Source organism: Ruegeria sp. AB9, assembly GCF_056542585.1.
Genome location: NZ_JBQGAA010000008.1, coordinates 57186 through 114856, shown reverse-complemented (window position 1 = coordinate 114856; position 57671 = coordinate 57186). Strand labels below are relative to the sequence as shown.

Genomic DNA, 57671 nt, shown 5'->3' with positions numbered 1-57671 from the left:
ATCCAGATGTTTCCTTGGGTATCCACCACGGCACCGTCAGGGTTCAGGTCGTCCGAATTCAGATCCAGAAACACGCTGGCAGGGCCGTTTGGCCAGCCGTCATTAGGGGTCAAAGGTTGTCGCATCACCTGTTTGGTTGTGGTGTCTGCGTAAAAGGCGCAGCTTTTGTCAGGGGCAAAGCAGATCGCGTTTGAAATCGTGATATTCGGCACAAGCTGACGCAGTTCCCCATGGTAGAACCGATAGATCGCACCGGCCTGAGGTTGGGCCTGCTTGCCCATCGTTCCGATCCAGAACCCGCCCCAAGGATCCGCGCGTCCATCGTTTGAACGTGTCAGGGTGTTGTCGGCCTCCAGCGCGACAATCAGCTCTTGCGTTCCGCTTTCCAACCCGAACTTCCACAACCCGCTTTCCGACGCGATTAGCAACGTGTCACGATCCACCCATCCGGCGGCTGAGACATGTTCGTCAAACTGCCAGTGCCGCGGCGCGTCCCCCTCGCGCGTCAAAAGGCGATTGCCGATGATGTCGAACCAGAAAAGCTGTTGTCGTTCGGGGTGCCACAACGGTCCTTCGCCCAGCTCGCAGGGGCGGTCGTCGTAGATTTGGCTCATGCAACCGCACCGTCATACGCGGCGACGATGTTCCGGGCACGCTCGGCGATTTCGGTCACACTCATCCCCGGTTTGAACAGGGCCGATCCGATGCCGAACCCGTCTGCGCCCGCCTTGATCCACTGGCCAAAATTCTCGGGGCCTGCACCGCCTACGGCGTAGATCTTCGTGCCCTTCGGCAAAACAGGGCGCATGGCCGCAAGCCCTTCAGGTCCTGCCATTACTCCGGGAAAAAGCTTCAAACCAGTGGCGCCCGCTTTCAAGGCGCCAAAAGCCTCGGTCGGGGTATAGACCCCCGGCCAGCTTTGCAGGTCCAGCGCAACCGACCGCGCGATGACTTCGGCATCGTAGTTGGGTGAGACAATCAGCTTGCCACCCACACCCGCCACCTGTTCGACCTCATCGGGCGTCAGAACGGTCCCGGCCCCGATCAGCGCGCGATCGCCAAAGGTGTCTGCCAAAAGCCCGATGCTCTGCAGTGGATCGGGCGAGTTCAAAGGCACCTCAATCTGATCGATCCCGGCATCGATCAGCGCTCCGCCGACGGCCGTGGCCTCGGCAGGTTTTAGCCCGCGCAGAATGGCAATGATAGGACGGCTCATGCAGTTTGCCTCGTCAGATTTCGGGCCTGGGCAAGCCCGGCCAATGTTGCTTGCGTTACATCTATGATTTCCGCTGACGCGCCTTGTGCGGCAAGCGCCTGAGCGTAAAGGCCGGACAACCCTTTGGCACCGACAATGGCAATCTGTTGGCCCAGCCAGTATGGCCGGGTTGCGGCCAGTTCGGCACCAATCAGCGTTCCAGACAAGCGCGCCCGCGCGGTGCCCTTGTCCTGGCCGTTCAGCAAGTCGGCTGCGCGCAGACTGAACAGACGCGCGGCCATTTGCTCGGGCTTGGACAGGGCATCTGCAACGGTCTCCCTGAATGCCGTGTCGTCCCAACCATCGCCGACTGAGTGTTTCAAAACCGATTGGCGCTTAAGCAGGTCAAACAGCTCGCCCGTCAAAAATGTCCGAAAGCTGACAACTTCACCGGCGCTGACCTGTACCCATTTCGTGTGTGTGCCTGGCAGGCAGATCACGCCATCCCAATTCGTTTTGGTTGCCAGATACCCGGCGATCTGAGTTTCCTCGCCGCGCATGACATCGGGTGGGGACATCTGCTTGAGCCCGGGGACCACGAACGCGCGGATTCGGGGATCCGTGCCGGGAACCCGAAACGGAGCAACCGATACCGGGGCCGCAGGCACAGCGGTATAGGGTGCTTCGACCCAACCTTGGCGGGCGCCCACCATTCCACAGGCGATGACATCCACCGGTACTGCGGGCAGCCAGGCCTCGACAAGTTCCATCAGGCAGGATTGGAAATCACCTTGGGCTACGCGAGCCATACCATTCGCGGACTCGGCTTGATCCAGAACCGTGTCGCCCTTCATGGCCCAGGCCCGAAGTTGAGATGTTCCCCAATCGACGGCGATCCATTCTGTTTTCATGGCATCACCCCGTCACGACCACGCCGCCATCGGCGACGACACATTGCCCGGTCATCGCACGGCTGGCGTTCGAGGCCAGAAACAGCGTCGGTCCGATCATGTCGTCGGGCGTCAGATGTTCCTTCAGGCACTGGCGCTCCATATGGGCGGCCAGATCTTCGGGCGTGGCCCACATATCCAGTTGTTTCTGGGTCAGAACCCAACCGGGGGCCAGCGCGTTGACGCGGATGGCTCGCGGCCCCAACTCACGCGCCAGCGATCGCGTCATGCCGGTAATTCCGGCATTCGACGTGGTATAGATAGGATAGCCTGCGTTGCCCATCATGTAACTGATCGAGCTGAAATTGATGATCGATCCGCCGTCTTTCATCTGCCGGGCGGCTTCCTGGCAGGCAAAGTAATATGCCTTGAGGTTGACCTCGATCATCCAGTCCCAGAATTCGGACGTGGTTTCCTCAAGCGAATGGCGCTTGTCATTGGCGGCGTTGTTGACCAGCACCTTGATCGGGCCATGCGCGTCAGCGGCCTGTTTCATCGTCGCATGCAACAGTTCCGTGTCGGTGATGTCACCCTGCATAAACAGTGGCGTACGGCCGTGTTTGTCGCGCATTTCTTCGACAAAATCGCTGGCATCGGAGCGGCCGATAAAAGCCACGTTTGCGCCTTGGGCCATGAACCCATCCGTGAGTGCGGCACCAACGCCCGAGCCGCCCCCGGTGATGTAGACAGAAGCTCCGTTTAGGTCGGGGAATGTGGCGGGGTTGTCCATCAATGGCTCTCTCTGGTCACAAGGCGGGTGTCTTTGCCTACAAGGAAATCAAGGTCAGCGCCCTGGTCAGCCTGCAGTACGTGGTCGATATAAAGCTTTGCATAACCGCGGGTGTAATGCGGATCGTCCGGCTGCCAATCGGCACGGCGGGCGGCAAGCTCGGCCTCGTCCACCAGCAACTCCAACTGTCCCTTGCTTGCCGAAACACGGATGCGGTCGCCGGTTTTCACCAGTGCCAGCGCGCCTCCGGCCTGCGCCTCGGGGCTGACATGCAGGATAACGGTGCCGAAGGCGGTGCCTGACATGCGCGCGTCCGAGATACGGATCATGTCACGCACGCCTTCTTTCACAAGCTTGCCGGGGATCGGCATATTGCCGACCTCTGGCATTCCGGGATAACCCTTGGGGCCACAGCCCTTGAGCACCAGAATGGTGTCGGCTGTGACGGGCAGATCGTCCCGGTCGATATTGGCCTTCAGGTCTTCGATGCTTTCGAAAACAAACGCCTCTGCCTCGGTCTCAAGCAACTCATCCGTCGCCGCCGAAGGTTTCACGATGGCCCCATTGGGCGCCAGGTTGCCGCGCAACACGCGCAAACCAGCAGCGGGTTTGACCGGATCGTTGAAGGGGCGGATGACGTCGTCGTTGTAGCATTCGGCCCCATCATAATGGGCCGAAATATCTTTGTTTAGCACCGTCTTGGCAGGCCGCAGGAAGGGCTTGAGCTCGTTCAGAACGACCGGAACGCCGCCTGCGTAGCAGAAATCTTCCATCAGGTACTTGCCTGAAGGCATGCAGTTCACCAATAGCGGAATTTCTGAACCGATCTCGAAATCCTTCAGCGTCAGATCCACGCCCACGCGGCCCGCCAAAGCCAGAAGGTGGACGACCGCATTGGTCGATCCGCCGACGGCGGCATTGGCGAGTATGGCGTTTTCGAACGCTTCCTTGGTCAGGATATCCGAGGGTTTCAGGTCTTCGTCCACCATTTCGACAATCCGCTTGCCGGTCAGATGCGCCAGCGCCATGCGGCGGGCATCAACTGCCGGAAGGGCAGCGTTGGTGGGCAGGGACATGCCCATCGCTTCAACCAGCGAGGCCATGGTGGAGGCGGTGCCCATGGTCATGCAGACCCCGGCGCTGCGCGACATCCCGGATTCTGCGTTCATGAATTCCCGCAGGGTCATCTCGCCCGCGCGAACCTCTTCCGAGAACTTCCACACGTCAGTGCCCGAGCCTATATCCTTGCCCTTGAACTTGCCATTCAGCATCGGGCCTGAACTGACCACGATGGAAGGCAGATCGACCGAGGCCGCGCCCATCAACTGACCGGGTGTGGTCTTGTCACAGCCGCCCAGCAGCACCACGCCATCAATGCCGTAGGCGCGGATGGATTCCTCGACATCCATCGCCAGCAGATTGCGGAACAGCATGGCGGTGGGCTTCATCTGGGTCTCGCCCAGCGACATGACGGGGAACTCGACGGGGAACCCTCCGGCCTCCCACACACCGCGTTTGACGCCTTCGGCCAGGTCGCGCAGGCCCGAGTTGCAAGGCGTCAGTTCCGACCATGTATTGCAGATGCCGATAATGGGGCGGCCATCAAAGGCATGATCGGGAAAGCCCTGATTTTTCATCCAAGACCGATGGATGAAACCATCCTTGTCGAGCTTGCCATACCAATGCTGTGAGCGGCGTTTTTTTGTCATAGTTTATAGCCTTCAATCACCCACATAGACTGCGGGAAACTCCACGGCAGAGACAAGCCATGGCTCATCAAATACTGGCCGCTTACGGTTATTGGGCCCTGCTTAAGCGCAGGTTGGCCACGCGACAGGGTTGCGGGTGCTTCCGCAGTACTGCGCAGCGCTACACGGTACTGTGCATCTGCCTCAAGCCTGGTCAGGCGCAGTGGTCGCGGTGCGATTTGTGGCGACGTGTCCACTTTACCGGCAAAAACGACAAAGCGCGATCCGTCACTGGTCTGTTGTTGTTCTGCAAGAACGGACGGGTCGGGACTGTCGAGTCGCAGAATGTCAGCATGATATAGCCAATCGCGGTTGTCTTTCCACCATTGCGTGACGTCGCGCAACACCATCTCTTCCTCGTGAGTTAGTTCACGCGGATCCATCTCAAACCCCATATGTCGCTGCGCGGCGACCCAAGCGCGAAACCGGATGTCCAGCACGCGGCCCGAGGTGTGGCAGACGCGCGGTCCTACATGGCTACCGGTGACAGCCATCGGCAGGAAGATCGCGGCGTTGTGCTGTATGCGCAACCGCTCCAGCGCGTCGTTGCTGTCGCTTAGCCAGATTCTCTGGGTCCGCTTGAGTATACCAAAGTCGATCCGACCGCCGCCGCTGGCACAGCTTTCGATTTCCACATGCGGAAAGTCCTGCCGCAGTCTATCAATCAAGGCATATGAGCCGCGTGTTTGCGCGGCATCCGGCATTGGCAAAACCCGGTTGTGGTCCCACTTGATATAGTCAATTTCGTGTCCGGCAAGAATTGTCGACATGCGATCATACAGGAAATCGCGCACTTCTGGCAGAGCCATATTCAACGCTTTTTGTTGGCGGCCCAGTATTTGATCCTCGCCCCCCAGCGCCCACTCAGGATGCGCACGGTGGATACTGCTGTCGGGATTGATCATCTCGGGTTCGAACCAAATGCCGAATGTCATGCCCAGCGAGTGGACGTGTTTGATCAGAGGATCCAGACCGTCGGGGTATTTGCGTGTGTCCACCTCCCAATCGCTTAGAGAGGACGTGTCGTCATCCCTCTGCCCGAACCAGCCATCGTCCAGAACAAATCGCTCGGCGCCAAGGACGGCGGCACGATCTGCAATGTCTTTGAGTTCAGGTAGATTGTGGTTGAAATAAACGGCCTCCCAACAATTGTAGTGCACCGGGCGCGCGCGGTCGGGTTTGGGAAAAGCAACGATCCGGTCCCGCAGGTGGCGCTGGAATGCAACGGCGCAGCCGTTTATTCCGTCGGCCGAAAAAACGGCATAGAGCGGTGCGGTCTCAAACCGTTTGGATGCTTCGCGCTCCATACGGGCCGCTTGTCCGAACTGGATTTGACGGCGTCCATCGGGTAGTTCCTCGGCCACCATGCGATGTCCACCAGACCAACCATAGTGGAAACCGTAAGCCTGACCCTGCGCGTTGGTCGCACCGCGCACCGGTACGATCAGACCGGGGAAATGCTCGTGTCCAGTGCGTCCCGTCCTGTTCTCGCGATAGCGGATGCCCGGTGACCACGGCGTGGTGTTCATCTGGAACTCGCCACACCAGCGACCTGCGAAATCAATCAGCTCGTCCGAAAGTTGCGGCGCTGGAAAAACTGGGGCAGACAACCAATGCAGAATGATAGGGCGATCCGCCTCAAGCACCGCGCGGGCTTCGATGATGTGGGTTTTTGGATCAATCGAAAACACCGCCTGATAAGTCAACCGGTGGGAATCGTCTCGGAAGGTCAACGCCAGATGATTGTCGTCAGTGTCTTCGCTGGCGTAGCAAAATTTCGGCAGGATTGGCGTACCGTCGCCGTCCCGCATAATCAGACCGGGTTGTCCCGGAAAGCTACGTGTCGCTTCGGGACAGATGGACAGTTCCGGGTTTGCGTCCAGCATGCCGCCGGTTACGTCAAGACTATGGGCGCCCAACAAAGTTTCGAGGTTCTCCCCGGCGGGCAGACGGGGACCGAAATAAACAACTTCGGGAAGGTGCTCGCGGTGGGCCGCGAGCACCAGGGATTGTCGCTCATCATGAAGCGACCAGGTTCTTTTCATTACTTTACAGCTCCGAGGGTCAAGCCCGCGATGAAGTGTTTCTGCATTAGGAAGAACATGGCCACAGGCGGTAGAGCTGCCACAATAGAGCCTGCACTCATCAAGTGGTATGCCGCCCTGAATTGAGCGTTGAAGCTTGTAATACCTGCGGTAACAGGCTGGCTTTCAGCGCCTTGAGTCAGGACAACGGCCCAGAAATAGTCGTTCCAAATGAAGGTGAACATCAGCACGGACAATGCTGCAAGCGCGGGTTTCATCAAAGGCAGGACGACATACCAGAAAATCTTGATCTCACTGATGCCTTCCACTCGGGCCGCTTCGATTAGCGCAAATGGCAGTGCTTTGATGAAGTTGCGCATGAAGAGTGTGCAAAACCCAGTTTGGAACGCGATGTGGAACAGCACCAGCCCGGTTTTGGTGTTATACAGTCCAAGTTCCAGCGTCAGGTCGCGCACGGGCACCATCAGGATTTGGAACGGGACAAAGTTGCCCGCCACGAACATGAAGAAAATCCACATATTCGCCTTGAACTTATAAATCCCAAGCGCAAAGCCGGTCATAGTGCTGAGCGCCACCGCACCGATCACGGTGGGGACAGTGATCAGAATCGAGTTCAGCATGTAACGTGGCATGTCACTGTTAAAAAACACTTGGCCATAGTTATGTGCGAACTCGAAGGACGATGGCAGCCCCCAATAGTTTGCATTCACAAAATCTGCATCGGGTTTGACTGAGAACAGTGCAACAGCAAGAAGAGGTCCAAGCCACAACAGAAGAGCGACCGGCAAAAGTGCCTTGTAGGTAATTTGGGCCGCTTTGGGTTGTTTTTCGATAGGTGTGGGAAACATCTTAGTGCCCCTTCTCTTCACGGTACATCGACCACAGGAAGTAGACGATGAAACACATCATGATCATGAACAGTACAACGGCAATCGCGGCACCATAGCCCATGCGGAATCCGTATTCAGACAGCGCAACCTCGAACATGTAGTAGGCCAGTACGCGTGATGAACCGAAGGGGCCCCCTTGTGTCATGACCGAAATCAAGTCGAACGAACGCAACGCGCCGATGATGGTGACAACAAAGGCAATGAATGTTGCAGGGCGTAGCTGGGGCAACACAATGTACCACAGCATCTTTATGCCCTTTGCGCCATCGAGCCGCCCGGCTTCAATCTGTTCCGGGTCAACGGCGTTCAGTCCGGTTAAGTAGAGAATCATACAATACGCAGTTTGTGGCCAAAGCCCGGCTGCAATGATTCCGTAGGTAACCAGATGCTCGTTGCCGAGCACGTTGATTGGGCCGGCGCCGAACAGAGCCAGAAACTGATTCAATAAACCGAATGTCGGGTCATAGAACCAAGTGAAGACAAGCCCCACCACGACCTGAGATATTACAAAGGGGAAGAAGAACAGTGATTTATAGAGGCGGATGCCGAAAACCGTTTGGTTCAACAGCAGTGCGATAAACAAGCCTGCGGGAATAGCGAGAAGGTAAAGGACCAGCCAGATCAGGTTGTTCTTGAGCGAGACATAGAATGCGTCGCGATCAACCCATTCATAGTAAAGGTCTTCATAGTTGCGCAGCCCGACATATTCTGCTTGGCCCAAGCCATCCCACTCGTACAGGGACAGATTGAACGACTGAAAAACGGGGGCAATAACATATACGAGGAAGAACAAGATACCAGGGGCCAGGAACAGCCAAGGCGCGATAGCTTGTTGGTTGCGGTGGAACCAGCTTTCCGGTTCGGTGTCTAAAACATCGGTCGAGGCGGTCATTGTGGCCATCTCTTTTCTGGGGAGTGTTTAAATCGGCGAAGTTTATCACACCGCCGATTGTCTTTGCGTTCGCGATTCAAAGCGGATCTTGCGACAGCTTAGTTGTCGTAGATACGACCGCGTGCGCGCTCCAGCTTGGATAGAACTTTGTCAAGGCTATCGGGTTTGACCATGAATTCCTGGAAGCCTTCCATCGAAACTTTGGCCATTTCCGCGGGTGCGTCGCGGTCCCAGAACTGGGCAACCCCACCAGGGCTGTTCTCACTTAGCATCACGAAACCCTTTTGCAGGAATTTGTCGTCATCCACAGTGGATTTCGAGTTGACCGGCAATTGCCCCAGGTTTTTTCCGTTGTTGATAATCGTTTGTTCTTCGGGCGAAGCAACAAACCTAAGGAATTCTCGGGCCGCCTCTTTGTTCTGGGCCGCCGAAGGTATGTGGAACGTGTCGGTCGGGGCGTCTTCAGCAAGTTCCACATTGGGGTCGATCGAAACAAACTGGTAGAAATCCAGCTGGTCATCGGTCAGGCCTGCATCGCGCAACGGGGCAACAGCAAAGTTGCCCATGAGATACGCCGCCGCTTCACCGTTGACCATGAATGGTAGCGCTTCCTGCCAGCTGTAGGTCTGGTGGTTGTCAATGAACGCACCCATGTCGATCAGCTCCTTCCAATTGGCAAAGGTCTGCTTGACACGATCGTCTTCCCAGCTGATTTCCCCGTTCGCGAGTTGGTTATGGAAATCGTAACCATTGGTCCGCATGTTCAGGTAGTCGAACCAGCCACCTGCGGTCCACAAGAACTTGGTTCCAATGGTGTAGCAGGCCCGGTCAGAGGCCACGATCTTCTCACAGTTCGCCTTTTCTTCTTCCCAAGTGCTCGGCTCACTCAGGCCAAGTTCTTCAAAGATGTCTTTGCGATAATACACGCCCCACTGGTAGTAGGTATACGGTACGCCCCACTGTTTACCGTCGATGGTCATCGCACCTCTGGTAGACTTCAGGTCTTCCTGGAACATTGGCTCAGCCCAGAGGTCCGATACGTCTTCGAAAAGACCAGCGTCTACGTAAGGCTTCATACGGTTGGCCGCGTACCATGTGGCGACGTCTGGAGCATTCGCCGTCAGGAAGTTCCGGATTTGTGTCTTGTAAGCTTCGCGGTCAATCACAGTGATTTCGATGTTCAGGTCAGGGTGTTTTTCCCCGAACCGAGCAATCATCTCTTCCATCGTCGCACGAGGCGCCGGGTTCGATGTGTCCAGGAAAATCGACAGGTCGCCACTCAACTCAGCCGATGCAGGTGCTGCGAGTGCCGTACAGGCAGCAAGCGCGGCCAGCGCTCTTTTGGTTTTGGAATACATTGTTTCCTCCCTTTTTGCATCCAGGCAAGTTCCATTATTTGGAACAAAAATTTATATATTGAAAACTACACATCATTTCCGTTAGGGTTGTCAACAATATTCCTGCGGGAGGGCAGGGGTCAGAGAGGAGACGTCACCAAATGTCTGGAGACGGAACAGTCGGCAAAGCGTGCGATGTGTTAGATCTTGTTGCGGGATTTAACCGTCCGGTGCGCTTTGTGGAGCTATTGGATCAAAGCCCTTTTCCCAAAGCGACCTTGTACCGCTTTCTCCAAACTCTAACGAATCAAGGGATGCTCAATTACGATCCTGACCGGCAGTCATATGCGCCAGGGATTCGACTGGTGCGTCTGGCCCATGCTGCTTGGACACAAAGCTCGCTGGCGCCCGTGGCTCGACCACATTTGGATGCGCTTAGCCACGAACTTGGTGAGACCGTACATCTGGCGCAGCTTGATGCCAATCAAGTCTTATACGTCGACAAACGCAACGCCGCGGACCCTGTCGAGATGTTTAGCCAAGCCGGTAAAGTAGGCCCGGCCTACTGTACTGGTGTAGGAAAAGCGATGCTTGCGTTTCTACCAGAAAAAACGCTTGCCGTGGCGCTGTCGCAGCAAAGCTATTTCCGGTTTACGCCGACCACTTTGGGCTCGGAAAAGGAACTACGAGAAGAGCTGAATGCAATCAGAAAGTGCGGATACGCATTCGACCGCGAAGAGCATGAGCCAGGGATCATCTGTATAGCCGCTCCCATTCTGACATCCAGTGGACGGATGTTGGGCGCTCTGTCGATAACAGGTCCAACCAGCCGCACAGACCTTAGGAAACTGGAACAGTGGGCACCGTGCGTGCTCCAGACTGCAAAAGATATTGGGCGGGAAGCGCAATCTTGGCGCTTTCCCGAAACACAACAGGAAAAGGTACTTATCTCATGACAGGAGTGACACTGGAAAAGGCGATTAAACGCTATGGGGCCACGCAGGTCATTCATGGCGTTGACCTGGAAATTCAGGACGGTGAGTTTTGCGTTTTTGTGGGACCGTCCGGCTGTGGTAAGTCAACGCTTTTGCGGATGATCGCCGGGTTGGAAGAGACCTCTGAAGGGATTATCAATATCGGCGCCCGCGATGTGACGCACATGGATCCCGCCAAACGTGGTGTGGCGATGGTGTTCCAGACCTATGCTTTGTATCCGCACATGACGGTAGCCGAAAACATGGGTTTCGGCTTGAAAATGAATGGTGTTCCGAAAACTGAAATCGACAAGAAAGTCCAGGAAGCCTCTAACATCCTGAAACTCGACCAATACTTGAAGCGTAAGCCCAAGGCGATGTCAGGTGGTCAGCGCCAACGTGTTGCAATAGGACGTGCAATTGTGCGTGGCCCCGAGGTTTTCCTATTTGACGAGCCGCTGTCCAACCTCGACGCTGAGCTGCGCGTCGAGATGCGCGTCGAAATCGCTCGGCTGCACAAAGAAATCGGTGCAACCATGATCTACGTGACCCACGACCAGGTCGAAGCCATGACAATGGCTGACAAAATTGTGGTCTTGCGTGATGGTCGAATCGAACAAGTCGGTGCTCCGCTTGAACTTTATCGCAATCCGGACAATAAGTTTGTGGCAGGTTTTATAGGTTCTCCGTCCATGAATTTCCTGGATTGCGACGTTGTGGATGGCAAACTGACCCATCCCGCGTTATCCGAGCCATTGGCACCTCCGGCAACAATTCCTACCGGCCAAAGCAAAGTTACCTTGGGTATCCGTCCTGAGCATATCGGTCTGGACCGCACGGGTGATGCCCTGTCCGTTGATCTCACCGAGGCGCTTGGGGGTGTTTCTTACAGCTACCTTACGGCTTCCAACGGTGACAAGCTGATCGTTGAAGAACGTGACGACGAACGCAGTCGCGAGGGAAGTCGCGTGAGTTTAGCATTGAGACCAGAGCGTGCGATGATCTTCGATGTTGATACAGGTGAGCGAATTCGATAGGTCGCTAAGGAGATTCTTAATCCCGATAAGATTGTTAGGCACTCTTATCGGGATCGGTGTAGAATTTGCTCTAACATACATAGAAGAACGACACGACGAAGCCACACACTGCCGATCAAGTATCACTTTGGTTACAAATAATTATGAGTGAATCAGACCTAACTTAAATGCGTGCTCTGAGTGAGCCCACATTAGTCATTCCAATTCGTCGATAGATACCGAACTTAAATAAGTTTTGCGTGTAGGGGTTGCGGGTCCCAACACTATGCGGGTGAGCAAATTGTGTTGGCTGAGGCTAAGGCCGAAGAACAAAACAGCCATTGTCCAAATGGTCTCTTCATTCCACGGTCATCAACCAAAGAACAACTGAATGAGTAATCAGGTTACTGCCTCATCGCTAATCTCGATTGCTGTTCCGCTTGTGGGAGGCCTTTCCGCACAAACTGCGATTCAATTCATCGACGCCCTGATGCTGGGATGGTATTCGGTAGATGCGCTGGCGGCAGGAGTTACTGCGGCGTCCCTGTTTTTTTGTTTTTCACAATGGGGAGCGGTGTAGCTTCGGCAATACTGGCGATTTGTAGTAGTCAGAAAAGCGATGCCCGACACACCACTTTGGCTGCGGGACTCATCTTGTCAGCGGGGTTTTTACTTCTGGCCTATACAATGTTGTTCCACGCAAAGTTGTTGTTTGTCTTGCTAAATCAGCCAGTCGAAGTTCATTCAGGCGCGGAACAATACTTACAGTTAGCTGCCGCCGGCATATTGCCAGCGCTCTTAACAGCGGCGCTTCGCAGTTACGCAACTGTGCTTGAGCGGACCCAAATTGTTCTCTGGATCTCGGTCGCGGCACTTCCAACCAACGCCTTTCTGAATTGGGTCTTTATATTCGGAAATTTGGGAGCGCCTGAGCTTGGCATAAAAGGAGCAGCCTTGGCGACACTCGTTTCTCACTCTGCAAGCTTTCTTGCCACGTACCTTTACATAAAACACATTGATCAATTTACACTTTGCCGGCTCCTAAGAGCCGACTTCAAGTCTACCGTAAACGTATTCGATCTGAGTTGGCCCATCTCCTTTTCCAATCTGGCTGAGTTGGGAATGTTCGCAGTAATTACTCTTGTTGTTGGCTCCTTGGGAACGCTTCAATTGGCGTCCCATGGGATTGCCGTACAGATTACCTCTGCAGCATTCATTGTTCATCTAGCTTTGTCTCAAGCAGCCACGGTCAAAGTCGGGCCGGCTTATGCGCGAAATGACCAACCACTCGTCCGTAACGTCGGGAAAGTTTCTGCGGGTTTGTCATTCGCTATGGTTGTCTTGACGACATGCGTTTTCGTTTTGATTCCTGATGCACTTGTTGGATTGTTTATTCGCGCCGGTAATGCTCAGTTTCCGGAAATACTGGATATCGCCGCCAAGGTGTTGGTCTTCGCTGCAGCTTCTCAATTGATGGACGCAATGCAGAGTGTCGCAATGGGTTTATTGCGAGGATTGAAGGACGCTAAAGTGCCAATGGTTATTACCCTTGTCTGCTACTGGGGGTTGGCATGCCCGTTGGCTTTCGTACTTGGAAAGACAATGGGGTATGGTGTTGTAGGGGTATGGCTGGGAGTCTGTGTCGGACTAACGATCGCGGCGTCACTTCTTTGGCTTCGCTTCTTGAGTGCCACAAAGGTTCGTGCTCCTCTTTGCGACGATCATTCTTCATAGTGTTGAGATTGCCAAGGGCTTTGCAAGCGCTTGGTCACAGACCTTTCTCCCGAGCAGTATTCTGTTATTTGCAGGTATGTGAACGAGTGAGTGTTTTCGTATGGCCTCGCTAGTTTTTGAGCTAGCCGCAGTGATCTTTCGCTTGCAAACGATCTTTCTGGATTGTGGGTTTTGGTCTTACTTCCGCGGATGAAGATGACTTTATTCCGTCCGAAGTAGGCAACCCACAGGCCGGAAGTTCACGTGCCGCATTTCACGTTGCTGAGACTGTTTCCATTTATGTCATCAAGCCAGTCTATTGCGGAATTTTTGATCACAAATGTCAAAAAATGAAGTTCTTAGTTGAGTGGTTTTACGCCCGGTTGTCGAGCCTGTTGACTCGTTGCAGTAAATTATACATTCTGGATAACAATACATTGGTGCTGATATACAGAACAACAGTGGAGATGGAAGTATGAAAGTGAGTAATGCACTTGCAAGTCTTGTAGCCGCGGTAGGGATAGCGATTCCTACTGTGGTCAAAGCGGAAAGCCCGACCATCAAGACAATTCAAGAACGTGGCACTTTGCTTTGCTCGGGCCACAACGGCTCATATTTCGGCTTTGTCGAAGTGAATGACAAAAACGAGTGGAAAGGCCTGGATATCGATCTTTGCCGCGCGATGACGACAGCACTTCTGGGTGATCCGGAAAAGGCCAAGATCGTCCCGCTGAGCTGGGCGCAGCGTTTTCCCGCGCTGCAATCGGGCGATGTGGACGTCATCATCAAAGCGACGGGATGGACCATGGGCCGCGACACCGAGCTGGGTCTGCAGTTCTCGATCCCCTACTTCTTTGGCGGTGCCCAATTCATGGCGCATGGCGATCTGGGGATCACCGAAGCAAAAGATCTGGAAGGCGGCACGATCTGTGTCGAAGCCGGCACTACGATCGAGCGTATTGCGGCAAACTATCTGCAAAGCCTTGGCGTTGAACACACCATGGTCAGCTATGAAAAAGCATCGGAACTGCGTGCGGCCTATCTGGCCAACCGTTGCGACAGCTTTGTTGCCTGGGGTCCGTTCCTGGCCGTTCTGCGTGCCACCGAGATGGAAGACCCCGATGCACATGTGATCCTGAACGACCAACTGTCGAACGAGCCGATCTCGGCCGCGATGCGTCAGGGGGACGAGGACTTTGTTGACTTCACCAACTGGATGCTGGCTGCTCTGCTGATCGCCGAAGAAGAAGACATCACCTCGGAGAATGTCGAAGAAATGGCAGCCAACCCGCCGAACCCGAAAATCGCGCGGCTGCTGGGTGCAGAGCCGGGCATGGGTGAGCGTCTGGGCATCCGTGACACATGGGCCAAAGAGATGATCGCAGCCGTTGGTAACTATGGCGAGATCTACCACCGCAACCTTGGTGACAACAGCCCGTACAAACTGGAACGCGGTTTGAACAATCTCTGGAGCCACGGTGGCGTTCTGTACGCCCCACAGCTTGACTAAGCACTGACTTAGCCTCGGGGCCGCGCGATGTTGCGGCTCCGCATTCTCCACTAAAATCAGAAGATTAAGAGCCATGGACGCATCCGAACTGAAGGCGCGCGCCAACAGGCGCAAATTGATCATCCAAAGCGCGCTGATCGTGTTTTCTGCGCTGGTTGTCATCAGCGCCATCCAAAGTGCCAAGGTCAATCTGAATGCGCTGGGTCTGGCCAGCGGCTTTGGCTTCCTTGAACGGTCTACAGGCTGGTCCTACTCTTTCTCGCTGATCGACCGGGATATCAATGACAGCTACGCCCGGACCTTGACGATCGGGTTCCTGAACACCGTTTTCCTGGGCTTTCTGACGATTGTGCTGTCCACGGTCTTTGGGTTTCTGATCGGGACGTTCCGCGACGCGCGGAACCCGGCACTGAAAACCGCCGCGACGGTCTATATCCAGACCTTCCGGAACATTCCGCTGATCCTGCAGGGTATCTTCTGGTACGCCGTTGTGATCCACCTGCCGGGACCACGGCAGGCGATGAATCTGGGCGAAGCGATTTTCCTGTCCAATCGCGGGTTGATGATCCCGCTGCTGAACGTGTCTCTGACCGTCGCTCTTGTCATGGTCTTGGTTCTGATCGCGGCAGCATTCTTTTTGTCGCGGATGAAGATCAGCTTTACCAAGATCGTGCTGGCGCTGATTGGTCTGGGCTTTTTCATGGTCCTGGTCGCTACCGGCCTGACGGTTCCGGCAGGTGAGGGCGCGATTTCGTGGCCCGAGCTCAAGGGGCTGCGCTTTGTCGGCGGTCTGACGATCTCACCCGAGCTGTTGGTCATGATCATCGCCATCACGCTGTATGGCTCGGCCTATATCGCCGAGGTCGTGCGTGGAGGCCTTGCCGAAGTACCAAAGGGCCTGATCGAGGCCGGTGAGGCGCTGGGGCTGACCCAGCGTGCGATCTGGGCGCGGATCAAGATGCCCATGGCGCTGCGGACGATTATTCCGCCGCTTGGCAACCAGTGGATTTTCATCATGAAAGCCACAACCATCGGTGTCGCCATCGGGTTCTCTGACCTATTCTACATCGTCTCTACTTCGATCACGCAGTCCGGGCAGACGCTGGAACTGATCGCCATCCTCATGGGCGCGTTCCTGCTGGTCAATTTCTCGATTGCTCAGTTCATCAACTGGCTGAACGAAAGCCTTAAACTGAAGGCGCATTGATATGGCTGACGCGGTACTTGATAAGAAATTCGACTGGGAGAGATTCCGCCGCCGCTCGTTCGCCACGCCGACGGATTCGATCATCACGGTTGTTGTCTTTGCGGGCCTCGCATGGCTGGTTTGGCAGGCGCTCAGCTGGGGGGTATTCCACGCAGTGTGGAGCGCGGATAATGTCGAGGAATGCGGCCACGGCGGGGCATGCTGGTCGGTTATCGACGCGCGTCACCGGCTGATCCTGTTTGGCCTCTATCCGTATGACGAACACTGGCGCTCGGCCCTGGCCTGTCTGTCGATTGTTGGCACGGTTATCATTTCGTGCTTTCCCTGGACCTGGACAGCCAAGCGCCTGTCGACCATCTGGATCGTAGGATTCGCCATCTACTATCTGCTGATGGAAGGCAGCCTGCTGGGCTTACCGCAGGTCACCACCGACCAGTGGGGCGGTCTGGCGCTGACGCTGTTCCTGTTCTCAAGCGTTGTTCTGATCGGGATGCCAACGGGGCTGGGTCTGGCGCTGATGCGCCGGTCCGAGATGCCCGTCGTGCGCGGCTTTGCTTCGCTGGTGATCGATATGATCCGCTCGCTGCCGCTGCTGACGACGCTTTTCACAGCTGCTGTGGTCATTCCGATCCTGCTGCCAAGCTGGCTGGAAGGGGATAAGATCTGGCGCGTGATCATCGCCTTTGGCCTGTTCTTTGCCTGCTATCAGGCCGAAGTGCTGCGCGGCGGATTCCAAGCCATCCCCAAAGGGCAGTTCGAAGCGGGCAAGGCGCTGGGTCTGACCTATTGGCAGATTTTGGGGCGCATTGTTCTGCCGCAGGTGTTCCGTCACGCGCTGCCTGCCACGGTCAACAACGTTGTCGTGACCTTCAAAGAAACCGCGATCGTGATCATCATTGGGTTCTTCGATGTGCTTGCCTCGGCCAATGCGGCCTTCGGGACTGGCGAATGGGCACCTTACTATATCGAAGTGCTGGCCTTTGTTGCCGCGATTTACTGGGTGTTTCTGTTCGGCCTTGGCCAGTATGGAGAGTACCTCAAGCGTCGCATGAAAGTTGCAGAGCGGTAACCTCCCCGTCTTCCTTCACCGCAACTGCATCGGCAGCCGCTCATCCGAACCTCGGATGAGCGGTTTGTTTTAAAATTGGGTCTTATTTTGTTGGTTAGAGATCAAAGCTTGTTGATGGGGGTCTTGAGCATCATGTTCCCCTCTTCATCTTCGGGCACCTCACCGGCGCGCATGTTCACCTGAAGCGAAGGCAGGATGAGTTTTGGGACGGCCAGCTGCGCGTCGCGTTCATTGCGGAACTTGATGAACTCTTCACGGGATTTGCCGCCGCCAACATGGATGTTCTTGGCCTTCTGCTCGCCAATGGTGGTTTCCCATGCAACCGCGCGCCCACCGGGGCCGTAATCGTGGCAGATGAAAAGCCGCATCTCATCGGGAAGAGACAGAACCCGCTGGATCGAGTCATAAAGCTGCCCTGCATCGCCGCCGGGGAAGTCGGCCCGTGCTGACCCTCCGTCCGGCATGAACAGCGTGTCGCCGACAAAAACGGCGTCACCGATCACATGGACCATGCAGGCCGGAGTATGACCCGGTGTGTGCAGCGCAAAACAGGACATACCGCCCAACTGATACGCCTCGCCATCTGCAAAAAGCGCATCAAACTGCGAGCCGTCGCGCTGAAACTCTGTCCCTTCGTTGAAGATCTTGCCAAAGGTGTCTTGAACGGTTTGTACATGCTCGCCTATGCCGATCTTGCCCCCCAGCTCCTGCTGCAGATAGGGCGCGGCTGACAGGTGGTCGGCATGGACATGTGTTTCGATGATCCATTCAAGGGTCAGATCGTTCTTGCGAATATAGGCGATGACCTGATCGGCGCTTTCAAAGGTCAGGCGGCCTGCTGCAAGGTCGAACTCCATCACCGGATCGACAATAGCACAGGCCGTCGAGCCTGGATAGCGCACAACATAGGTGATCGTGTTGGACCCCGGGTCAAAGAAACCGATAACCTCCGGTTTTTGCGACAGATTGACCGATGGGATCGTCATAGAGCACCTCTTGCTTAGTCGAGCGTTACCGTACCGTTTGGGGTTTTCAGAACAAAGGAAAGCGCGGTGGGGCCTTCGGAAACCTCTGCCAGATGCGAGATTTGAAGTTTCTCGAACATATCCGTCATACGCGCAGCATCCGGTGTTTGTATCTGCACCTTCGAAAGCTTTACCCCCAGGTTCTGCTGGCCGGTCGATGGGTGTGGACCGGGCGACCATTCGATGAAGACCGGAATCAGGCCGTTTTCCGGCAGGTGTCCGTTTTTTGGCACGGTCAGACGCCAGCTGCGGTCGCCGCGCTGGAAATGGACAACTTCGCCCAGATCAACTGGGCTGGCGGCGATGACGGCATCCAGATCATCGGTGTTAACCACCCAGCACAACGCCCGAGGGCGCGCGTTCAGTCGGTCTTGCGTCGCGGGATCATCCAGAGTGAACCAGCGGACCCGGCCCGGATCGGGGGCATCGGGGTCAATTGCGATCAACTCAAAAAAGCTCTCGTTCCCCGCCTGCATGACGCAGTTATGCGTGCTCATCGCATCGTGTTTCGAGCCTTGCGGCACCTCGACACCCAACGCGTCTTTCATGGCCGCAACGCCTTGGGCCAGAGTGTCTGCGCCGATGGCAAAATGGTCGATCTTGTTGAGCATTCTCAAATCCTTATTGATCCAGCAGGGGGAGGGCGTTTGCGACGTCTGCTTTCAGACTGTCAAGGTCCTCCAACCCGATATTGAAACGGACAAGCTGGCCGGTTTCCAACCATTCGGTCGCCGTGCGTACGGGCGTGACCGGCAGGGCGAGGCTTTCATACCCGCCCCAGCTGACCCCAATTCCGAAATGGTGCAGCGCGTCGACAAAGCGATGCGCGGCGCTTTCACTTGCGGTGTGGAAGACGACGCCAAACAGCCCGGCAGCGCCGGTAAAATTCTGCACCCAGTTTTTGTGACCGGGGCAGGAGGGCAGCGCGGGGTGCAGAACAGTTTTGACCTGCTGTTGAGCGGCAAACCAAAGCGCCATCTCGCGCCCGGCCTTGTCGAAATACTCCATCCGCAATTTCAGGGATCTGAGGCCACGCAGAGCCAGCAGTATCTCCTGGCCCCCGGTTTTGTCACCGATCTGCATCACGGCTTTTCGAATAACCTGCGCATATGCCGCGTTGCTTGCAGTGATGCCCAGCATGCAATCGGAATGGCCCGAGATGTATTTGCTGCCGGAATACACCACAATGTCGACACCCCAGGACAGGGGCTGGCTGAAAACAGGCGTCCCCCATGTGTTATCGAGGATGGTCGGCACACTTGCCGATTTTGCAGCAGCCGCAATGCCCCGGATGTCGGGCATCTCGAACGTTCCGGAGCCGGGGCTTTCAAACATGATTGCAGCGGTTTCTGCGCGGATCAGATCGCTGATCGCGCCGCCGATCATCGGGTCGAAATACTCGATCTCGACCCCTTGCTGGGTCAGCAGCCCGTCGCAAAACCCACGCGTGTTGCCATAAACGTTGTCGGCCACCAGAACGTGGCAGCCGGGGTGGGTCAGCGCCATCAGAGTCGTTGTGATGGCGGCCACGCCTGAGGATGTCAGCGTGATCGCTTCGGCGCCTTCAAGCTTTGCCAGTATCTGCTCAAGCTTATGGGTCGCGGCATTGCCATAGCGCCCGTAATAGAGTGTACCGCTTTCATACCGCGCGTCGCGCGCGGCTGCGAATTCTGCAAAGCTGTCAAACACCATTGTCGAGCCGAGTTCGATCGGCATATTCACGTGCCGACCCTCAACACGATCAGGACGCCCATCCTGCACAAGGCAGTCTGCTAGATTAAATGGGATGTCTTGCACTTTTGTGCCCTCTAATGCTGTTCAGCATGATGACAGGTCGCCAATTTTGTGTCAATATTCGGAAAAGCAGTTTTTCATACCGGAACATACACGTGACCGCAGAGACGACCCGGACCCTGACCGGAAACCATTGGGGTGCTGGTATTTCAGAAACAAAAGACGGCAAACTGGTCGCGGTTCACCCGCATCCTGACGACCCGAATCCCTCAGACATCAATCGCAATATTGCCTCAAGCCTGAATGGCCGCGCCCGTGTGCTGCGCCCGGCTGTCCGGCGCGGCTGGCTGACCGGGGAAGGCGTTCGCGGGCGCGACAGTTTTGTCGAGGTCAGCTGGGATTATGCGCTGGACCTGATCGCTGCCGAGCTGACCCGTGTGCGCAAGACCTACGGCAACTCTGCGATCTTCGGTGGCTCCTATGGCTGGTCCAGTGCGGGCCGCTTTCATCACGCCCAAAGCCAGCTCAAGCGTTTCCTGAACGGGCAGGGCGGGTTTGTCCGGTCAGAGGGTAACTACAGCTATAACGCCGCTTTGGTGCTGATGCCGCATATCGTCGGGCCGTTCAGGACGCATGTGGCGCAAGCGACCCGTTGGCAGGTGGTCGCGAAACATACCGATCTTGTAGTGATGTTCGGTGGCATGGCCACGCGAAACACGCAGGTCAGTGACGGCGGCGTGGCGCGGCACCGGATGATGGACAACCTGAAGGCCTGTGCCGAAGCGGGTGTGAAGTTCGTGAATTTCAGCCCGTTGAGAACGGATGCTGCGCATGAGATCGGAGCCGAGTGGGTCCCGCCAAAACCCGGAACCGACACCCCCGTGATGATGGGGATCGCGCATACCCTTTTGATCGAAGGCCTGCACAACTCTGATTTCCTTGATCGCTACACGGTTGGGTTTGACCGGATGGCAGCCTATCTGCGTGGTGAAGCGGAGGACGGCGTTGTCAAATCTGCGGGCTGGGCGGCCGAGATTTCGGGTGTTCCGGAAGACCGCATTACCGCATTGGCCCGCGAAATGGCGGCGGGCCGAACAATGATCACCTGTGCCGCAGCGCTCCAGCGTGCGGATTATGGTGAGCAGCCGCTTTGGATGACAGTCACGCTCGCAGCCATGTTGGGGCAGATCGGGCTGCCCGGCGGCGGCTATACCGTCGGTTACGGCGTGAACGCCAATATCGGCAACATCGAAAGGCCCTTCCGCTGGGGGGCGCTGTCTCAGGGTAAAAACCCGGTGTCGGATTTCATTCCGGTGGCGATGATCACCGAGATGCTTCTTAATCCGGGCGGTGCGTACAAGTACAACGGGGAAGACCGGGTGTTCCCGGATATTCGAATGGTCTGGTGGGCCGGTGGAAATCCCTTCCACCACCATCAGGATTTGCGGCGTCTGCACATGGCGTTCCAGCGCCCCGAAACCATCATCGTGAATGAGTTGAACTGGACGTCGACGGCCCGGCATGCAGATATCGTCCTCCCCGTAGCGGCCCCGCAAGAGCGCACGGATTTTGGGGGCGGTAAATCAGACAACGCTCTGGTGCCTATGCCTGCAAGTGCCGAACCGCGAGGGGAAGCGCGGGCAGAGTTCGATATCTACGCTGATCTGGCCGAACGTTTGGGCACTGCAGAGCAGTTCACCGAAGGGCTGGACATCGACGGCTGGTTGCGCCGTATCTGGGATCAGACGCAAAAGGCGGCCAGCGCGGCCGGAGAAAGCGTGCCCGATTGGCAAACATTCATCAGCGGTGATGTTCTTGAGTTGAAGGATCCGTCGCCCACTCAGGTCTTTATGGCTGAGTTCCGGCAAGACCCCAAAGCGAACCCGTTGCAGACGCCCAGTGGTCGCATCGAAATCTTTTCGGATCGTATTGCAGGGTTTCAGTTGGACGATTGCAAAGGGCATGCAACATGGTTTGAGCCGCGCGATACCGCTGCGGGCACGCAGCCACTCTATCTGTTGTCCGGCCAGCCGGGCACGCGGCTGCACTCCCAACTGGACAACGGCGACTATAGCCGCAGCCTGAAAATACAAGGGCGTGAGCCGGTTCTGATCCATCCAAATGACGCGGCAGACCGGGGGATTGCGGGTGGCGACATCGTCGAGCTGTTCAACGATCGTGGCCGCTGTCTGGCGGGTGCGCGCGTTACGGCTGACATTCTGAAAGGCTGTATCTTCTTGTGGACCGGGGCCTGGTACGATCCCGATTATGACGCGCCGCAAGAGCGTGACCGGCATGGTAACCCAAATGTTCTGACCCATGATCTGCGCACGTCCAGCCTGACCCAGAGCCCGGCATCACATTCCACAATGGTCGATATGAGGCGTTATGATGGAGAGGTCCCCGACGTGACGGTTCATGATCAACCCGCATTTGAAGGCGTTTCACGTTCTGCTATACAGACTAAATTGCGCAAAAAGGACGAGTTGTGAGCGAAGCACCCAAAGCACCGAAGGTGGATTCTACGTTGTCCAAGGGGTTGGCCATTCTGGAGAACCTCGCCGCATCTCAGGGCAGCAAAGGCGTGACCGAACTGTCGCGCGAACTTGATCTGACGAAGTCAAACACATTTCGCCTTTTGCAGACCCTGAACACGCTTGGCTATGTCAAACATCTGGATGACAAGACCTATGCAGCAACCTTGAAAACCTGGCAGGTCGGGCGCAGTTCGGTTGAAAACCTGAACCTGCGTGCCGCCGCCGCGCCCGAGATGGCGTATCTGAGTCAGGAAACCGGCGAGGCAATCTATCTGGCTGTGCCAGAGGGTCTCAGTGTTATCTATATTGATAAGGTGGAAAGCCTAAAGCCGATCCGGTCCTGGAATCCTGTTGGTGGAAGCGCACCCATTCACTGTGTCGCAACGGGCAAGGCCATTCTGTCGCGCAATTTTGAGCAGTTGCGCGAAAAGCTGGATGGTCAGTTGGCGCGGTACACTGACAAAACCCTGACAACGCTGGAGGAAGTGGCCGCTGATATAAAGGAAACCCGCCAACGGGGCTATGCCTTTGACCGGGGGGAATTCCGCGATCGTATTCTGAGTTTTGGCGCGCCCATCCTGTTGCCCGATGGCGAGGCGATTGCCGCGCTGGGTATCTCTTTACCCGATATCAACCTGACCGAAGGGGGCGAAGATCGGCTTGGCAGGCTGGTTCACCATGCCGCCGAGGGCGTATCACAGAAGCTGCGGCAGCTTTAGGCCACAGCTTCCGTTGGATTTCAGTCTTTTTTCTCGACCTTCTCAACCGGGCCGCCGGATTTTTCCCAGCTGCCAAAGCCTTCCTTCAGGTGGGCGGCATCGAAGCCCATGTCCTGCAGGGTGGCTACGGTGATGGCCGAGCGCCAGCCCGAGGCACAGTGGAACACGTATTTCTTGCCGTCCTGCGCGAATACGTCTTTGTGGTAGGGGCTATCGGGGTCGACCCAAAACTCGATCATGCCGCGCGGGGCGTGGAAGCTGCCGGGGATGAACCCGGTGCGCTGACGTTCCCGCACATCGCGGATGTCGACGATAACGACATTCGGGTCGTCGACCATCGCGATCAGATCCGCTGCTTCGATCTCTTCGATGCGGTCGCGAGACTCCTGCACCATCTGCGCAGCTGTTTTCTTAAGCTTGGCCATATCAATTGTTCCGATATATAAAACACTCTTTTCATATATTGACACATAGATAAGATCATTGCAACCTGTCTTCGTTGGAATCGCCATAACTTCATGGTGTGTTCCCGTTTTTGATAGTGGAGGGTCCTCGCGCATGAAAACAGACAGCCCAATCTCTCTTTGGGATGTTTCCGCCGAAGAGCCTGATATCCGCAGCCCGATGGCTGGCGACGCAGAAGCAGATGTCGCAATCGTTGGTGGCGGGTTTACCGGTCTTTCAACGGCGCTTTATTGCGCAGAGAAAGGGCTGAGCGCCAATGTTCTTGAGGCCAAGCATATCGGCTTTGGCGGATCGGGTCGCAATGTCGGTCTGGTCAACGCAGGGGTATGGCATCCACCCGCAGCCGTCCGAAAGAAGCTGGGTGACACGTACGGGCCGCGCTTTGTAAAGTGTTTCGGCGAAGGGCCATCCAAGGTCTTCGATCTGATCGAGAAGCATCAGATTCGCTGCGAAGTGACCAAGACGGGAACCATTCATGCCGCACACGCCCCGTCGGGCTTTAAAGACCTGCAAGCGCGCCACGCGGAATGGGCGCGGTTGGGTGAGCCGGTCGATCTACTCTCGGCGGAGGAAATGGTTGGCAAAACCGGAACCAGCGCCTTTTACGGCGGCCTTCTGGATCACCGGGCTGGCACGATAAACCCGATGGGATACTGCCGGGGTCTGGCGCGGGCTGCAAAAGGCGCGGGTGTGGAAATCAGCACCGGTGTGCGCGCGACCAATCTGCGGCGCGACGGCGAAAACTGGGTTGTTGAAACCGATAAAGGCACAGTCCGAGCCAAGTATGTTGTGCTTGGCACGAACGCGTATAGTGACACGCTTTGGCCCGACCTGAACCGCGTGTTCACGATGATCCACTACTTCCAGTTGGCGACTAAACCGCTCAAGTCCGATATGTCTCATATCCTGCCGGGTCGGCAGGGAATCTGGGATACGGGCCAAATCATGTTCAGCATTCGCCGCGATATGTTTGACCGTCTGGTGATCGGTTCTATGGGCACTGTCGTCGGGACGGTTGGCCGTGGTTTGTCGCATCGCTGGGCGAGGAAGAACCTTGCGCGCCTGTATCCCGAGCTGGGTTCGGTGGAGTTCGAAGAGGCCTGGCATGGGCAAATTGCCATGACTCCGGACCACCTGCCGCGTATTTATCAACTGGCCCCGAACCTGTTGACGCCAATCGGTTATAACGGGCGCGGCATCACCACCGGCACCATCTTTGGTGAGTGCATGGCCAATTTGATCTCGGGCATGAACCCGGCAGAGCTGCCGCTGCCCATGACCGAACTTTCAACTGTATCGTCGGCCCCGATCATGTCCCGTCTGTATCAGACGGCGTTCACGGCTAACCAAATCCTCAAGAGCCTTTAGAGTCCCATGAGCAAGATAGATATTCGCGTCGGCGTCGACATTGGTGGAACTTTTACGGATGTCGCTCTGCAGCATCCCGGCGGTTTGTCTACCTGCAAAGTCCTGACCAATTACAGCCAGCCCGAACAGGCGATCCTGGATGGGATCGTCAAGGCGGCGGATCAGGCTGGCCTTGCGCTGGGGGATATCGGGCAGGTCATTCACGGCACTACGCTGGTGACCAACTCGCTGATCGAGCGGCGCGGCGCAAAGACTGCCTTCATCACCACCGAAGGGTTCCGGGACGTGATCGAGATGCGCTCGGAAAACCGGTTCGAACAATATGACCTGAACCTGAGCCTGCCGAAGCCGCTGGTGCCCCGTCAGGACCGGTTCACCCTGAACGAGCGTATGGGCCCGGACGGAGAGGTTTTGCTGGCGCTGGACCTGTCCGAGGTCGACGCCATGGTTGACACGATCAAATCAGGCGGCTTCGAGGCGGTCGCCATCGGCCTGATGCACGCCTATGCCAATGACTCGCATGAGGTCGCGATGGGCGAGGCGCTGCGCAAGGCGCTGCCGGACCTGTCGATTTCGCTGTCCTCGGTGATCTCGCCTCAGATGCGGGAACTGCCGCGTTTCAACACCGTGATCGCCAATGCCTATGTACAACCGCAGGTCGCCGACTATTTGGGTCGTCTGGTGGCGCGTCTGCGCGACACCGGCGTGACGGCTCCGGTGTTCATGCTGCATTCGGGTGGCGGTCTGATCTCGGTCGAAACTGCTGCGGAACAGCCGGTGCGCTTGCTGGAATCTGGCCCCGCCGGAGGCGCGATCTTTGCCGCCGACTTTGCGCGCGCGCATGGGTTGGACAAGGTCCTGAGCTTTGACATGGGCGGGACCACCGCCAAGATTTGCCTGATCGAAGATGGCGCCCCCAAGACCGCCAATACCTTCGAAGTCGCCCGGACCTATCGGTTTAAGAAGGGCTCGGGCATGACCGTTTCGACACCGGTTGTCGAGATGGTCGAAATCGGGGCTGGAGGCGGTTCGATTGCCTCGGTTGACAGCATGGGCCGACTTCAGGTCGGCCCGCGCTCGGCGGCGTCGGAACCCGGACCGGCCTGTTACGGGCGCGGTGGGACAGAGCCAACTGTGACGGATGCGAACCTGTTGCTGGGCCGTCTGGACCCGGACAACTTTGCTGGCGGTGCGATCCCGCTGCACACAGCAGAATCCGAGAAGGCTGCGGCCAAGCTGAACCTCTCTGCTGGGGATGCCGCCTTTGGTATCACCGAACTGGTGGACGAGAACATGGCCAACGCTGCGCGGGTTCACACGGTTGAGAACGGGCGCGATATCGAACATTTCACCATGATTGCTTTTGGCGGCGGGGCACCCCTGCACGCCTGTCGTCAGTGCGAAAAGTTGGGAATCAAGGCGCTGATCATCCCGCCGGGTGCGGGCGTGGGTTCGGCCATTGGCTTCCTGAAAGCGCCGTTCAGCTTTGAGGCGACGCGCGGGTTGTTCCAGCGTCTGGATGACTTCGATGCAGGTGCCGTGAACGCCGCCCTGATCGAGATGGAGGCCGAGGCGCGCGCCTTTGTGGATGAGGGGGCCAAAGGCGCCGACACAGAGATTCGCCTGACCGCGCAGATGCGCTATTCCGGGCAAGGTTGGGAAATCCCGGTGTCGCTGCCGCACAAACAGTTTGAAGATTGCGATGTATCGCTGATCCTCAAAGCGTTTGAAGAGGCCTATCGCACGCTGTTTGGCCGGGTGATCGACGGGTTGGCCGTTGAAATCACGAACTGGCTTTTGACCGTATCGACCGTGCTGCCGGACACCGATCCGGTGGTCGGTCATAGCAGCGGCACGGACGCGTCCGTCTCACGGACGCGGCGGTTTTTCGACGCCGCCCTGCGCAAATCGGTCGAAGCGCGCGAGGTTGAACGGTCCGGCATGACCCCCGGCAAGGCCGTCGAAGGCCCCGCGATCATCGTGGAATCCGAGACCTCGACCGTTGTTACCTCGGGCTATCGCGCGGTGGGGCAGGGCGACGGCAGTTTGCTGTTGCTGGCGAAGGAGGCATAGGCCATGGCTACGTCAGATATTGATCATCAGATCATGTGGAACCGCCTGATCGCGGTTGTTGAGGAACAGGCCACAACGCTGATCCGCACGGCCTTTTCAACCTCGGTCCGCGAAGCGGGCGACTTGTCGGCGGGTCTTTTTGACCGCGAGGGGCGGATGATCGCGCAGGCGGTGACCGGCACTCCGGGTCACGTCAACGCGATGGCCGAAAGCGTCACGCATTTTGCCGCGCAGATCGGGCCGCAGAATACGTTCGACGGAGATGTGTTCATCACCAACGATCCCTGGCTGGGCACAGGGCACCTGCACGACATCACCGTTGTCACACCCGTGTTCCGTAACGGCGCGCATATCGGCTATTTCGCCTGCACTGCACATGTGGTGGACATCGGCGGACGCGGCTTTGGCCCAGATGGCAATGAGGTTTACGAAGAGGGGCTCCTGATACCCATAACCAAGTTTGCCGAACGTGGTCAGGTGCAGCCCCTGCTGATCGAGATGATCCGCGCCAATGTGCGGACCCCGGATCAGACTGTGGGCGACATGTATTCGCTGGCCGCCTGTAACGAGGCGGGTGATCGCCGGCTGCAGGCGATGATGGATGAGTTCGGCATCGCTGACCTTCAATCTTTGTCGGATTTCGTCATCGAGACCAGCCGCAAGGCAACGCTGGAGGCCATCACCAAAGTGCCCTCGGGCACCTATCACGAGACCATGCAGGTCGATGGTTATGACGCCCCGGTGCATATGGAGGTCACGCTCAGTGTCGATGGCGATCGACTGCTGGCGGATTTCGCGGGCACATCGGGTATGAGCCGGTTCGGCGTGAACTGCCCCGAGGTCTATACCCGTGCCTATGCCTGCTACGCGCTGAAATGCGCGATTGCGCCGGACGTTCCAAACAATACCGGCTCGCTTGAGCCGTTTCGGATCACCGCGCCCGAAGGCTGCATCCTCGCGGCCAAACGCCCCGCGCCGGTTTCGGTGCGCCATGTGATGGGTCATCTGGTGCCAGACGTGGTATTGGGTGCGCTGCACAAGGCGCTGCCGGATACTGTTCCGGCCGAGGGGGCAAGTGCGCTCTGGAACATTCAGATTTCAGCGCGTGCATCTGACCCCGAAAGCGGGCTGCCGAACCGTGAGGTGTTGATGTTCAACTCGGGAGGCACCGGTGCGCGCCCCGCCTTCGACGGGCTAAGCGCCACGGCCTTCCCTTCAGGCGTGTCGACCATGAGCGTTGAGGCGACCGAGCATGTCGGGCCAATCACCGTCTGGCGCAAGGACCTGCGCGAAGGCTCGGGCGGAGCAGGGGCCCTGCGCGGCGGTCTGGGACAGACTATCGAGATCGAGCCGCGTGAGGGCTATGATTTCTACTTCAACGCCATGTTCGACCGGGTTGAAAACCCCGCGCGGGGGCGCAATGGCGGGTTGGCCGGCGGTGCAGGTGCGGTTGAACTGTCCGATGGGACAAAGCTGCGCTCTAAGGGTCGGCAACTGGTCAAAAACGGCCAGCGTTTGAGGCTCAGCCTGCCGGGTGGCGGAGGCTATGGCGCACCGGAACAGAGGGATCGTGACGCGGTGGCCGGTGACCTGGCCGCCAGGTTCATCACCGCCGAACAGGCAAAGCAAGACTACGGATTCGAAGGATAAAAGCAGATGGCTGACACTCCTATTGCAGTTGTAACCGGCGCAGCGCAAGGCATTGGGCTGGCCTGCGCCGAGGCGCTGAGTGAGGATGGCTACAAGGTCATTCTGGTCGATATTCAGGACAGCGTGCACGAGGCTGCCGCGACCGTGGGCGGAATTGGGATGGTTTGCGACATGGGCGACGTGGACGCGATCAGCGCGATGTTCGACACGATTGAGGGTGAGCACGGCCCGGTCTCGGCGCTGGTGAACAACGCCGGTATCGCGATGCCGGGAAACTTTCTGGACTATGATCTCGCCGCCTTTGACCGTGTGATGGACATCAATCTGCGTGGTGTCTTTGTGGCAATGCAGCGGGTGGCGGCCAGCATGGTGGACAACGGCATCGAAGGCGCGATCGTAAACATGTCTTCGGTTAACGCGCAGGTCGCGATCCCGGCGATCCCGGCTTATTGCGCCTCGAAAGGTGCGGTCATGCAACTGACCAAGGTTGCCGCACTGGCGCTGGCTCCGAAAAACATCCGTGTGAACGCGGTCGGCCCGGGCTCGATTGATACCGAGATGATGGCTGGTGTGAATGCCAACCCCGAAGCCTATAAGATGGCGATGTCACGCACTCCGATGGGCCGCGCAGGCACCGCGCGAGAAATCGGAGACGTGGTGGCGTTCCTGTGCTCGAAAAAGGCAAGTTATGTCACCGGTGAAACGATCTATGTCGATGGCGGCCGCCTTGGCCTGAACTACGTGATGTCATGAACTACGCGGAGGCATATGAAAGCTGGCAAGCGGAGCCCGAGGCGTTCTGGGGCAAAGCCGCTGAACAGATAGACTGGTTCAAACCAGCCGATAAGGTGTTCGACCCTGACATGGGCGTTTATGGCCGCTGGTTCGCGGGCGCGACATGCAACACCTGCTGGAACTGCGTCGACCGCCATGTTGAAGCCGGGCATGGCGACCGCACCGCGTTGATCTATGACAGCCCTGTCACCGAAACGGCCCAGACCTTCAGCTTTGCCGAGTTACAGGCCGAAGTCGGCGCGCTTGCATCCGTCATGCACGCGCATGGCGTTGGCAAGGGCGACCGCGTTGTCATCTACATGCCAATGGTGCCGCAGGCGGTGTTCGCGATGTTGGCCTGCGCTCGTCTGGGGGCGATCCATTCGGTTGTGTTTGGTGGTTTTGCGCCACATGAACTGGCAACGCGGATCAATGATGCCGAACCTCGGATGATCATCTCGGCCTCCTGCGGGATCGAACCGGCACGGATCGTACATTACAAACCCCTGCTGGACGCGGCCATCGAGGAAGCCACGTCCAAGCCCGAGCATTGCCTGATCCTGCAGCGCGACATGGAACTGGCCGAACTGATCCCGGGCCGCGATCTGGACTATGCCGAACTGATCGGCGCGGCAAAGGCAGCAGGAGAGACGACAGACTGCGTGCCGGTTGCGGCGACCGATCCGCTCTATATCCTCTACACCTCTGGCACCACCGGCCAGCCGAAAGGCGTTGTGCGCGACAATGGCGGGCACATGGTGGCGCTGAAATGGACGATGGAACACCACTATGGGATCAATCCCGGTGAGGTGTTCTGGGCCGCATCCGATGTGGGCTGGGTCGTTGGACATTCCTACATCTGCTATGGGCCGCTGCTGCATGGCTGTGCCACCGTGGTGTACGAGGGCAAGCCCGTGGGCACGCCGGACGCAGGTGCTTTCTGGCGGGTCATTCAGGATCATGAGGTCGCGGCACTGTTCACCGCGCCCACCGCATTCCGCGCGATCAAGAAAGAAGACCCCAAAGGCCAGTTGATCGAACAGTATGACCTGTCGAAATTCCGCACGTTGTTTCTGGCCGGCGAACGTTCGGACCCGGCAACGATCCAATGGGCGGAAGAGAACCTGCAGCGCCCGGTGATCGACCACTGGTGGCAGACCGAAACCGGATGGGCCATGTCCGGCAACCCGGTCGGGCTGGGACAGTTCCCGGTCAAATACGGCTCGCCGGGCAAGCCGATGCCGGGATACGACATCCGCGTGTTGGACGACGAAGGGCATGAGGTTGAGCCCGGCACGCTGGGCAACATCGTTTGCAAGCTTCCGCTGCCACCCTCGGGTTTCCCGACGCTCTGGAATGCGCCGGAGCGGTTCCTGACCTCGTACATGAATGAATTCCCCGGCTACTACGCCACCTCGGATGCCGGGATCATTGATGAGGACGGTTATGTCTTCATCATGGCCCGCACGGATGACATCATCAACGTGGCCGGGCACCGCCTGTCGACGGGCGCGATGGAAGAAGTGATCGGGGCGCATCCGGATATCGCAGAATGCGCCGTGGTCGGCGCGGCGGATGCGGTGAAAGGTCAGATGCCGCTGGGGTTCTATGTGACCAATGACGGCGCTGATCGGGATTCGGATGAGCTGGAAAAAGAACTGGTCGCGCTAATGCGGGAACAGATCGGGGCCGTCGCTGCCTTTAAAACAGCCATTCCGGTCAAACGGTTGCCCAAAACACGCTCGGGCAAGGTTTTGCGCGGGACAATGCAGAAGATTGCCGACAGTGTTGAGTTCAAGATGCCGGCAGCCATAGATGACCCGATCATTCTGGATGAGATTTCCGAGGCGCTGAAAGGCCGGGGGCTGCTGAAATGATTGAACGTCTCCAAACCGGTGCGCGGATGTCGAAGATCGTCAAGCACAATGGCGTGGCCTATCTGTGCGGTCAGGTCGGCGCGGGTGACTGCGTCACCGAACAAACGCAGGACTGCCTGTCGCGCATAGATGCCCTGCTGGCCGAGGCGGGCTCGGACCGCGAACATATCTTGCAGGCCATTGTCTGGCTGCGCGATATGACGGATTTTGCCGAAATGAATGCTGTCTGGGATGCCTGGGTACCCGAGGGCCACGCGCCCGCCCGCGCCTGTGGCGAAGCCCGCTTGGCAAGGGGCATATTGAAAGTCGAGATCATCATCACAGCCGCAATAAAAACCTGAAGGGGAGAACGCCCATGTCGGAAACGCCAGCCGTCAGACTAAGCAAGGTGGAAAAGTACTACGGGTCTTTCCACGCCCTAAAGAACATCAATCTGACCGTGACCAGGGGCGAGAAAATCGTCGTCTGCGGGCCGTCGGGGTCGGGCAAGTCGACCATGATCCGAACGATCAACCAGCTTGAAGAGCATCAGTCCGGCCTGATTGAGATCAACGGCCATGCGATTAGCGCCGAAGATCCCAATATCGACAAGCTGCGGCAGGATGTGGGTATGGTGTTTCAGCACTTTAACCTGTTCCCGCACATGACGATCCTGGAGAACTGCACACTGGCCCCGATGTTGGCCCGCAAAATCTCCCAGACCGAGGCGGAAGAGACCGCGATGATGTTTTTGGAAAAGGTCCAGATCGCAAATCAGGCCCCAAAATATCCCGGTCAGTTGTCAGGAGGTCAGCAACAGCGTGTCGCCATCGCCAGGGCGCTGTGCATGAAACCCGATATTCTGCTGTTTGACGAGCCGACCTCGGCGCTGGACCCCGAGATGATCGGTGAGGTTCTGGACGTTATGGTACGTCTGGCTGAAGAAGGCATGACGATGATCTGCGTCACCCACGAGATGGGGTTTGCCCGCAAGGTGGCCGACCGGGTCATCTTCATGGACGCCGGTGAGATCATTGAAGAGGACGATCCCGAAAGCTTCTTTACTAATCCAAAAAGCGAGCGGACCAAGAACTTCCTGGAGCAGGTGCTGGTTCACTGAAAAAGCACGCAAACTGCTTTCCGGATCGCAGAAGCATCTATCCAATGCGGCTTGCATGAGCAAATCTCTAGATCATCTCCCCAGCGAACTTCCCAAGTAACCTACGGCATCTTTTTAGGAGTGATTGGCCGAATGAGGATATTAGCCTTCATCCGAAAACAACTCAGGCAATCTTACGAGGTCCTCGAAAGAGACGGCTTCGGGGCCTTTCTTTATACAAATTAAGTGTCGTAACTAGATCTCGCACCTGACGTCTCGTGATGTGAGGCGAGCTGAAGTGAGAATGGAAGTTCGGTAAAAACAGAAATCAATCTTCTGGAACTTTAGTCTTTCGGTAAGCTCTAATGTCCCGCGATTAAAAAAGCGAGTTCACCATTTTTGTCTGATTCCCCCACCGGCGTCGTCTGCCGTTATTTTTGGGAAAACGGAGGATTCACGATGAGAAACAAACGGCAAGAGCCTGAGGAAACAATCGCGAAGCTGCGGCAGGCTGAAGTGCTTGTCGGGCAAGAAATGCATCGCCCAAATAATTCTTTCTCGACGTAGATGCCTGAAAAGCTTCCAATTCTATTTGGTTCAATGGCTCGGCGTACAACTATTGTCTAATAGCTAGCTAGATAAAGTGCGTGAGAACGGGCTGCGCAATCTGGTCAACTCTTGTTCGGCCAGCGGCTAGAACGTGTTGCGATAAGCGCCAGGGGCCAAATCATTTTCGGCTGTGAATACTCTGTTGAAATGTGACTGGCTGGAAAAGCCGACACGCGTAGCAATTTCGCTGAGTGTCCGATCACTGTCTTGAAGCAATTGTTTGGCCATTTCGATCCTGCGCATCTTGATGAACCGCGCGGGGCTTTCGCCCGTGGTCTCCTTGAACAAACGTGCGAAGTGATGCGGGCTGTAACAGGCTTCAGTCGACAATTCGGTCAGGGTAATACTGCGATGCAGATTGGTATCAATGAACTCGACAATTCGGTGCATGCGCTTGGCATCGATCCCACCCTTGGCGGTCGGGCCGACGACCCGTTTTGGTGCGAGGTTAGAATAGTTCTTGACCAGATGCGCACCCAAAGCGACCCGCATCGTTTCGACGAGCAGTGGGCTCAAGTCGCTGGGCTCTTCCATCTCGTCCCGGATGCTCAGTGCGATCTGTTCGATAAAAGGATCGCGAAACCCGCCTTCGTACCGCAATTCTGCCTTGTCGGGATCCACACCGAACTCTTGCAGAGCACCTTTAGCTATTATCCTATGCGGGATGTAGACGTGCAGGCAGTTTGCGATCTGCGAGTAGATTCTGACTGACCGCTCATAGATCCCCGCTGGGCACAGCCAGATGGTGCCGGGCATGGAACAGGTGTCCTGAATCAGCCCGTCTCCGCGTCGTTTGACTCGAGAGTTTCCGCTCAATTGTATTGCAATTTCTGTGACATCAGGACGGAGCGGGTTCAAGATCCCGGGGTTGTGTACCCAGGATTCAGCACACACGAACGACCAGCCGAGGCCGCTACTGGTCGCAATGCGTCGGCTATTGACGTACTTGTCTTGTCCGTGCCCTTTGAGGCTCATCTTGGAATCAGCTTTACACGTCTTTGCTGTACAGAGCTTACAGAAATCCTCTCATTTCGTATAGCTTGCCGGGTCTTGAGTCATGTAGGCGCACAAAATTTCCGCAGCTTTGCAACGCAAATAGCAAGAACTGACAAAACCATAGCAAGGCTGCGCAATACTAAGCCCGGCGTGGCGGTTTAGGCTTTTCGTTAAGCAAAAAACTAAAAGCTAGTGGAGGCTAAGATGGCCAGCAAGACCGTTCTGGGCGCATGCCCGCAGGACTGCCCCGACACGTGTTCAATACTCGTAAATGTCGAAGACGACAAGGTTACCAGCGTGCGCGGCAACCCGGATCATCCATTCACACGCGGTCGGCTTTGCGTGAAAGTGAACAATTACCAGGACAAAATTTACAGCCCCGACCGCGTACTGCATCCTCTGCGCCGTGTTGGCCCAAAAGGATCAGCCCAGTTCGAGCGGATAACCTGGGACGAAGCGCTTGAAGAGATCGAGACAAAGTGGAAGGCGATCATCGAAGAACACGGTGCATCGGCCATCATGCCGTATTCATACCTCGGAACGCAGGGCAATTCACAAGGTCTGAACGTAGGCGATGCGTTCTTCAACAAGATGGGCGCGTCCGTGTCTGAACGCACCTTCTGCGACAGTGGCTCTTGCACCGCCTACGCCATCACCATCGGCGATACCGCAGGTGTCGACCCCGAGGCACTGGCGCTTTCGAAATACATTGTTCTCTGGGCGACTAACCCGTTGTCGACCAACTCGCATCTGTGGCCTTTCATCATGGAGGCAAAGAAGAACGGCGCTAAGATAGTTGTTGTTGACCCTTACCGGACAACAACGGCTAAACAGGCGGACTGGCATATCCAAATTCAGCCTGGCACAGACGGCGCGCTGGCGCTTGGCATGATGAATGTCATCATCAACGAGGGGCTGACGGATGAGAGTTTCGTAAATAAATACACTTCGGGCATCGAAGAACTGACAGAGCATGTCCAGCAATATGACCCCGAAACTGTAGCCGGACTGACCGGGCTGACTGCAGATGACGTGCGCACCCTTGCGCGGGAATACGCGCGGGCCGCACCGGCCGTCATTAGGGTCGGCGTTGCGATTGAACGCCACGCGGGCGGCGGGCAAACTGTGCGGGCTCTGGCCTGTATTCCGGCCCTGACCGGCGCGTGGCGGCATCCCGGCGGTGGTATTCTGCAGCTGCCCATCTGGGTCTTTCCGATGCGTTGGGACGCGATGAGCCGTGCTGATTTACTACCCGAAAATCCTCGCGTTCTAAACCTGTGGAAGCTGGGCGAAATCCTCAACGGAGAAAACCTCGAAGGGCCGCCGATCGAGTCGATCATGGTCTACAATGCCAACCCGGCCGTGACGACTGCCGAGCAAGAGAAGGTCATCCAGGGCCTCATGCGCGAGGATCTGTTCACCGTTGTTAGCGAACATTTCATCACTGATACCGCACGTCATGCCGATATCGTGTTGCCTGCGACCACGCAGATGGAGCAAGAGGAGATCATGTTCTCGTGGGGGCATTTTTATCTCAGCTTCAACAACAAGGCGATTGAGCCGCTGGGCGAGTCCATCCCCAATACCGAACTGTTCCGCCGTCTTGCCGCGCGGATGGGCTTTGAAGACTCACATTTCAAGATGACCGACGAAGAACTGATGAAGAACACCATTGACTGGGATTCACCTGTTCTTGAAGGCTACACCTACGAGATGATTAAGGAACGGGGTTATGTTCGCTTGAATCTACCCAAGACTGAGGAATATGCCCCGCACGCCGAAGGCAACTTCCACACTGCATCCGGTAAGTGCGAGTTTGTCTCATCGGCAGCGGCAGGTGGTAACTTTGTTATCCCGCTGTTCCGCCAAGGCTATACCGAACAACAGATGGGTGACCCGATCACACCGATGCCCGTCTACATCCCGCCGAACGAATCCATGGCAACAAATCCAACACTGGGAGCCAGCTATCCGTTGTCGATGGTTTCACCCAAAAGCCACGCTTACCTCAGCTCGACCTTCGGCAATCTAAAGCATCAGCAGGATCATAACGGAAAACAGTCCGTCATCATGCACCCTTCTGACGCTGCGGCGCGTGATATTGCCGATGGTGATCTTGTGACGATCAAAAACTCGCGCGGTAGCTACGTGGCCGAGGCCAAGGTGACCGACGACGTGAAAGAAGGCGTAGTCTTCTCACCCGTTGGTCATTGGCGCCATGGGTCCGAGGCGGACGCCACGGTTCAGGCGATCCTGCCCTCCGCGCTGGCCGACCTTGGCGGTGCACCCACATTCTCGGACACGTTGGTCGAAATCACCAAAGCTAACACAATGCGAAAGGAAATAGCTGCCGAATGACCCATATCGTTACCGATAATTGTCAAAAGTGCCGGTTTATGGAATGTGTCTCTGTCTGCCCGGTCGAGTGTTTCCACCTCGGTGATGAGATGCTTTATATCAACCCAGACCTGTGCATTGATTGTGGCGGATGCATCCCTGTCTGCCCGGTCAATGCAATTTACGACACGGTCAGCATGCCTGACGAGTACAGGCGTTGGATCATGGTCAACAAAGATCGATCTGCGAATTTGCCAATCGTCAACGCAAAGATGGAACCTTTGCCGGGAGCGTTGGAAAAACAGGCAGCGCTAGGACTTTGAGCTCGCATGCTTCGAACAATCGGCCCTTCGCCGTCGCCATCGTTGGTGCGGGGCCAAGTGGATTTTACGCAGCCGAAGCCCTGCTGAGAGCCTCGGATGACACATCCGTTTACATCTTCGAAAAACTACCCGTGCCCTACGGCCTTGTTAGGTATGGCGTCGCGCCCGATCATCCAAATCTTAAGGCGGTGACGGCGGTGTTTGACCGGATCGCCGCGATGGACGGGTTCCATTTCTGCGGCAACACGGCCATAGGCCGCGATGTCAGCATCGAGACATTGCAACAGCATTACCACGCCGTTGTCTTTGCCCACGGACCAGAGGCCGGGATGTCTTTAGGCATTCCAGGCGAAGACCTTGCAGGCAGTTTTACCGCGCATGAATTTGTGGCCTGGTACAATGGCCACCCCGATTATCGCGGACTTCTGGTTGACCTGAAAACGGAAACAGCTGCTGTTGTCGGAAACGGGAATGTTGCGCTGGATGTTGCGCGCATTCTAGCCAAGCCCGTTGATGCGTTGCGGAAAACGGATATCGCTGACCACGCTTTGGAAGTGCTCGCCGAAAGCATGATCCGTGATGTCTATGTGATCGGGCGGCGGGGTCCCGCTCAAGTTCAGTTTGTGTCCAAGGAACTACGCGAATTTGGCGAGAACGAGGGCTTTTCCTCGACCGTCAGCGGGGATGACATGGACTTGGGCCTCGCATGTCTGGCAGAGCTTGAGGTCCCAAGCGCTACTGACTTGCGGCTGACCCACGAGCTTCTTTCGGGCTTTATCGATCGCAAGCCGGACCAGCCGCGCACCTGCCACTTCCGGTTCTTCCAGTCCCCTGAAAGCCTTGATGGGGACAAGTCGGTTCAGTCTCTGCGTTTGCGCCGCAATGTCCTGAGTGGCGATGCTTTTGCACAGCGCGCATGTCCAACCGATTTTACCGAAGACATCAAATGCGGGCTTTTTGTAACCAGCGTCGGCTACAAACCCATGACGTTTGATCCTCTGGCATTGGTCCAAAGCCAGCGCCACGCGGCCCACAAAGATGGCCGAGTTTTGCAACAAGACAAAAAGGTGGCGCCTGGGCTGTATGTGACAGGTTGGGCAAAGCGCGGCCCTCAGGGCACTATAGGAGCCAATCGGGGCGACAGTGTGGAAACGGTCGAAAGCCTTCTTGCGGACAAGCCAGACCTCGTCACGGCTCCCAAGAAGGAAATTTGCCAACTGTTGGACCAGTTGCAAAATCGCCGGGTTACTTATGGCGATTGGCAGACCATTGACAACCATGAGAAGCAGTTGGGCCAAAAGGCAGGCCGCCCCCGGGTGAAGCTGACTTTAACATCCGAAATGTTGCAAACCAGCCGGGTGAAGTAGCCCGTTAAGATTGCGGGCACCATCGCGCCTAAGAAGAGTAACACAGACCTGCTTCTGTAATGGTCTGAAACTCGTAGGATCGCTAGTGGCAACGACGCCTCATCTGCTACCGGATGGAGATTTCATATTGGTCAACAAATTCGAGAAACATGGGGCTGAGGGTCGAGGCTTCCCAACGGCACTTGCAGACGCAGTAGAGCTGGATCCATCGATGAAGGTGGGCTTGATCGCAATGAACGTAGACGCGTTTTTAACGTTTGCAGACCGTTCCGCAGAACAATTTGAGCCACCTCTTTCGTGCTCTAAAAAGTGTCTACAATCAGCACTTTGTGATCGAATGTCTGCATGGAGTGCGTACTTGTCCGGTTGAGTAAATTAAAATGAAATCTCTGCGGGCGCCGGTTGTTTCGGGTGCTATAGCTCAGGTTGCGCAGTTCGAGGTGGTCCGCACCGGAAAGATTATGCTCAGCGGCGTGACGCAAATAAACGGCAAAGCGTTGTTCCTCCTATCTATGAAATCAGGGTACTATTGGCCAGTGCCTTACTTAGTGGCAGCCCGCGCCGGACGCCCATCGCGGTCCGGAAGGAGCTGATCTTGAACACCGTTTGCCCAACGGCCCAGTAGGGCAACAAGACTACAATGAACTCCAACCTCGAGTCGATTTGATGACCCTATGAATCGCATGGCCTGTCCTGATACTATTCTGTTTCGCTTCCATCTTTTTTCATCCGAGATTTAGGGACGAGTGTGCGATCGGTTGAATTAGTCTTCGTAGTCTCGGCGTCGGGACTTCTAGTTTCCGGAACCACGGGCAAACAAACCATACACGACCACTGAGCCATCCAAGATCATGATCTTGGATCTAATGCCTTCTCCCTAAGTAGCGACTCGCGGCATCGGTTTTGAACACCGCAGTTCAATTTGGTTCGCATCGCTATTGATCCGCGGGTCGGTTGGCAGTATTGATATATGATATATGATGAGAGGGGAAAATCGTGTTTGACTACATCGTTGTAGGCGGCGGGTCCGCGGGGTGCACTGTGGCGGGCAGATTGGCGGCGGAAGGCGCGGGCAAGGTGCTGTTGCTTGAAACCGGGCCGAGAGACTGGAACCCGTTAATCCATATTCCGGCTGGATTTACCCGGCTACTGGGAAGCAAGTTGTTGCGGCACTACAAGACGGAACAACAGGAAGGGCTGGACGGGCGAGAGCGAATCTTACCGCAGGCGAATGTCCTTGGCGGCGGCGGCTCTGTCAACGCAACGATCTACGTCCGGGGCCAACGGCGCGACTATGACGACTGGCAAGCCGCCGGCGCTGAGGGATGGTCATACGCCGACGTACTGCCTTACTTCATCCGGGCAGAAGACAATGACCGGTTTTCAGATGAGTTCCATGGGACGGGCGGCCCGCTTGGTGTTTCGGATTTGCGGCAAATAACCGACCTGACGCGTGCCTTTGTACGTGCAGGACAAGAGGCTGGTCTGCCCTTTACGCCTGACTTCAACGGTGCCCGTCAACGTGGTGTCGGGTTCAATCAGACGACCACACGGAATGGCAAAAGATGCAGTGCCGCCGTTGGATACCTGCACCCTGCGCTTGCAAGCGGAAACATCGCCGTCAAAACCGGATGCACGGTTTTGAGGCTTCTCTTTGACGGCGATAAGGCTGTGGGTGCAGAGTATACGCAGAATGGAAAGACCGAACAGGTGCGCTGCGATCAAGAGGTCATATTGTCCGCCGGTGCGCTGCAATCTCCGAAGATCCTCATGCTATCGGGTATTGGCCCCGAGGCCGAATTAGAAAAGCATGGCATCGCATTGCGTCATAAGTCAGAAGGGGTCGGTCAGAACCTACAGGATCATGCCGAGTTCCCTGCGATACGTTACTGCACGGGACGGCACGGTTACTTTGGAGAAGACAGTGTGTTGAACACTGTCAAAAATGGCTTGCAGTGGCTGTTGTTTAAATCCGGGCCGGTGATGTCAAATGTGACTGAAGCCTGCGCATTCGTGAACGTAGACGATTTCGAGGCCGAACCGAATATTCAGCTGCACTTTGTGCCGATCGTGTTTTTCGACTTGGACCAGGAGCAGATCAAGAAAGCCGGTGCCACGATCAATCCCTGTGTCCTTCGCCCTCAAAGCCGGGGAGAGCTTCGTCTCAGATCGGCAAACCCGAGCGAAGCACCGGTTGTTGATCCCCGTTATCTGTCAGATCCTGAAGATGTGCGGCTTTCCAGAAAAGGGCTGCAATTTGCCCGCGATGTACTGGCGCAACCGGCATTTTCAAAGTTCGTTGAAACAGACGAAGCCTTTCCGGGTGCTGCGACAAAAACAGATGAGCAGCTTGACACCTTTATCCGCGCGCGCGCAAAAACAGTCTACCATCCTGTGGGGACCTGTAAGATGGGACGCGATGAAATGTCGGTTGTTGACCCCGAACTGCGGGTTCATGGAATTCGCAACTTGCGCATTGTCGATAACTCGGTCATGCCGAACTTGATTTCTGGCAACACCAACGCGGCTGCGGTAATGATCGGCGAAAAGGCGAGCGACATGATCCGTGGCGTGGATCCTCTTCCTCGCTCGAACTCATAGAAGTCGCAAAGGGAGCGGCCTTGCTGGAATACTTTGGAGGTCTGTAGGACTGTGCTAAAAATTGATCGAGGAAACCTGTCGGAACAAGTGTATGTCGCGATACGGGAATCACTGATGGATGGTCAGTACAAGCCCGGAGATCGGCTGCGGATAGGTTCTCTGGCGAAGGAGCTTGGTGTTTCCATCACGCCGGTCCGCGAAGCTGTTTTTCGGTTGATCAGTGATCAGGCACTTGAAATGCAGGCCGCCACTGCCGTGCATGTGCCGGACCTGACCGCAGAGCGGTTGAAGGAGATTCAGCTGATCCGTGGTCACTTGGAGGGTGAGGCTGCCGCATTGGCCGCCGAACGTATAACTTCGAAGGAGTTGAATGATCTTAGGGCGATTCAATCGCGTTTTGCAAAGGCTGCCTCGACGGATTCAGCCAAGGCGTCTATTCTGAACCGGCAATTTCACTTTGGTTTGGTTGCGGCGGCGAAACAGCCGCTGATAATGGCAATCGTCGAAAATATGTGGACGATGATGGGGCCGCTTTTGCGAACTTTCCATATGACTATGCCGGGTCGTGACCTGACGAGTGGAGATCATAAACACTATGCCGTTCTGCGCGGGCTTGAGGCAGGCGATCCCGAATTAACCAGGCAGGCGATCCAGGGGGATATCCGCTGGGGGCTTGTTATGGTCGACTGGCTTCAAGGCACACATGCAAAATCAGATTGACCGGGCGCGATTAATGCGGTGATCTGGCAAAAAAAGGGGCGGCATGAGCCGCCCAGTTTCTTGGGGAGTAATAATTCTATAGTTCGATCCAAGTGGTCTTGAGCTCGGTGTATTTGTCGAGAGCGTGCAGGGATTTGTCTCGGCCGTTGCCGGATTGTTTATAGCCGCCAAATGGAACAGTAACGTCACTTTGATCGTGATTGTTTACCCACACGGTGCCTGAGCGCAACGCCCGCGAAACTTTGTGCGCGCGGGAGATGTCGCGAGTCCAGACATTGGCGCCAAGGCCGTACTGTGTGTCATTGGCGATAGCAACGGCTTCCTCGTCTGACCCGACGGTGATAACGGAAAGAACCGGCCCAAATACTTCGTCACGGGCAATTTGCATCTGGTTAGTGACACCGTCGAAAATCGTCGGATTCACATAGTACCCATCAAGGTTGGTATTGGGGGCATCCCCACCCAATAGCAGCTTGGCACCTTCTTGCTGACCTTTCTCGACGTAGCTTTGAACACGGGATAGTTGGTCGTTGTCGACAATGGCACCCATCTGAGTGCTTGGATCCAGAGGGTCCCCTGTGCGTACGGTTTTGGCTGTACTGATGACGGTCTCCATCACTTCGTCTTTGACCTTTTCATCTACTATCAGGCGGGAAGGCGCGCAGCAGACTTCACCCTGGTTAAAGCAAATGCCTGTTGCGGCACGTTCGGCCGCTTTTTGTACATCAGCATCGGCAAGAACTATGTTTGGGCCTTTGCCGCCGCACTCCAACCAGACATTCTTCATGTTTGACCTGCCCGCATATTGCAGGAACATCTTGCCCACTTCACCGGACCCAGTAAAGACAACGCAGTCCACATCCATATGCATACCAATTGCCTGCCCGGCGGTGGGGCCGAAGCCGGGCAAGACGTTCAGAACACCTTCGGGAATCCCGGCTTCAGCCGCGATTCCCGCCATGCGAATGGCGGTCAGTGACGACTGCTCGGCGGGTTTCAGGACCACGGAATTGCCAGTTGCCAGCGCCGGGCCCAGCTTCCAGGCCGCCATAAGCATCGGGAAGTTCCAAGGCACTACCGCACCGACAACCCCGATCGGTTCGCGTGTGATCATCGCAAGGGTTTCCGGGCCGGTCGGAGCGACTTCGTCGTAGATTTTGTCGGGGCATTCCGCGTACCACTGCAGGGTATCCAGTACGACATTCACGTCGATGTTGCGGCTGTCCGAGATCGGCTTGCCCATGTCCAGCGTTTCCAAAAGGGCTAGTTCGTCCATGTTTTTTTCGTAGAGTTCCGCGAATTTGAGCAGGACTTTCTTGCGGTCCTTCGGCGATTGATTGCGCCAGACTCCAGTTTCAAATGCTCTTCGGGCGGCCGCGACAGCGATATCAACATCCTCGGCATCGGTCGATGCGACCTGATTTATAACTTGCCCATCGCGCGGAGAGATATTGTCGAATGTCTCGCCGGAAACCGCATCGACAAACTTGCCATTGATGAACGCCTTGCCATTAATCGACAGTTTCTCGCGCATATCAAGCAGCGCAGACTTACTTAGAGCTTGGTTCATGAGTGCCTCCCAAAAATCATACATGATATATTATATACTATATAGCAAGTACAGAGTTTTGTGGGGTCGGGTTTCGTGTCCAAAATCTCAACTTTGCAAAAATGTGTATCAATGCGATCCAGCATCTTGCAAAATATACGATATACGATATATGATATATGATACCTCAAAATGAATTCTAATGGAAATGCAGGCGCGGTATCGACGCCTGTAACAGGAGAAATTGCGCCGATGGACCATGAAAACCGTCCGATACCCACAAATGCGGAAGTCGCCTTGCTGCGCGACAGAGCACAGTTTGTGCGGCTCGAGACATTGCGCCTGATCGAAATCGCCGGTGTGGGTCATTACACGTCGGTCTTTTCGGCGGCTGAGATTTTCGCATCGCTTTACTATGATGTCATGGAAATCCGCCGGGATGACCCGGACTGGGCTGATCGCGACAGGTTCCTGATGGGCAAGGGTCACGCGGCCGTTGGCCTGTTTCCGATCCTTTCGGATCTGGGGTATTTCGACAAGGAGTTTCTGGACACCTACACGCGGCTGGGCAGCCCGCTGGGCGACCATCCCGACATGCGCAAGGTTCCGGGCATCGACTTCTCTTCCGGTTCCATCGGCCACGCACTGTCCAATGGCATGGGTATTGCTTTGGGTGGTCGTGCGCAGGACAAGGACTTCACAACATTTGTAATGCTGGGCGACGGCGAGATGCAGGAAGGCCAGGTCTGGGAAGCGGCCCTAGGCGCCGCGCATCACAAGCTGTCCAATCTGATCGCGATTGTGGATCGCAACGGCTATCAGCTCGACGGAAAGGTGGATGACACACTAGGCATCGAGCCGCTGGATGCAAAATGGCGGGCTTTCGGGTGGGACGTTCACACCGTCGATGGCCATGACCTGACGCAACTGACAACGCTGCTGCGCACGCTTAAATCCGACACGGCCCGTCAGTGCCCGGCATGTGTGATTGCCAAGACAGTCAAAGGAAAGGGGGTTTCCTACATGGAGACCGAGCCGGGCTGGCATCTGGGATACCTGGACCCCGAAGATGCGGAACGGGCGCGTCAGGAAATTCTGAGCAAGGTGATCTGAAGATGAACAAACCCCTGTCTGAAAACTCGTGGCAGTATCGGCAGCTCAACGCACTGAACCCGGGGCTGGACCATTTGTCGAATGGCATGATCAGCCTGGTTGAGGCCGGGCGCAATGTCATGGCCGGGTCTGCCGACCTGCAATACTCGAACGGTATGAACCGGTTCTCTGAAAAATACCCCGAACGCTATGTGCAGTTTGGTATTTCAGAGCAGAACATGGTGTCGGCGGCCGCAGGTATGGCCACCACGGGCGTGGTGCCGTTCGTCGCGACATTTGCATCCTTTATCGGCCTGCTGGCCTGCGAACAGATCCGCATGGATGTGGCTTATTGCGCACAACCCGTGCGGCTGATCGGGCATCATACCGGCATTTCCCTTGGCTTTTACGGCACCTCGCATCACGCCACCGAAGATATCGGCACAATGCGTTCCATCGCCGACCTGACAATCGTTTCCCCGGCGGATGGTCCGCAGCTGGAGGCAGCGATCCGCGCCTCGGCGGATCACGACAGGCCGATTTACTTCCGTATCGGGCGTGGCCGGGACCCGGAAGTTTACGATGTCGCGCAGAGCTTTGTGTTCGGCAAGGCCATTGAGCACGCCAGGGGCGAAGAGGTGACGGTGATCGGTTGCGGCCTGCCCGTGCACCCGGCCATTGACGCCGCAAGGAAACTGAATGCTGAGGGGCGCTCTGTGGGTGTGCTGGATATGCCCACGGTCAAGCCGATTGACCGGGACGCCATTCTTGAAGCCGCGGAAAGATCAAAGGTCATCATCACCACCGAGGAACACAACGTGATTGGGGGCCTCGGCGCCGCTGTCGCCGAAGTGCTGGCCGAAGAGGGGTGCCCGGCGCGGCTGGTTCGGCACGGGATCAAAGATGAATACGCCCTGATTGCGCCGCCGACCCATTTGTACCGGCACTACAAGCTGGATGAAGCCGGACTGGAAGAAGTGATCCGCGCCGAATTGAGCTGACAGGGCGGCGCATGGGGAGGGAGCGCCCCAATACAGTTCGCAAAATAATATATCATATACTTTGGTCGTTATAAGGGAGGAGACGACATGATGAAGGCAACAACAGTTTACGCCACGGCAGTGGCTATGGGTTTCGGGCTCGCGTCGGCCCAGGCCGACGAGGTTCATCCGGTTTACGGCTTGCTGCCTGACAGCTCGCTTTCCGGGCTCATCAACCCGCATATGGAAGACCGTGGCGCAATAAACAAAGCGTTGCCAAAGACCCCAAAAGATCCCAACAACATCCGCATTGGATGGACCGAGATTACCCTGGGTAATCCCTGGTTTGTTGGCCTTGTCGAGGGAGCGAAAGAGCGGGCCGATGAATATGGCGGCTATACGATTGACGTGCAGGTTGCCGATGGCGACCCGTTGAAAACCTCAGCCCACGTAGATGCCTTCATTGCGCAGGGCGTGGATGTGATCGTGATCGACCCGACGGATCTGGCCGGGTCGGCGGCGGATGCTGAACGTGCGGTCGAAGCAGGTATTCCTGTGGTTGGTCTTGGCACCGTGATGGACGATTTCGCGCCACTGGTGACAACCGTTCTCGCCAACCCCTACGGCAACGGTTTCGAGGTCGGCATTTACACCGCCGACCATATCGGCAAAGACACCGCAATCGTCGCGGGTTCGTCGTTGGGCACGGTCGGCAACTCGACATCGGAAAGCCGGATCAACGGGATGATTTCGGGTATCGTTTTCGAACGCTCGAACCAGTTTGGTCTGGGCATGAGCCGCGAAGATGCCGCGCTTAAGGGGTTTGAGCTTTTTCAGGAACTGAAGAAAAGCGGCAGCTTCAATTGGGCTGACGGGCAGTTCGAAGTTGTTGGCATGGGTGTCGGATACTGGACCGAAGAGGGCGGCCTTGCCGCAGCCGAAGACCTGCTGGTGGCCCATGGTGATCGAATGAACCTGTTCATCGCCGAGAACGATTTCATGGGGATAGGTACAGTGACCGCGCTGGAGAATGCGGGCCTTCAGGACCAGATTGAAGTGATCAGTGCGGCTGATGGTTTCAAAGAAGCCCTGACCATGGTCAAGGACGGCAAGATGCTGATCACCGGCAAGAACTCGGGCCGTGCAACCGGGCAGGGGGTCATTGACCTGATCCAAGCGATGTTCCGGGATGGCTATGACGCGAACAATCTTCCGCTGGGCTCATATTTCCCGTCGGAGATCATTACAGCCGATGTGGTTGACGACATCTGGACCGAAAACCCGGACAATTACTTCTTTGAGTATGACGTACCTGCCTTCCAGAGCATTCCGCAGATCAAAGCGGCCGCGCAGTAACGCGGTTCCGGCGGCCGGGGCAGACCCCGGCCGTCTTCTTTGAATATTAGGAGGCGGAAGTGCTGGACGACTATCTCCAGATGCAAGGCATATCGAAAAGTTTTGGCGGCATTGCCGCCCTGTCCGACGCATCTTTTTCCGCTAGGGCCGGTGAGGTGCACGGCCTTATGGGGGAAAATGGCGCGGGAAAATCCACGCTAATGAAGATTCTGGCCGGTGCGTATCACCGCGACGAAGGCGCGATCCGTCTGGATGGGGCCGAACAGGTGATCGCCGGCCCCAATGACGCGATCCAAAAAGGCATATCGGTCATTTATCAGGAGTTTTCGCTGGCCCGGCATCTGTCGGTCGCCGAGAACATCCTGATCGAGGAACTGGGCCATTCGGGTGGTCTGGTCAATTGGGAGTCGATGGCGCAACGCGCTGGCGCGCTTTTGTCGGATATGGGGTTTGACGATATCGCCCCGCTGGCCGAGGCCGGATCGCTACCCGTTGCCTATCAGCAGGTGGTCGAAATCTGCAAGGCGCTGTCGCGTGACTGCAAGACGCTGGTATTTGACGAGCCGACGGCCGTCCTGACCCACCACGAAACGGAAAAGCTGTTTGCGTTGATCGAAAAGCTGCGCGCGCGCGGCGTTTGCATTATCTACATTTCACACCGGCTCGAAGAGATTTTCGCGTTGTGTGACCGGGTAACGGTTCTGAAAGACGGGCAAACCGTCGGCACTTATGAGATCGGCGATCTGAACGAGCAAGCGCTGATCAACCTGATGATCGGCCGCGATCTGGCAGAGCTGTTCCCGCCCCGTGACATCGCATTGGGAGAGGTGCGGCTTAAAGTGGATCGTCTGAGCCGGGGCAGCGAGGTGCAGAATGTATCATTCGAGGTGCGGGCAGGCGAGGTTCTGGGTTTCAGCGGTCTTGTCGGTGCGGGACGTACCGAGACCATGCGCACGATTTTTGGGGCGGACAGAGCAGAGAGCGGCCAGGTCTCGGTGAATGGCAGGATTGTCTCGAACCGGTCTCCCGGACAGGGCGTTTCAAACGGCATCGGCATGTTGCCCGAAGACAGGAAGCAAGAGGGTGTGCTGTTGGACATGCCCATTCGCGTCAATGCGATGATGACGCCGCTCAATCGCCTGATCTCGGCGCTGGGGTTGATCGACGGCCCGGCGGAACGGGCCGAAACGCGACGCCTGTCGGATTTGTTGCGCCTCAAGGCGGGCTCGATCGACGACCCGGTTTCGTCGCTCTCGGGGGGGAACCAGCAGAAGGTCGCGTTGATGAAGTGGCTGGCCGCGGAATGTTCGGTTCTGATTCTGGACGAGCCGACACGCGGGGTCGATGTCGGCGCCAAGGTCGAGATCTACCGTGTGATCAACGATCTGGCCGCGCAGGGTATCGCGATCATCATGGTGTCGTCCGAAATGATCGAAGTGATGGGAATGAGCGACCGCATTGTGGTGATGCGGCACGGAGAAGTCGCTGGCGAGCTGGCCAAGGCCGAGTTTACCGAACAACGGTTGCTTGAACTGGCCATGGGTCATGAAGAGGTATGAAAATGTCGTCGACAAGTGAAACAATCGCCGGTGGCGGCGGTACGTCAAAGCGGCTGGGCCTTTGGCTGGTCAAATACAATATCTTCGTGATGCTGGCGGTGCTTGTGGTGTGCTCGGCACTGCTCTCGGATGTGTTTCTGACATCGCAGAATATCTTCAACCTGCTGCGGCAGCTTGTGCCGCTGACGCTGGTGTCCATCGGTATGTTGCTGGTGATCCTGACCGGCGGGATCGACCTCGCCGTCGGCTCGGTCGCGGCAGTAGGGGCCATGGTTGTGGCGCTGGCGCTGCCTTTTGCCCCGGGCGACAGCGCGTTTGGACTGCTTTTGTGCGTCATGCTAGCAACCGGGGCGGGGTTGGTTCTTGGCGCGATGACCGGCTTGCTGGTTTCGGTCTTTCGCATGGCGCCGTTCATTGCGTCGCTTGCGATGATGACCATGGCGCGCGGCGTTGCCTTCCTGTTGTCCAACGGGCAACCGGTGCGTTTCCCGCGTGAGTTGGAGGTCACTGGCGTCATGCGGGCTTTCGGCTCAAAGGCGGTGCCCGGGCTCGGTGTGCCGTGGCCGGTCGTGGTGGCAATTGTCGTTGTCGTCATTTTTGTCTTTGTCATGAACCGCACGAAGTACGGCCGCCTTACCATCGCCACCGGCAGCAATGAGGTTGCCGTGCGGCTGGCCGGAATTTCGGTTGCCCGCTACAAGTTTCTGGCCTATGCGATCTGTGGTGCGCTCAGCGGCCTGGCGGGTGTCATCTCGACGACGCGCACAGGGGTTGGTGTTGCCAATTCCGGGCTCGGGCTGGAGCTGGACGCCATCGCCGCCTGCGTGATCGGCGGAGCCCTTCTTTCCGGTGGCAAGGGGACGGTAATACACACGATCATCGGTGTTCTTATCTTGGGCTTGATCGGTAACATAATGAATTTGCTGTCGGTTCCCGCCTATCCCCAACAGATCATCAAAGGGGCGATCATTATTTTCGCGGTGCTTCTGCAAAGCGTCAGCGCGGATCGCAAAGAAGTTTGACAGGAGATCAGATAATGAAAGCATGGGTACATCATGAGAGCGGAGCGCCGGACGTTCTGCGCCTCGAAGAGGTTCCGGCCCCGGTTTGCGGGCCGGACGATGTTGTCGTTGCAAACCGCGCGATCGGGCTGAACCCGGTTGACTGGAAATTCGTGGAATGGGGGCATGAGGCTTGGGATTGGCCGCATATTCCGGGAGTGGATGGCGCGGGCGTCGTCTCGCAGGTCGGGGCGAATGTCACGTCGGTGTGCGCCGGTCAGGCCGTGGCCTATCACAATGACCTGCTGCGCCCCGGCAGCTTTGCCGAACAGACCGCGGTGCCCGCCCGCGCGCTTATCCCGCTGCCCTCGGATCTTCCGTTTGACGTGGCGGCGACAATTCCCTGCCCGGCGCTGACCGCTTGGCAGGCTTTGGAAAAGGTTCCGTTTGCCCCCGGTGCGCGCGTCCTGCTGACCGGTGCCAGCGGCGCCGTTGGCGGTGCCTGGTTGCAGTTGGCCCGGCGACGCGGTTGGATTGTGCACGCGCTGGCGTCAAAGGAAAGCCACGCCCGCATACTGACTTTGGGCGCGGCGCGGTGTCATGACTACCGGTCGCCGAACTGGCGGGAATCAGTGGTGGATGAACTGGGGCCTCGCCCCTTCTTTGCGGTGTTCGATATGGTCAGCGGGGCACATGCAGAAGGACTGGCCGACCTTGTCGAGGCCAACGGTCACCTCGTCTGCATTCAGGATCGTCAGGAAGTCGCGCCGCTGCCAGCGTTTACCACGACGATCTCTCTGCACGAGGTGGGGCTGAACGGGATGCACCACTTTGGTACGGACCGGCATTGGGGAGAGCTGATGGCAGCAGGCCGAAAAATCTCGGAAGCCTGCCTGACCAGTACATTTGACCCCCAATTGACCGAGGTCGTGGCGTTCGAGGATCTGCCCGCAGCACTGGCGCGGCTGAAAAGCGGTCCCAATCCCGGGAACCGGGTTGTGCGGGTCTGATCAGGCGCGCTGCAGGCTCAACTGGCCGGGTTCAAGAGGAAGTCGGCCAGCAGACCCAATTGTCCGATATTCATGTACTTTCCCGCGTGGATGGGGCAGCCCCGGGCCTCGGCGGCCCGCAGCAGCGGCGTTACATCGGGCTGCATGATTACCTCGCCCACCAACGCATCGGTGCGGATGGTTTCAGGATCAATCGGCAGCGGGTCGTCCGCTTTCAGCCCGACTGATGTGCCGTTGATGACCAGATCATGTTCGGCACCAATTGCCTCGCCCGCCTGCGCCACAGGACGATTGAAATGCCCGTTGAGGGCCCTCGCCAGATTGTTCGCCTTGGCGCGGGTACGGTTGGCAATCGTCAGCCGTTCCACACCTGCTTGTACCATTGCATGGGCAATTCCGGTTGCTGCGCCGCCTGCACCCAGCAAAAGTGCCTTGCGGCCCGCAACATCATGGCCCTGCAACCTCAGCCCTTCGATGTAACCGGCGCCATCGAACATTTCACCGATGAACCGCCCATCCTCGGTGCGCCGGGCGACATTTGCGACTTTCAGAAAGGCTGCTGCTCCGCGCAGTTCATCGCACAGACCGGCCACCGAGGTTTTGTGCGGAATTGTCACGACGACACCGCCCACGCTTTCACACACGCGCAGCGCGTCGAAAACCTGGTTCAGGTTTTCCGGGCTGACCTGCCATGGCACCAGAACGGCGTTCAGGTCACGCTCGACCAGAACGGGGTTCAGAAAACCCGGGGTCCTGAGGTGGTTGGAGGGATAGGAGAGATGCACCAACACTCTTGTATTGCCATTTATCCGCATGCTTGTCTCTTTTTTCTTTTCGTTTGACTTTCATATATCATATATCATATTTGAAATTAAAGACAACTGCACTGATTGGGGTGGGATTGTGGTAATCACAGAGGCTTCAGCATTCTATGATGGGGACGTCGCTGTCTTTGGCGGACCCGCGCGCTATATTCAGGGGCCAGGGTCCCTGTGTCGGCTGGGTCGGATTGCTGCCGGCATCGGAGATCGCGGTCTTGTCGTCACCGACAATGTGATCCGGCGTCTTTATGGTGCCGAGATAGAGCGCCTGCTGCGCGAGGCCGGTCTTGAGGTCGAGTTTCTGGTTTTTTCGGGGGACCTTCTTGAAGAAACGGCAGCGCAGCTTGTTGGTGGTATAAAGCCGCGTGCAGGCGACGTTGTCATTGCCTGTGGCGGCGGGCGCGCCATCGACACAGGCAAAGCAGTTGTTGCCCTGTTGAAAGCGCCCCTGATCACCGTGCCGACGGTGGCGTCGAACGACGCGCCAACAAGCAAGAATTATGTGATCTATGACGAGGATCACTTCCTGACGGCGGTTGGGCATCTTGCCCGGAATCCCGACTATGTGCTTGTCGATACCCGAATTGTCAACCTGGCGCCGAAAGAGCTGTTTGCCGCAGGTCTGGGCGACGCGTTGTCGAAACTGATCGAGGCACGGGCCTGCGCCCGGGCGGGCGGGGTCAACATGTACCGCGCGCGGCCGACACGTCTGGCATCTGCCGTGGCCCGGGCGTGTGAAGAGACCTTGCTCAATTTTGGTGCCGATGCGCTTGATGTGGCGGGGTCGGGCAAGGTCACACCGGCGTTCGAGGCGACCGTCGAGGCCCTGATCCTGATGGCGGGTTTGGCCTTTGAAAACGGTGGGTTGTCGATCGCACACGCGTTGACTCGTGGGTTGCCCCATGTCCCTGGCGTGGGTGAGCGGCTGCACGGGTTTCAGGTTGCTTATGGCATTGTTGTGCAAAAGGCCCTTGAGGAAGAGCCGCTCGACCCCCGTATGCTGACATTGATGCGCAAGGCCGGTCTGCCCGTCACGCTGCGTGAGCTGTGCGGCCGCGCCGCGTCGCAGGCGGATTTCGAAAGGATTGCCGACGGCACCATGGGCGTCGCGCATCTGAAGAATTTCCCATCCGAAGTCACCCGGGATGGCCTTGTGGCTGCAATGGCTCGCATCGAAGCGCAGGCCGACGCACAAGAAAGAGTGGCCGCCAGATGACCTGCACGATACTTTCACTGATTTCCGCGCCCGAGCTGCTCAGCGGGTCGGTTTGTTCGTCTGGTGAAGGGGTCGCGGTGCGCAATCCCGCCGATCAGGCTGAGCTTGCGCATGTGCCTGATCACCAGCTTCCGGATATACGCGCGGCGATTGACCATGCCAGTACCGCGCTGCCCAGCTGGCGCGCCCGAACCGGCAAAGAGCGTGCTGCACTGTTGCGCCGCTGGTTCGACCTGATTATTGCGCATCAGGATGATCTGGCGATCATCATGAGCGCCGAACAGGGCAAGCCGCTGACCGAAGCAAAGGGCGAGGTGGCTTACGGCGCATCGTTCATCGAATGGTTCGGTGAGGAAGCCAAGCGCGTCTACGGGGATATGATCCCTGCGTCCGCCACGGACAAGCGCATCGCGACGGTGAAGCAGCCCGTGGGCGTTGTCGCAGCCATCACACCGTGGAATTTCCCCAATGCGATGATCACCCGCAAGGCCGGACCGGCTCTGGCGGTGGGTTGCACCATGGTGCTGAAACCGGCCAGCGCCACACCGCTCAGCGCTTATGCGCTGGAATATCTCGCCCGGCAGGCCGGAATCCCGCCCGAGGTGTTCCGCGTGGTTACATCAAGTAATGCGCGCGCCGCCGACACAGAGATGGCCACCAATCCAAAAGTGGCCAAGCTGACCTTCACGGGCTCTACCGAGGTGGGGCGCGTGCTGCTGGAGCAGTCCGCAAGCACGATCAAGAAATGTTCGATGGAACTGGGCGGCAATGCCCCTTTTATCGTGTTCGACGACGCCGATCTTGACAAGGCTGTTGCGGGTGCGATGGCGTCGAAATTCCGCAAGACCGGTCAGACCTGCGTCTGCGCCAACCGCATTCTGGTGCAGGCAGATGTTTATGACGCTTTCGCGCAGAAACTGGCACAGGCTGTTGAGGCGATGCAGGTGGGTCCTGCGCTTGAAGGGGCCTTTCAGCAGGGGCCTCTTATCAACCTGTCGGCGGTCGAAAAGGTCGAGGAACATATCGAAGACGCAAAAAGCAAAGGCGCGCAAGTCTTGTCCGGCGGTTCCCGGCACGGGCGCGGCGGCAGTTTCTTTCAGCCTACGGTGCTGACCGGCGTCAAAACCGACATGAAAGTGGCCGTCGAGGAAACATTCGGCCCGGTCGCTCCACTTTTCAAATTCGAGACCGAGCAGGAAGCGATCGAAATGGCGAATGCCACTGAATTTGGCCTGGCTGCCTATTTCTATGCCCGGGATTTCGGGCGGGTCTGGCGCGTGGCCGAAGCCATCGAATCCGGGATCGTCGAGATCAATGAAGGGATCATTTCAACCGAGGTCGCGCCGTTTGGCGGTGTCAAGCAATCCGGCCTGGGGCGCGAAGGCTCAAAATACGGCACCGAGGACTACCTCGAAATCAAATACCTGTGTTTTGGAGGCATTGAATGAGCAGCATGGCAGGCAAATCCGGCAACGCGGTTGTCACGGGGGGAGGCACGGGCATTGGCGCGGCGACGGCTGTGGCGCTGGACAGTGCAGGGCTGGCGGTGACAGCCGTCGGGCTGGACCGCACCGACGAGCTGCCCGAGCATATCCCGTTTCAGCAGGTGGATCTGAGTGATGAAACCGCCCTGAACGCTTTTTTCGAACAGTTCGACACGCTGACGGCGCTGGTGAATTGCGCTGGCGTTCTGCGCCACCAGAAGGAATGGCAGCCCGAGCATTTCTCGGCTGTGCTGGACATCAATCTGACCGCTGTCCTGGCTTGTGCCAATGCCGCGCGACCCGCGCTTAAGGCCGGTGGCGGGTCAATTGTCAACATCGCGTCGATGTGGAGCTACTTCGGCTCGCCGGGCTCACCCGCCTATGCGACATCAAAGGGAGGAACTGTCGCACTAACCCGGTCGCTGGCGGTGGCGTTCGCACCGGACGGGATACGCGCCAACGCCGTCGCACCCGGCTGGATCGAAACTCGCATGGCCGCCAAGGCAAAAGCGGATCCCTCCCGCTCGGCCGCCATCAACGCGCGCATTCCCATGGGCCGCTGGGGCAAACCCGAAGACGTCGCCCGCGTCATCCGGTTTCTGGTGTCCGAAGAAGCCGCCTATGTTACCGGCGCCGTGCTGCCCGTCGATGGAGGCTACAGCGTAGCATGAATAAAACACGCTGACGCGGCGGAAGATATTAAGATGCAACAGTTTGCTCACGGCAATAAAGTAAAGCGCCCCGACTTTGGGGGGCTTTTCAATTTGATGACTGCGTTTGGTCTACAGGATCGACCGGATCGTGCCACCGTCGGCGCGATGGGTCACACCGCTCATAGCGCGGTTGGTCATCAGCGAGATAACGCCACGGCCATGCAGTTCGGGATCAATAAGTTTCTGCTCAAGGTTGCCGGGCTGCACGTCGTTGTAGAATTCTTTCAAGGCTTCCTCGACAGTGCGCCCCTGATCTTTGGCAAGACCTTCGAAATACGCCAATACGGATTCGGTTGCCGTGGACCCCGGCATATACGTATTGACCCGCACTTTCGTGCCACGTGTCGTTTCCGCCAGTCCGCGCGACAGGCCAAGCATGGCGGTTTTCGTTGTGGAGTACGGGATCATGTTGCCAATCGGACGGGCTGCGGCTTCGCTTGCGATGAAAACAACGCTTCCTTCGTCCTTTTCGAACATCTCTTTCATCACCAGACGGCTGATACGAATGGCGGTCATCAGATTGTGCTGGAAGTAATCCATCCATTCGTCGTCGCTGACGTCGAAGAAGTCCTTTACTTCGAACACGCCGATGTTGTTGACCAGAAAGGCGGGGTGGCCAAAACCGCGCGCGAAATCCGCCAGCGCCTGTGCGCCCTCGGTCGTGCGCAGATCGGCGACCACTCCATGGGCGTTCGGGCCGATCTCGCTGCAGGCTTTGTTCAGCTTGTCCTGATTGCGACCGTTGATGATAACGGTTGCCCCTTCCTGATGAAAAGTTTCAGCGATGGCGCGGCCGATGCCTGTTGCTCCTCCGGTGACGATGGCGACCTTGCCGGAAACACCAAAATCCATAACGCTCCTCCTGACGCTAATACGTCTTCTCTATGACAGATGCGCGACTATTGGAGCATTTCCGCTTGAGGGAAAGTGCCATTTGCGCAAAGATACTTTGACCTGAATTCAAAGATGAGATGGCCGATGTCCGATCGAATCTCTGAGATGGAGGTCTTCGCCTGCATCATCGACCACGGCAGTCTTTCCGGTGCTGGCCGTAAACTCGGAATGTCACCGTCTGCCATAAGCCGGACCCTGAACAGACTTGAACTGCGCCTTGGTTCACCATTGGCGGTAAGGTCAAGCCGCCGCCTGAGGCTGACACCGGAAGGGGAGGCCTATTACCATCAGGCCTGTGCCATCCTCGCGCAAGTCGAAAAGGCCGAGCGGGACGTGCGCCAGAGCGCCGGGCGTGTTGGCGGGGTATTGCGAGTGTCCAGCACGGTTCCGTTCGCAATCCATATAGTCGCTCCTTTGATCGAGCGTTTCCTAGACCAGTACCCGGATATTCGAATTGAATTTGATATTCAGGATGATCCCGTCGATTTGATCTTTGAACGCACGGATGTCGCAATTCGCAGCGGTGAACTGGCGGATTCATCCATGATAGCGCGTCGCCTTCTGTCGTCACCGCGCCATATCGTCGGGTCGCCAGAATACCTAGAGCGGAATGGCACGCCACAAAGACCCAAAGACCTGCACTCCCACAATTGTTTGGTCATGAGTGGCCGAAGATGGTCAGCACGCTGGCCGTTTCGCGATGGGGTAAGTGCCTCTGGCTGCCGCCATGTTGAGGTTTCCGGGAATTTGACGTTTAATAACGGCGAAAGCTTGCGGGATTTCGCTTTGCGCGGGGCCGGACTGGCCCGCCTATCAGAGTTCCATATTGGCAAAGATGTCACCGAAGGGCGGCTGGTGACGGTTCTGGATGCCAAGAATCCGGGCGATCTGGAGCCAATAAGCGCCGTATACCCGGCCCAAAACCAGGTCCCCATACGCGTACGCAAATTCATCGACTTCTTGGCGCAGAATCTATAGGCCCGACCTGCACCAGAGATGGTGGTCACCACTACGTCGATATCAGCCGGATGAGTCGCTGGTGTCATAGATGGCTGGAACTCAATTTTTTACGAATTCCTGATATCGAGATCGCAACTCGATGTATTTAAATAAATAAAGCCTTCTGTCAGCCGTTCGAAAAAATTACCTTTCATTATACTTGCCGTAGAGGAAAAAAAATTTTATTGTAATTGCAATCGAACGGATCCGTGGGATTCGCTCCTGTTCCTTTGCGGCTTTGGAGTTTTCTCATTGTCGGCCATTCGATTTGGGAGGAAGCCCGAAAGTTAACTGAAATGCGGACTTCGACGTGAATATGGGAGGGTGTAATGGCGGAACTTCGCCTCGATCAGATAAAAAAGACCTACAAAGGTGGAACCGAGGCGGTTCGCGGTATTTCCTTCGATGTTGCCGATCGCGAGGCTTTGTTTCTGTTGGGGCCGTCAGGCGCGGGGAAAACCACGACGTTGCGTCTGGTTGCGGGTCTTGAGAATCTTGACGGCGGATCGATTCAGATTGCCAATTCTGATGTATCTACCGCTATGCCGCGCGACCGGAATGTCGCGATGGTTTACGACAAACACTCGCTGTTCCCTCATCTTTCAGTTTTCGAGAACCTTGCCTATCCGCTGAGAATTCGGAAAACCCCAAAGGCAGAGCTTGAATCCCGCATTGCTTCGGTGGCCGAGGTTCTGCAGATCGAACAGCAGCTTGGAAAGATGCCCGGTCAGTTGTCGGGCGGTCAGCAGCAGCGTGTCGCCATTGGCCGCGCCCTTGTGCGTGACGCTGATGTGTTCCTGCTGGACGAGCCGATTTCGCATCTGGACGCCCAGCTCAGGGCGCGGATGCGGGTGGAGTTCAAGAGGCTCCAGCGCGATTTTAACGCGACCATGCTCTACGTGTCTCATGACCAGCTGGAAGCCATGACCATGGCTGACCGGATCGTGCTTATCAACGAAGGTCAGATTGAGCAGATCGACGAACCTCAGGTGATGTTCGACTGCCCGCAAACGCTTTTTGCCGCCACGTTTATCGGCGAGCCGGTTATGAATACGTTGTCGGCCCGCCTGGTCGAGCGGGATCAGGCCTATTGGCTGGAAGTCGGGTCGTCCCTGATTCCGGTAGATGCCGACTGGATTCGCTCTGGCGGGTCGCGGCTGAACGGGAGCAGCGAGTTGACCCTTGGGGTGCGCCCGCAGCATTTGCGTCCGGCGCAAGTCACGGATCAGGGCGATAACCTACTGCACGGCACGATCTTCGCCGTTGAAACCCTGGGATCGCGCGTTGTCTACGACGTCACTGTGGCGGGTCAGGTGATCCGCGTCATGACCTCGATCGACGATGCACGCAACTACCCAAACACAATTGATGCTCCGATTGGCGTGCGGATGGACCCCGACTTTTTCTATCTGTTCGACAAGGCCAGCGGCCGCACGGCGCTGCAGGCTGGTTTCACCCAACATGCGGC

Annotated in this window: 49 protein-coding genes (2 of these 49 cut by a window edge); 32 read left to right on the top strand and 17 right to left on the bottom strand. The window is 57.0% G+C overall.

Annotated features, from left to right (window positions below):
• From ACR0K5_RS16465 to ACR0K5_RS16425, 9 genes are all read right to left on the bottom strand, one after another.
• Positions 1-614, bottom strand: partial view of an SMP-30/gluconolactonase/LRE family protein gene (locus ACR0K5_RS16465; protein ID WP_480630745.1) — the 5' portion only. Its footprint begins 247 nt before the window's first position; only the first 614 of its 861 coding nucleotides appear in the window; it begins with the start codon at positions 612-614; its stop codon lies beyond the left edge, outside the window.
• Entirely contained in the window at positions 611-1216 is a 606-nt protein-coding gene (locus tag ACR0K5_RS16460) for a 2-dehydro-3-deoxy-6-phosphogalactonate aldolase (RefSeq protein WP_480630744.1), read from the bottom strand. Before ACR0K5_RS16460 ends, ACR0K5_RS16465 begins: the two co-directional genes overlap by 4 nt.
• Positions 1213-2106, bottom strand: coding sequence for a 2-dehydro-3-deoxygalactonokinase (locus ACR0K5_RS16455; protein ID WP_480630743.1), 894 nt, complete (start codon positions 2104-2106; stop codon positions 1213-1215). Before ACR0K5_RS16455 ends, ACR0K5_RS16460 begins: the two co-directional genes overlap by 4 nt.
• 4 nt (positions 2107-2110) lie before the next feature.
• The gene (locus tag ACR0K5_RS16450; RefSeq protein WP_480630742.1) at positions 2111-2875 is read right to left on the bottom strand and encodes an SDR family NAD(P)-dependent oxidoreductase; all 765 of its coding nucleotides are present in this window, start codon (positions 2873-2875) and stop codon (positions 2111-2113) included.
• Complete coding sequence (locus tag ACR0K5_RS16445; protein WP_480630741.1) at positions 2875-4584, bottom strand: IlvD/Edd family dehydratase; 1710 nt, start codon at positions 4582-4584, stop codon at positions 2875-2877. The genes ACR0K5_RS16450 and ACR0K5_RS16445 overlap by 1 nt, the downstream gene beginning before the upstream one ends.
• Positions 4581-6668, bottom strand: coding sequence for an alpha-galactosidase (locus tag ACR0K5_RS16440; protein WP_480630740.1), 2088 nt, complete (start codon positions 6666-6668; stop codon positions 4581-4583). The genes ACR0K5_RS16445 and ACR0K5_RS16440 overlap by 4 nt, the downstream gene beginning before the upstream one ends.
• Positions 6668-7516: a carbohydrate ABC transporter permease gene (locus ACR0K5_RS16435; protein ID WP_480630739.1), complete on the bottom strand. Its 849-nt coding sequence runs from the start codon at positions 7514-7516 to the stop codon at positions 6668-6670. Before ACR0K5_RS16435 ends, ACR0K5_RS16440 begins: the two co-directional genes overlap by 1 nt.
• A 1-nt stretch (position 7517) precedes the next feature.
• Complete coding sequence (locus ACR0K5_RS16430; RefSeq protein ID WP_480630738.1) at positions 7518-8459, bottom strand: carbohydrate ABC transporter permease; 942 nt, start codon at positions 8457-8459, stop codon at positions 7518-7520.
• An 89-nt stretch (positions 8460-8548) separates the two neighbouring features.
• On the bottom strand, positions 8549-9808 hold the full coding sequence (locus ACR0K5_RS16425; protein ID WP_480630737.1) for an ABC transporter substrate-binding protein: 1260 nt from the start codon (positions 9806-9808) through the stop codon (positions 8549-8551).
• Between the two features lie 140 nt (positions 9809-9948).
• On the opposite strand from ACR0K5_RS16425, the gene ACR0K5_RS16420 reads away from it, so the two are divergent.
• The 6 genes from ACR0K5_RS16420 to ACR0K5_RS16395 all read left to right on the top strand — a co-directional run bounded on the left by ACR0K5_RS16420 (position 9949) and on the right by ACR0K5_RS16395 (position 17276).
• On the top strand, positions 9949-10743 hold the full coding sequence (locus ACR0K5_RS16420; protein ID WP_480630736.1) for an IclR family transcriptional regulator: 795 nt from the start codon (positions 9949-9951) through the stop codon (positions 10741-10743).
• Positions 10740-11798 (top strand): ABC transporter ATP-binding protein, encoded by a 1059-nt coding sequence (locus tag ACR0K5_RS16415; RefSeq protein WP_480630735.1) that lies wholly within the window; start codon positions 10740-10742, stop codon positions 11796-11798. The genes ACR0K5_RS16420 and ACR0K5_RS16415 overlap by 4 nt, the downstream gene beginning before the upstream one ends.
• A 531-nt stretch (positions 11799-12329) precedes the next feature.
• Positions 12330-13511, top strand: a complete 1182-nt coding sequence (locus tag ACR0K5_RS16410; RefSeq protein WP_480630734.1) for an MATE family efflux transporter — start codon at positions 12330-12332, stop codon at positions 13509-13511.
• A 454-nt stretch (positions 13512-13965) separates the two neighbouring features.
• Positions 13966-15000, top strand: a complete 1035-nt coding sequence (locus tag ACR0K5_RS16405) for a transporter substrate-binding domain-containing protein (protein WP_480630733.1) — start codon at positions 13966-13968, stop codon at positions 14998-15000.
• Positions 15001-15073: 73 nt separating this feature from the next.
• On the top strand, positions 15074-16207 hold the full coding sequence (locus ACR0K5_RS16400) for an ABC transporter permease subunit (protein WP_480533507.1): 1134 nt from the start codon (positions 15074-15076) through the stop codon (positions 16205-16207).
• A 1-nt stretch (position 16208) separates the two neighbouring features.
• Positions 16209-17276 (top strand): amino acid ABC transporter permease, encoded by a 1068-nt coding sequence (locus ACR0K5_RS16395; protein ID WP_480630732.1) that lies wholly within the window; start codon positions 16209-16211, stop codon positions 17274-17276.
• Positions 17277-17377: 101 nt separating this feature from the next.
• Here ACR0K5_RS16395 and ACR0K5_RS16390 read toward each other — a convergent pair whose 3' ends face one another.
• From ACR0K5_RS16390 to metC, 3 genes are read right to left on the bottom strand one after another with little or no spacing between them, the layout of a single operon-like run.
• Positions 17378-18262: an MBL fold metallo-hydrolase gene (locus ACR0K5_RS16390; protein ID WP_480630731.1), complete on the bottom strand. Its 885-nt coding sequence runs from the start codon at positions 18260-18262 to the stop codon at positions 17378-17380.
• Positions 18263-18276: 14 nt separating this feature from the next.
• Positions 18277-18912, bottom strand: coding sequence for a VOC family protein (locus tag ACR0K5_RS16385; protein WP_480630730.1), 636 nt, complete (start codon positions 18910-18912; stop codon positions 18277-18279).
• Between the two features lie 10 nt (positions 18913-18922).
• The gene (gene metC, locus ACR0K5_RS16380; protein ID WP_480630729.1) at positions 18923-20098 is read right to left on the bottom strand and encodes a cystathionine beta-lyase; all 1176 of its coding nucleotides are present in this window, start codon (positions 20096-20098) and stop codon (positions 18923-18925) included.
• Positions 20099-20190: 92 nt separating this feature from the next.
• Here metC and ACR0K5_RS16375 point away from each other — a divergent pair, with 92 nt between their 5' ends.
• Positions 20191-22527, top strand: a complete 2337-nt coding sequence (locus tag ACR0K5_RS16375; RefSeq protein WP_480630728.1) for a molybdopterin-dependent oxidoreductase — start codon at positions 20191-20193, stop codon at positions 22525-22527.
• Positions 22524-23291 carry an IclR family transcriptional regulator gene (locus ACR0K5_RS16370; RefSeq protein WP_480630727.1) on the top strand — a complete coding sequence of 256 codons (768 nt, stop codon included), beginning with the start codon at positions 22524-22526 and terminating at the stop codon, positions 23289-23291. The genes ACR0K5_RS16375 and ACR0K5_RS16370 overlap by 4 nt, the downstream gene beginning before the upstream one ends.
• Before the next feature lie 20 nt (positions 23292-23311).
• Here the strand turns inward: ACR0K5_RS16370 and ACR0K5_RS16365 are convergent, their stop codons facing one another.
• Positions 23312-23716, bottom strand: a complete 405-nt coding sequence (locus tag ACR0K5_RS16365; RefSeq protein ID WP_480630726.1) for a rhodanese-like domain-containing protein — start codon at positions 23714-23716, stop codon at positions 23312-23314.
• A 133-nt stretch (positions 23717-23849) separates the two neighbouring features.
• Between ACR0K5_RS16365 and ACR0K5_RS16360 the strand changes: the two genes are divergently transcribed.
• From ACR0K5_RS16360 to ACR0K5_RS16330, 7 genes are read left to right on the top strand one after another with little or no spacing between them, the layout of a single operon-like run.
• Positions 23850-25124 (top strand): NAD(P)/FAD-dependent oxidoreductase, encoded by a 1275-nt coding sequence (locus ACR0K5_RS16360; RefSeq protein WP_480630725.1) that lies wholly within the window; start codon positions 23850-23852, stop codon positions 25122-25124.
• A 6-nt stretch (positions 25125-25130) separates the two neighbouring features.
• The gene (locus tag ACR0K5_RS16355) at positions 25131-27197 is read left to right on the top strand and encodes a hydantoinase/oxoprolinase family protein (RefSeq protein ID WP_480630724.1); all 2067 of its coding nucleotides are present in this window, start codon (positions 25131-25133) and stop codon (positions 27195-27197) included.
• Positions 27198-27200: 3 nt separating this feature from the next.
• Positions 27201-28847, top strand: a complete 1647-nt coding sequence (locus ACR0K5_RS16350) for a hydantoinase B/oxoprolinase family protein (protein ID WP_480630723.1) — start codon at positions 27201-27203, stop codon at positions 28845-28847.
• 6 nt (positions 28848-28853) lie between these two features.
• Positions 28854-29600, top strand: coding sequence for an SDR family NAD(P)-dependent oxidoreductase (locus ACR0K5_RS16345; RefSeq protein ID WP_480630722.1), 747 nt, complete (start codon positions 28854-28856; stop codon positions 29598-29600).
• The gene (locus ACR0K5_RS16340) at positions 29597-31498 is read left to right on the top strand and encodes a propionyl-CoA synthetase (RefSeq protein ID WP_480630721.1); all 1902 of its coding nucleotides are present in this window, start codon (positions 29597-29599) and stop codon (positions 31496-31498) included. Before ACR0K5_RS16345 ends, ACR0K5_RS16340 begins: the two co-directional genes overlap by 4 nt.
• A complete protein-coding gene (locus ACR0K5_RS16335) occupies positions 31495-31839 on the top strand; it encodes a RidA family protein (protein ID WP_480630720.1) in 345 nt (114 codons plus the stop codon). The genes ACR0K5_RS16340 and ACR0K5_RS16335 overlap by 4 nt, the downstream gene beginning before the upstream one ends.
• Positions 31840-31853: 14 nt before the next feature.
• Positions 31854-32597: an amino acid ABC transporter ATP-binding protein gene (locus tag ACR0K5_RS16330; RefSeq protein ID WP_480630719.1), complete on the top strand. Its 744-nt coding sequence runs from the start codon at positions 31854-31856 to the stop codon at positions 32595-32597.
• Positions 32598-33269: 672 nt separating this feature from the next.
• Here ACR0K5_RS16330 and ACR0K5_RS16325 read toward each other — a convergent pair.
• The gene (locus ACR0K5_RS16325; protein WP_480630718.1) at positions 33270-33941 is read right to left on the bottom strand and encodes a helix-turn-helix domain-containing protein; all 672 of its coding nucleotides are present in this window, start codon (positions 33939-33941) and stop codon (positions 33270-33272) included.
• Between the two features lie 444 nt (positions 33942-34385).
• Between ACR0K5_RS16325 and ACR0K5_RS16320 the strand changes: the two genes are divergently transcribed.
• From ACR0K5_RS16320 to ACR0K5_RS16295, 6 genes are all read left to right on the top strand, one after another.
• The gene (locus ACR0K5_RS16320) at positions 34386-36539 is read left to right on the top strand and encodes a molybdopterin-containing oxidoreductase family protein (protein WP_480630717.1); all 2154 of its coding nucleotides are present in this window, start codon (positions 34386-34388) and stop codon (positions 36537-36539) included.
• On the top strand, positions 36536-36841 hold the full coding sequence (locus ACR0K5_RS16315; RefSeq protein WP_480630716.1) for an indolepyruvate ferredoxin oxidoreductase subunit alpha: 306 nt from the start codon (positions 36536-36538) through the stop codon (positions 36839-36841). The genes ACR0K5_RS16320 and ACR0K5_RS16315 overlap by 4 nt, the downstream gene beginning before the upstream one ends.
• Positions 36838-38208, top strand: coding sequence for an FAD-dependent oxidoreductase (locus tag ACR0K5_RS16310; RefSeq protein ID WP_480630715.1), 1371 nt, complete (start codon positions 36838-36840; stop codon positions 38206-38208). The genes ACR0K5_RS16315 and ACR0K5_RS16310 overlap by 4 nt, the downstream gene beginning before the upstream one ends.
• Before the next feature lie 10 nt (positions 38209-38218).
• Entirely contained in the window at positions 38219-38578 is a 360-nt protein-coding gene (locus ACR0K5_RS16305; protein WP_480630714.1) for a DUF2478 domain-containing protein, read from the top strand.
• Between the two features lie 626 nt (positions 38579-39204).
• Positions 39205-40809 (top strand): GMC family oxidoreductase, encoded by a 1605-nt coding sequence (locus ACR0K5_RS16300; RefSeq protein WP_480630713.1) that lies wholly within the window; start codon positions 39205-39207, stop codon positions 40807-40809.
• A gap of 51 nt (positions 40810-40860) precedes the next feature.
• The gene (locus tag ACR0K5_RS16295; protein ID WP_480630712.1) at positions 40861-41529 is read left to right on the top strand and encodes a GntR family transcriptional regulator; all 669 of its coding nucleotides are present in this window, start codon (positions 40861-40863) and stop codon (positions 41527-41529) included.
• 76 nt (positions 41530-41605) lie between these two features.
• Here the strand turns inward: ACR0K5_RS16295 and ACR0K5_RS16290 are convergent, their stop codons facing one another.
• Positions 41606-43099, bottom strand: a complete 1494-nt coding sequence (locus ACR0K5_RS16290; protein ID WP_480630711.1) for an aldehyde dehydrogenase — start codon at positions 43097-43099, stop codon at positions 41606-41608.
• Positions 43100-43270: 171 nt separating this feature from the next.
• Between ACR0K5_RS16290 and ACR0K5_RS16285 the strand changes: the two genes are divergently transcribed.
• The 6 genes from ACR0K5_RS16285 to ACR0K5_RS16260 all read left to right on the top strand — a co-directional run bounded on the left by ACR0K5_RS16285 (position 43271) and on the right by ACR0K5_RS16260 (position 50076).
• Positions 43271-44191 (top strand): transketolase, encoded by a 921-nt coding sequence (locus tag ACR0K5_RS16285; protein WP_480630710.1) that lies wholly within the window; start codon positions 43271-43273, stop codon positions 44189-44191.
• A 2-nt stretch (positions 44192-44193) separates the two neighbouring features.
• Positions 44194-45171 carry a transketolase family protein gene (locus ACR0K5_RS16280; protein ID WP_480630709.1) on the top strand — a complete coding sequence of 326 codons (978 nt, stop codon included), beginning with the start codon at positions 44194-44196 and terminating at the stop codon, positions 45169-45171.
• Between the two features lie 90 nt (positions 45172-45261).
• Positions 45262-46506, top strand: coding sequence for a sugar ABC transporter substrate-binding protein (locus ACR0K5_RS16275; RefSeq protein WP_480630708.1), 1245 nt, complete (start codon positions 45262-45264; stop codon positions 46504-46506).
• Between the two features lie 59 nt (positions 46507-46565).
• Positions 46566-48065, top strand: coding sequence for a sugar ABC transporter ATP-binding protein (locus tag ACR0K5_RS16270; RefSeq protein ID WP_480630707.1), 1500 nt, complete (start codon positions 46566-46568; stop codon positions 48063-48065).
• A 2-nt stretch (positions 48066-48067) separates the two neighbouring features.
• Positions 48068-49087 (top strand): ABC transporter permease, encoded by a 1020-nt coding sequence (locus ACR0K5_RS16265; RefSeq protein ID WP_480630706.1) that lies wholly within the window; start codon positions 48068-48070, stop codon positions 49085-49087.
• A 14-nt stretch (positions 49088-49101) separates the two neighbouring features.
• Positions 49102-50076: a zinc-binding dehydrogenase gene (locus ACR0K5_RS16260; RefSeq protein ID WP_480630705.1), complete on the top strand. Its 975-nt coding sequence runs from the start codon at positions 49102-49104 to the stop codon at positions 50074-50076.
• Positions 50077-50093: 17 nt separating this feature from the next.
• On the opposite strand, the gene ACR0K5_RS16255 is transcribed toward ACR0K5_RS16260, so the two are convergent.
• The gene (locus ACR0K5_RS16255; protein ID WP_480630704.1) at positions 50094-50891 is read right to left on the bottom strand and encodes a shikimate dehydrogenase family protein; all 798 of its coding nucleotides are present in this window, start codon (positions 50889-50891) and stop codon (positions 50094-50096) included.
• Between the two features lie 88 nt (positions 50892-50979).
• Between ACR0K5_RS16255 and ACR0K5_RS16250 the strand changes: the two genes are divergently transcribed.
• Genes ACR0K5_RS16250 through ACR0K5_RS16240 form a run of 3 tightly spaced genes read left to right on the top strand, consistent with a single transcriptional unit; the run spans position 50980 to position 54268 of the window.
• Positions 50980-52113 carry a glycerol dehydrogenase gene (locus tag ACR0K5_RS16250; protein WP_480630703.1) on the top strand — a complete coding sequence of 378 codons (1134 nt, stop codon included), beginning with the start codon at positions 50980-50982 and terminating at the stop codon, positions 52111-52113.
• Entirely contained in the window at positions 52110-53561 is a 1452-nt protein-coding gene (locus ACR0K5_RS16245) for an NAD-dependent succinate-semialdehyde dehydrogenase (RefSeq protein WP_480630702.1), read from the top strand. Before ACR0K5_RS16250 ends, ACR0K5_RS16245 begins: the two co-directional genes overlap by 4 nt.
• A complete protein-coding gene (locus ACR0K5_RS16240; protein ID WP_480630701.1) occupies positions 53558-54268 on the top strand; it encodes an SDR family NAD(P)-dependent oxidoreductase in 711 nt (236 codons plus the stop codon). The genes ACR0K5_RS16245 and ACR0K5_RS16240 overlap by 4 nt, the downstream gene beginning before the upstream one ends.
• A 111-nt stretch (positions 54269-54379) precedes the next feature.
• On the opposite strand, the gene ACR0K5_RS16235 is transcribed toward ACR0K5_RS16240, so the two are convergent.
• The gene (locus tag ACR0K5_RS16235) at positions 54380-55162 is read right to left on the bottom strand and encodes an SDR family NAD(P)-dependent oxidoreductase (protein WP_480630700.1); all 783 of its coding nucleotides are present in this window, start codon (positions 55160-55162) and stop codon (positions 54380-54382) included.
• Between the two features lie 126 nt (positions 55163-55288).
• Here ACR0K5_RS16235 and ACR0K5_RS16230 point away from each other — a divergent pair, with 126 nt between their 5' ends.
• The gene (locus tag ACR0K5_RS16230; RefSeq protein ID WP_480630699.1) at positions 55289-56182 is read left to right on the top strand and encodes a LysR family transcriptional regulator; all 894 of its coding nucleotides are present in this window, start codon (positions 55289-55291) and stop codon (positions 56180-56182) included.
• A 350-nt stretch (positions 56183-56532) separates the two neighbouring features.
• Positions 56533-57671: the 5' portion of an ABC transporter ATP-binding protein gene (locus ACR0K5_RS16225; RefSeq protein ID WP_480630698.1), read on the top strand. Its footprint extends 19 nt past the window's final position; 1139 of the gene's 1158 nt are visible here — the first part of the coding sequence; its start codon is at positions 56533-56535; its stop codon lies beyond the right edge, outside the window.

Excerpts from the sequence above, each read along its gene's own strand:
- ACR0K5_RS16460 (WP_480630744.1), bottom strand. The coding sequence starts at position 1,216 with ATGAGCCGTCCTATCATTGCCATTCTGCGCGGGCTAAAACCTGCCGAG.
- ACR0K5_RS16455 (WP_480630743.1), bottom strand. The coding sequence starts at position 2,106 with ATGAAAACAGAATGGATCGCCGTCGATTGGGGAACATCTCAACTTCGG.
- ACR0K5_RS16450 (WP_480630742.1), bottom strand. The coding sequence starts at position 2,875 with ATGGACAACCCCGCCACATTCCCCGACCTAAACGGAGCTTCTGTCTAC.
- ACR0K5_RS16445 (WP_480630741.1), bottom strand. The coding sequence starts at position 4,584 with ATGACAAAAAAACGCCGCTCACAGCATTGGTATGGCAAGCTCGACAAG.
- ACR0K5_RS16440 (WP_480630740.1), bottom strand. The coding sequence starts at position 6,668 with ATGAAAAGAACCTGGTCGCTTCATGATGAGCGACAATCCCTGGTGCTC.
- ACR0K5_RS16435 (WP_480630739.1), bottom strand. The coding sequence starts at position 7,516 with ATGTTTCCCACACCTATCGAAAAACAACCCAAAGCGGCCCAAATTACC.
- ACR0K5_RS16430 (WP_480630738.1), bottom strand. The coding sequence starts at position 8,459 with ATGGCCACAATGACCGCCTCGACCGATGTTTTAGACACCGAACCGGAA.
- ACR0K5_RS16425 (WP_480630737.1), bottom strand. The coding sequence starts at position 9,808 with ATGTATTCCAAAACCAAAAGAGCGCTGGCCGCGCTTGCTGCCTGTACG.
- ACR0K5_RS16420 (WP_480630736.1), top strand. The coding sequence starts at position 9,949 with ATGTCTGGAGACGGAACAGTCGGCAAAGCGTGCGATGTGTTAGATCTT.
- ACR0K5_RS16415 (WP_480630735.1), top strand. The coding sequence starts at position 10,740 with ATGACAGGAGTGACACTGGAAAAGGCGATTAAACGCTATGGGGCCACG.
- ACR0K5_RS16405 (WP_480630733.1), top strand. The coding sequence starts at position 13,966 with ATGAAAGTGAGTAATGCACTTGCAAGTCTTGTAGCCGCGGTAGGGATA.
- ACR0K5_RS16400 (WP_480533507.1), top strand. The coding sequence starts at position 15,074 with ATGGACGCATCCGAACTGAAGGCGCGCGCCAACAGGCGCAAATTGATC.
- ACR0K5_RS16395 (WP_480630732.1), top strand. The coding sequence starts at position 16,209 with ATGGCTGACGCGGTACTTGATAAGAAATTCGACTGGGAGAGATTCCGC.
- ACR0K5_RS16390 (WP_480630731.1), bottom strand. The coding sequence starts at position 18,262 with ATGACGATCCCATCGGTCAATCTGTCGCAAAAACCGGAGGTTATCGGT.
- ACR0K5_RS16385 (WP_480630730.1), bottom strand. The coding sequence starts at position 18,912 with ATGCTCAACAAGATCGACCATTTTGCCATCGGCGCAGACACTCTGGCC.
- ACR0K5_RS16365 (WP_480630726.1), bottom strand. The coding sequence starts at position 23,716 with ATGGCCAAGCTTAAGAAAACAGCTGCGCAGATGGTGCAGGAGTCTCGC.
- ACR0K5_RS16360 (WP_480630725.1), top strand. The coding sequence starts at position 23,850 with ATGAAAACAGACAGCCCAATCTCTCTTTGGGATGTTTCCGCCGAAGAG.
- ACR0K5_RS16355 (WP_480630724.1), top strand. The coding sequence starts at position 25,131 with ATGAGCAAGATAGATATTCGCGTCGGCGTCGACATTGGTGGAACTTTT.
- ACR0K5_RS16350 (WP_480630723.1), top strand. The coding sequence starts at position 27,201 with ATGGCTACGTCAGATATTGATCATCAGATCATGTGGAACCGCCTGATC.
- ACR0K5_RS16345 (WP_480630722.1), top strand. The coding sequence starts at position 28,854 with ATGGCTGACACTCCTATTGCAGTTGTAACCGGCGCAGCGCAAGGCATT.
- ACR0K5_RS16340 (WP_480630721.1), top strand. The coding sequence starts at position 29,597 with ATGAACTACGCGGAGGCATATGAAAGCTGGCAAGCGGAGCCCGAGGCG.
- ACR0K5_RS16335 (WP_480630720.1), top strand. The coding sequence starts at position 31,495 with ATGATTGAACGTCTCCAAACCGGTGCGCGGATGTCGAAGATCGTCAAG.
- ACR0K5_RS16330 (WP_480630719.1), top strand. The coding sequence starts at position 31,854 with ATGTCGGAAACGCCAGCCGTCAGACTAAGCAAGGTGGAAAAGTACTAC.
- ACR0K5_RS16325 (WP_480630718.1), bottom strand. The coding sequence starts at position 33,941 with ATGCCCGGCACCATCTGGCTGTGCCCAGCGGGGATCTATGAGCGGTCA.
- ACR0K5_RS16320 (WP_480630717.1), top strand. The coding sequence starts at position 34,386 with ATGGCCAGCAAGACCGTTCTGGGCGCATGCCCGCAGGACTGCCCCGAC.
- ACR0K5_RS16315 (WP_480630716.1), top strand. The coding sequence starts at position 36,536 with ATGACCCATATCGTTACCGATAATTGTCAAAAGTGCCGGTTTATGGAA.
- ACR0K5_RS16290 (WP_480630711.1), bottom strand. The coding sequence starts at position 43,099 with ATGAACCAAGCTCTAAGTAAGTCTGCGCTGCTTGATATGCGCGAGAAA.
- ACR0K5_RS16285 (WP_480630710.1), top strand. The coding sequence starts at position 43,271 with ATGAATTCTAATGGAAATGCAGGCGCGGTATCGACGCCTGTAACAGGA.
- ACR0K5_RS16280 (WP_480630709.1), top strand. The coding sequence starts at position 44,194 with ATGAACAAACCCCTGTCTGAAAACTCGTGGCAGTATCGGCAGCTCAAC.
- ACR0K5_RS16275 (WP_480630708.1), top strand. The coding sequence starts at position 45,262 with ATGAAGGCAACAACAGTTTACGCCACGGCAGTGGCTATGGGTTTCGGG.
- ACR0K5_RS16265 (WP_480630706.1), top strand. The coding sequence starts at position 48,068 with ATGTCGTCGACAAGTGAAACAATCGCCGGTGGCGGCGGTACGTCAAAG.
- ACR0K5_RS16260 (WP_480630705.1), top strand. The coding sequence starts at position 49,102 with ATGAAAGCATGGGTACATCATGAGAGCGGAGCGCCGGACGTTCTGCGC.
- ACR0K5_RS16255 (WP_480630704.1), bottom strand. The coding sequence starts at position 50,891 with ATGCGGATAAATGGCAATACAAGAGTGTTGGTGCATCTCTCCTATCCC.
- ACR0K5_RS16245 (WP_480630702.1), top strand. The coding sequence starts at position 52,110 with ATGACCTGCACGATACTTTCACTGATTTCCGCGCCCGAGCTGCTCAGC.
- ACR0K5_RS16240 (WP_480630701.1), top strand. The coding sequence starts at position 53,558 with ATGAGCAGCATGGCAGGCAAATCCGGCAACGCGGTTGTCACGGGGGGA.
- ACR0K5_RS16235 (WP_480630700.1), bottom strand. The coding sequence starts at position 55,162 with ATGGATTTTGGTGTTTCCGGCAAGGTCGCCATCGTCACCGGAGGAGCA.
- ACR0K5_RS16230 (WP_480630699.1), top strand. The coding sequence starts at position 55,289 with ATGTCCGATCGAATCTCTGAGATGGAGGTCTTCGCCTGCATCATCGAC.